Origin of the sequence: Microvirga sp. (genome assembly GCF_014699075.1) — a bacterium.
Taxonomy (GTDB): domain Bacteria; phylum Pseudomonadota; class Alphaproteobacteria; order Rhizobiales; family Beijerinckiaceae; genus Microvirga.
This window is the reverse complement of the sequence record NZ_JACXAB010000004.1, coordinates 286,788-341,490: the sequence shown is the minus strand read 5'-3', so window position 1 is coordinate 341,490 and position 54,703 is coordinate 286,788. Positions and strand designations below refer to the sequence as shown.

General features: G+C 62.7%; 59 protein-coding genes and 1 tRNA gene (2 of these 60 only partly in view). 23 read left to right on the top strand and 37 right to left on the bottom strand.

Going from position 1 to position 54,703, the window contains the following annotated elements; translation table 11 throughout:
• Window positions 1–258, bottom strand: partial view of a cold-shock protein gene (locus IC232_RS09190; RefSeq protein ID WP_190844619.1) — the start only. 363 nt of this gene lie to the left of the window's left edge; 258 of the gene's 621 nt are visible here — the first part of the coding sequence; it begins with the start codon at window positions 256–258; its stop codon lies beyond the left edge, outside the window.
• A gap of 127 nt (window positions 259–385) precedes the next feature.
• Complete coding sequence (locus IC232_RS09185; protein ID WP_246812110.1) at window positions 386–1,141, bottom strand: SIR2 family NAD-dependent protein deacylase; 756 nt, start codon at window positions 1,139–1,141, stop codon at window positions 386–388.
• Window positions 1,142–1,187: 46 nt separating this feature from the next.
• Here IC232_RS09185 and IC232_RS09180 point away from each other — a divergent pair, with 46 nt between their 5' ends.
• From IC232_RS09180 to IC232_RS09165, 4 genes are all read left to right on the top strand, one after another.
• Window positions 1,188–2,180 carry a heparan-alpha-glucosaminide N-acetyltransferase gene (locus IC232_RS09180; RefSeq protein WP_190844618.1) on the top strand — a complete coding sequence of 331 codons (993 nt, stop codon included), beginning with the start codon at window positions 1,188–1,190 and terminating at the stop codon, window positions 2,178–2,180.
• 152 nt (window positions 2,181–2,332) lie between these two features.
• The gene (locus tag IC232_RS09175) at window positions 2,333–2,608 is read left to right on the top strand and encodes a hypothetical protein (protein WP_190844617.1); all 276 of its coding nucleotides are present in this window, start codon (window positions 2,333–2,335) and stop codon (window positions 2,606–2,608) included.
• A gap of 92 nt (window positions 2,609–2,700) precedes the next feature.
• Window positions 2,701–3,327 carry a 2-dehydro-3-deoxy-6-phosphogalactonate aldolase gene (locus IC232_RS09170; RefSeq protein ID WP_190844616.1) on the top strand — a complete coding sequence of 209 codons (627 nt, stop codon included), beginning with the start codon at window positions 2,701–2,703 and terminating at the stop codon, window positions 3,325–3,327.
• A gap of 95 nt (window positions 3,328–3,422) precedes the next feature.
• Entirely contained in the window at window positions 3,423–3,680 is a 258-nt protein-coding gene (locus tag IC232_RS09165) for a hypothetical protein (protein ID WP_190844615.1), read from the top strand.
• A gap of 54 nt (window positions 3,681–3,734) precedes the next feature.
• Here IC232_RS09165 and IC232_RS09160 read toward each other — a convergent pair whose 3' ends face one another.
• A complete protein-coding gene (locus tag IC232_RS09160) occupies window positions 3,735–3,959 on the bottom strand; it encodes a DUF6894 family protein (protein WP_190844614.1) in 225 nt (74 codons plus the stop codon).
• 193 nt (window positions 3,960–4,152) lie between these two features.
• Between IC232_RS09160 and IC232_RS09155 the strand changes: the two genes are divergently transcribed.
• The gene (locus IC232_RS09155) at window positions 4,153–4,455 is read left to right on the top strand and encodes a hypothetical protein (RefSeq protein WP_190844613.1); all 303 of its coding nucleotides are present in this window, start codon (window positions 4,153–4,155) and stop codon (window positions 4,453–4,455) included.
• A 29-nt stretch (window positions 4,456–4,484) separates the two neighbouring features.
• On the opposite strand, the gene IC232_RS09150 is transcribed toward IC232_RS09155, so the two are convergent.
• Genes IC232_RS09150 through IC232_RS09135 form a run of 4 tightly spaced genes read right to left on the bottom strand, consistent with a single transcriptional unit; the run spans window position 4,485 to window position 7,106 of the window.
• On the bottom strand, window positions 4,485–5,072 hold the full coding sequence (locus tag IC232_RS09150; RefSeq protein WP_190844612.1) for an NTP transferase domain-containing protein: 588 nt from the start codon (window positions 5,070–5,072) through the stop codon (window positions 4,485–4,487).
• On the bottom strand, window positions 5,069–6,088 hold the full coding sequence (locus tag IC232_RS09145) for a molybdopterin-binding protein (RefSeq protein WP_190844611.1): 1,020 nt from the start codon (window positions 6,086–6,088) through the stop codon (window positions 5,069–5,071). The genes IC232_RS09150 and IC232_RS09145 overlap by 4 nt, the downstream gene beginning before the upstream one ends.
• Window positions 6,085–6,777, bottom strand: coding sequence for an XdhC family protein (locus tag IC232_RS09140; RefSeq protein ID WP_190844610.1), 693 nt, complete (start codon window positions 6,775–6,777; stop codon window positions 6,085–6,087). Before IC232_RS09140 ends, IC232_RS09145 begins: the two co-directional genes overlap by 4 nt.
• A 5-nt stretch (window positions 6,778–6,782) precedes the next feature.
• Window positions 6,783–7,106 (bottom strand): XdhC family protein, encoded by a 324-nt coding sequence (locus tag IC232_RS09135; protein WP_190844609.1) that lies wholly within the window; start codon window positions 7,104–7,106, stop codon window positions 6,783–6,785.
• A 164-nt stretch (window positions 7,107–7,270) separates the two neighbouring features.
• On the opposite strand from IC232_RS09135, the gene IC232_RS09130 reads away from it, so the two are divergent.
• From IC232_RS09130 to IC232_RS09100, 7 genes are all read left to right on the top strand, one after another.
• Window positions 7,271–7,714: an iron-sulfur cluster assembly scaffold protein gene (locus IC232_RS09130; protein WP_190844608.1), complete on the top strand. Its 444-nt coding sequence runs from the start codon at window positions 7,271–7,273 to the stop codon at window positions 7,712–7,714.
• 102 nt (window positions 7,715–7,816) lie between these two features.
• Window positions 7,817–8,278 (top strand): SRPBCC family protein, encoded by a 462-nt coding sequence (locus IC232_RS09125; RefSeq protein WP_190844607.1) that lies wholly within the window; start codon window positions 7,817–7,819, stop codon window positions 8,276–8,278.
• 176 nt (window positions 8,279–8,454) lie between these two features.
• Complete coding sequence (locus tag IC232_RS09120) at window positions 8,455–8,949, top strand: (2Fe-2S)-binding protein (RefSeq protein ID WP_190844606.1); 495 nt, start codon at window positions 8,455–8,457, stop codon at window positions 8,947–8,949.
• Between the two features lie 142 nt (window positions 8,950–9,091).
• On the top strand, window positions 9,092–11,455 hold the full coding sequence (locus IC232_RS09115; RefSeq protein ID WP_190844605.1) for a xanthine dehydrogenase family protein molybdopterin-binding subunit: 2,364 nt from the start codon (window positions 9,092–9,094) through the stop codon (window positions 11,453–11,455).
• A 12-nt stretch (window positions 11,456–11,467) separates the two neighbouring features.
• Window positions 11,468–12,274: an FAD binding domain-containing protein gene (locus IC232_RS09110; RefSeq protein WP_190844604.1), complete on the top strand. Its 807-nt coding sequence runs from the start codon at window positions 11,468–11,470 to the stop codon at window positions 12,272–12,274.
• Window positions 12,275–12,351: 77 nt separating this feature from the next.
• Entirely contained in the window at window positions 12,352–13,266 is a 915-nt protein-coding gene (locus IC232_RS09105; protein WP_190844603.1) for an AAA family ATPase, read from the top strand.
• The gene (locus tag IC232_RS09100) at window positions 13,263–14,483 is read left to right on the top strand and encodes a vWA domain-containing protein (protein WP_190844602.1); all 1,221 of its coding nucleotides are present in this window, start codon (window positions 13,263–13,265) and stop codon (window positions 14,481–14,483) included. The genes IC232_RS09105 and IC232_RS09100 overlap by 4 nt, the downstream gene beginning before the upstream one ends.
• A 129-nt stretch (window positions 14,484–14,612) precedes the next feature.
• Here the strand turns inward: IC232_RS09100 and IC232_RS09095 are convergent.
• The 7 genes from IC232_RS09095 to IC232_RS09065 all read right to left on the bottom strand — a co-directional run bounded on the left by IC232_RS09095 (window position 14,613) and on the right by IC232_RS09065 (window position 21,410).
• Window positions 14,613–14,687: transfer RNA gene (locus IC232_RS09095), tRNA-Glu, on the bottom strand.
• A 78-nt stretch (window positions 14,688–14,765) separates the two neighbouring features.
• Window positions 14,766–16,577: a single-stranded-DNA-specific exonuclease RecJ gene (gene recJ, locus IC232_RS09090; RefSeq protein ID WP_190844601.1), complete on the bottom strand. Its 1,812-nt coding sequence runs from the start codon at window positions 16,575–16,577 to the stop codon at window positions 14,766–14,768.
• 80 nt (window positions 16,578–16,657) lie between these two features.
• Window positions 16,658–17,101 (bottom strand): GNAT family N-acetyltransferase, encoded by a 444-nt coding sequence (locus tag IC232_RS09085; RefSeq protein WP_190844600.1) that lies wholly within the window; start codon window positions 17,099–17,101, stop codon window positions 16,658–16,660.
• Window positions 17,102–17,238: 137 nt separating this feature from the next.
• Window positions 17,239–18,237, bottom strand: a complete 999-nt coding sequence (gene glpX / locus IC232_RS09080; RefSeq protein ID WP_190844599.1) for a class II fructose-bisphosphatase — start codon at window positions 18,235–18,237, stop codon at window positions 17,239–17,241.
• A gap of 56 nt (window positions 18,238–18,293) precedes the next feature.
• Window positions 18,294–19,616: a homoserine dehydrogenase gene (locus IC232_RS09075; protein WP_190844598.1), complete on the bottom strand. Its 1,323-nt coding sequence runs from the start codon at window positions 19,614–19,616 to the stop codon at window positions 18,294–18,296.
• Between the two features lie 111 nt (window positions 19,617–19,727).
• The gene (locus IC232_RS09070; RefSeq protein ID WP_190844597.1) at window positions 19,728–20,948 is read right to left on the bottom strand and encodes an LL-diaminopimelate aminotransferase; all 1,221 of its coding nucleotides are present in this window, start codon (window positions 20,946–20,948) and stop codon (window positions 19,728–19,730) included.
• A 42-nt stretch (window positions 20,949–20,990) separates the two neighbouring features.
• Window positions 20,991–21,410 (bottom strand): hypothetical protein, encoded by a 420-nt coding sequence (locus IC232_RS09065; protein ID WP_190844596.1) that lies wholly within the window; start codon window positions 21,408–21,410, stop codon window positions 20,991–20,993.
• Window positions 21,411–21,522: 112 nt separating this feature from the next.
• Here IC232_RS09065 and IC232_RS09060 point away from each other — a divergent pair, with 112 nt between their 5' ends.
• Window positions 21,523–23,328 (top strand): PHA/PHB synthase family protein, encoded by a 1,806-nt coding sequence (locus IC232_RS09060; protein WP_190844595.1) that lies wholly within the window; start codon window positions 21,523–21,525, stop codon window positions 23,326–23,328.
• A 76-nt stretch (window positions 23,329–23,404) separates the two neighbouring features.
• Here IC232_RS09060 and IC232_RS09055 read toward each other — a convergent pair whose 3' ends face one another.
• Window positions 23,405–24,691 carry an OmpP1/FadL family transporter gene (locus IC232_RS09055; RefSeq protein ID WP_190844594.1) on the bottom strand — a complete coding sequence of 429 codons (1,287 nt, stop codon included), beginning with the start codon at window positions 24,689–24,691 and terminating at the stop codon, window positions 23,405–23,407.
• Between the two features lie 382 nt (window positions 24,692–25,073).
• Between IC232_RS09055 and IC232_RS09050 the strand changes: the two genes are divergently transcribed.
• Window positions 25,074–25,958, top strand: coding sequence for a fumarylacetoacetate hydrolase family protein (locus IC232_RS09050; RefSeq protein ID WP_190844593.1), 885 nt, complete (start codon window positions 25,074–25,076; stop codon window positions 25,956–25,958).
• Window positions 25,959–26,087: 129 nt separating this feature from the next.
• Here IC232_RS09050 and argC read toward each other — a convergent pair whose 3' ends face one another.
• The 3 genes from argC to rplM form a co-directional block, all read right to left on the bottom strand.
• The gene (gene argC / locus IC232_RS09045; protein ID WP_190844592.1) at window positions 26,088–27,056 is read right to left on the bottom strand and encodes an N-acetyl-gamma-glutamyl-phosphate reductase; all 969 of its coding nucleotides are present in this window, start codon (window positions 27,054–27,056) and stop codon (window positions 26,088–26,090) included.
• Between the two features lie 293 nt (window positions 27,057–27,349).
• The gene (rpsI, locus tag IC232_RS09040; RefSeq protein ID WP_190844591.1) at window positions 27,350–27,826 is read right to left on the bottom strand and encodes a 30S ribosomal protein S9; all 477 of its coding nucleotides are present in this window, start codon (window positions 27,824–27,826) and stop codon (window positions 27,350–27,352) included.
• Window positions 27,827–27,828: 2 nt separating this feature from the next.
• The gene (gene rplM / locus IC232_RS09035; protein ID WP_190844590.1) at window positions 27,829–28,293 is read right to left on the bottom strand and encodes a 50S ribosomal protein L13; all 465 of its coding nucleotides are present in this window, start codon (window positions 28,291–28,293) and stop codon (window positions 27,829–27,831) included.
• Window positions 28,294–28,588: 295 nt separating this feature from the next.
• On the opposite strand from rplM, the gene IC232_RS09030 reads away from it, so the two are divergent.
• Window positions 28,589–29,215, top strand: coding sequence for a glutathione S-transferase family protein (locus IC232_RS09030; protein WP_190844589.1), 627 nt, complete (start codon window positions 28,589–28,591; stop codon window positions 29,213–29,215).
• Window positions 29,216–29,230: 15 nt separating this feature from the next.
• On the opposite strand, the gene IC232_RS09025 is transcribed toward IC232_RS09030, so the two are convergent.
• Window positions 29,231–29,668 (bottom strand): PaaI family thioesterase, encoded by a 438-nt coding sequence (locus IC232_RS09025; protein WP_190844588.1) that lies wholly within the window; start codon window positions 29,666–29,668, stop codon window positions 29,231–29,233.
• 51 nt (window positions 29,669–29,719) lie between these two features.
• Between IC232_RS09025 and IC232_RS09020 the strand changes: the two genes are divergently transcribed.
• Both IC232_RS09020 and IC232_RS09015 read left to right on the top strand, forming a co-directional pair.
• Window positions 29,720–30,244, top strand: a complete 525-nt coding sequence (locus IC232_RS09020) for a CoA-binding protein (protein ID WP_246812109.1) — start codon at window positions 29,720–29,722, stop codon at window positions 30,242–30,244.
• Between the two features lie 95 nt (window positions 30,245–30,339).
• Window positions 30,340–31,623 (top strand): O-acetylhomoserine aminocarboxypropyltransferase, encoded by a 1,284-nt coding sequence (locus IC232_RS09015; protein WP_190844586.1) that lies wholly within the window; start codon window positions 30,340–30,342, stop codon window positions 31,621–31,623.
• A gap of 76 nt (window positions 31,624–31,699) precedes the next feature.
• Here the strand turns inward: IC232_RS09015 and IC232_RS09010 are convergent, their stop codons facing one another.
• Entirely contained in the window at window positions 31,700–32,374 is a 675-nt protein-coding gene (locus IC232_RS09010; RefSeq protein WP_190844585.1) for a ParA family protein, read from the bottom strand.
• 400 nt (window positions 32,375–32,774) lie between these two features.
• Between IC232_RS09010 and IC232_RS09005 the strand changes: the two genes are divergently transcribed.
• On the top strand, window positions 32,775–33,182 hold the full coding sequence (locus IC232_RS09005) for a DUF1236 domain-containing protein (RefSeq protein WP_190844584.1): 408 nt from the start codon (window positions 32,775–32,777) through the stop codon (window positions 33,180–33,182).
• Between the two features lie 47 nt (window positions 33,183–33,229).
• Here the strand turns inward: IC232_RS09005 and IC232_RS09000 are convergent, their stop codons facing one another.
• A complete protein-coding gene (locus IC232_RS09000; RefSeq protein WP_190844583.1) occupies window positions 33,230–34,297 on the bottom strand; it encodes a COX15/CtaA family protein in 1,068 nt (355 codons plus the stop codon).
• 131 nt (window positions 34,298–34,428) lie between these two features.
• Between IC232_RS09000 and IC232_RS08995 the strand changes: the two genes are divergently transcribed.
• Window positions 34,429–34,638, top strand: coding sequence for a DUF2842 domain-containing protein (locus tag IC232_RS08995; RefSeq protein ID WP_190844582.1), 210 nt, complete (start codon window positions 34,429–34,431; stop codon window positions 34,636–34,638).
• Between the two features lie 3 nt (window positions 34,639–34,641).
• Here IC232_RS08995 and IC232_RS08990 read toward each other — a convergent pair whose 3' ends face one another.
• The 5 genes from IC232_RS08990 to IC232_RS08970 form a co-directional block, all read right to left on the bottom strand.
• Window positions 34,642–34,836 (bottom strand): hypothetical protein, encoded by a 195-nt coding sequence (locus tag IC232_RS08990; protein WP_190844581.1) that lies wholly within the window; start codon window positions 34,834–34,836, stop codon window positions 34,642–34,644.
• A 104-nt stretch (window positions 34,837–34,940) separates the two neighbouring features.
• Window positions 34,941–35,306, bottom strand: coding sequence for a hypothetical protein (locus IC232_RS08985; protein WP_190844580.1), 366 nt, complete (start codon window positions 35,304–35,306; stop codon window positions 34,941–34,943).
• A 163-nt stretch (window positions 35,307–35,469) separates the two neighbouring features.
• A complete protein-coding gene (locus IC232_RS08980) occupies window positions 35,470–36,513 on the bottom strand; it encodes a response regulator (RefSeq protein WP_190844579.1) in 1,044 nt (347 codons plus the stop codon).
• A gap of 12 nt (window positions 36,514–36,525) precedes the next feature.
• Window positions 36,526–38,670 (bottom strand): sensor histidine kinase, encoded by a 2,145-nt coding sequence (locus IC232_RS08975; RefSeq protein ID WP_190844578.1) that lies wholly within the window; start codon window positions 38,668–38,670, stop codon window positions 36,526–36,528.
• A 2-nt stretch (window positions 38,671–38,672) separates the two neighbouring features.
• Complete coding sequence (locus tag IC232_RS08970; protein WP_190844577.1) at window positions 38,673–39,179, bottom strand: hypothetical protein; 507 nt, start codon at window positions 39,177–39,179, stop codon at window positions 38,673–38,675.
• A gap of 379 nt (window positions 39,180–39,558) precedes the next feature.
• Between IC232_RS08970 and IC232_RS08965 the strand changes: the two genes are divergently transcribed.
• Both IC232_RS08965 and IC232_RS08960 read left to right on the top strand, forming a co-directional pair.
• Window positions 39,559–39,966, top strand: coding sequence for a BA14K family protein (locus IC232_RS08965; protein WP_190844576.1), 408 nt, complete (start codon window positions 39,559–39,561; stop codon window positions 39,964–39,966).
• A gap of 180 nt (window positions 39,967–40,146) precedes the next feature.
• Window positions 40,147–40,422, top strand: a complete 276-nt coding sequence (locus tag IC232_RS08960) for a hypothetical protein (RefSeq protein WP_190844575.1) — start codon at window positions 40,147–40,149, stop codon at window positions 40,420–40,422.
• Between the two features lie 25 nt (window positions 40,423–40,447).
• On the opposite strand, the gene IC232_RS08955 is transcribed toward IC232_RS08960, so the two are convergent.
• Both IC232_RS08955 and IC232_RS08950 read right to left on the bottom strand, forming a co-directional pair.
• A complete protein-coding gene (locus IC232_RS08955; protein ID WP_190844574.1) occupies window positions 40,448–41,434 on the bottom strand; it encodes a L,D-transpeptidase in 987 nt (328 codons plus the stop codon).
• A gap of 63 nt (window positions 41,435–41,497) precedes the next feature.
• A complete protein-coding gene (locus tag IC232_RS08950) occupies window positions 41,498–42,238 on the bottom strand; it encodes an extensin family protein (protein WP_246812108.1) in 741 nt (246 codons plus the stop codon).
• Window positions 42,239–42,370: 132 nt separating this feature from the next.
• Between IC232_RS08950 and IC232_RS08945 the strand changes: the two genes are divergently transcribed.
• Together IC232_RS08945 and IC232_RS08940 are read left to right on the top strand one after the other, a co-directional pair.
• The gene (locus IC232_RS08945; RefSeq protein WP_190844573.1) at window positions 42,371–42,898 is read left to right on the top strand and encodes a hypothetical protein; all 528 of its coding nucleotides are present in this window, start codon (window positions 42,371–42,373) and stop codon (window positions 42,896–42,898) included.
• A gap of 179 nt (window positions 42,899–43,077) precedes the next feature.
• Window positions 43,078–45,354: a CDC48 family AAA ATPase gene (locus IC232_RS08940; protein ID WP_190844572.1), complete on the top strand. Its 2,277-nt coding sequence runs from the start codon at window positions 43,078–43,080 to the stop codon at window positions 45,352–45,354.
• 68 nt (window positions 45,355–45,422) lie between these two features.
• Here IC232_RS08940 and IC232_RS08935 read toward each other — a convergent pair whose 3' ends face one another.
• From IC232_RS08935 to argE, 9 genes are all read right to left on the bottom strand, one after another.
• Entirely contained in the window at window positions 45,423–45,860 is a 438-nt protein-coding gene (locus tag IC232_RS08935; protein ID WP_190844571.1) for a hypothetical protein, read from the bottom strand.
• Between the two features lie 288 nt (window positions 45,861–46,148).
• Window positions 46,149–47,030 carry a DMT family transporter gene (locus IC232_RS08930; RefSeq protein WP_190844570.1) on the bottom strand — a complete coding sequence of 294 codons (882 nt, stop codon included), beginning with the start codon at window positions 47,028–47,030 and terminating at the stop codon, window positions 46,149–46,151.
• On the bottom strand, window positions 47,027–47,962 hold the full coding sequence (locus IC232_RS08925) for a bifunctional helix-turn-helix transcriptional regulator/GNAT family N-acetyltransferase (protein WP_190844569.1): 936 nt from the start codon (window positions 47,960–47,962) through the stop codon (window positions 47,027–47,029). The genes IC232_RS08930 and IC232_RS08925 overlap by 4 nt, the downstream gene beginning before the upstream one ends.
• 71 nt (window positions 47,963–48,033) lie before the next feature.
• The gene (locus tag IC232_RS08920; RefSeq protein ID WP_190844568.1) at window positions 48,034–49,038 is read right to left on the bottom strand and encodes an ABC transporter ATP-binding protein; all 1,005 of its coding nucleotides are present in this window, start codon (window positions 49,036–49,038) and stop codon (window positions 48,034–48,036) included.
• Window positions 49,035–50,027 carry an ABC transporter ATP-binding protein gene (locus tag IC232_RS08915; RefSeq protein WP_190844567.1) on the bottom strand — a complete coding sequence of 331 codons (993 nt, stop codon included), beginning with the start codon at window positions 50,025–50,027 and terminating at the stop codon, window positions 49,035–49,037. Before IC232_RS08915 ends, IC232_RS08920 begins: the two co-directional genes overlap by 4 nt.
• A 14-nt stretch (window positions 50,028–50,041) precedes the next feature.
• Window positions 50,042–50,998, bottom strand: a complete 957-nt coding sequence (locus IC232_RS08910) for an ABC transporter permease (protein ID WP_190844566.1) — start codon at window positions 50,996–50,998, stop codon at window positions 50,042–50,044.
• 10 nt (window positions 50,999–51,008) lie between these two features.
• The gene (locus IC232_RS08905) at window positions 51,009–51,989 is read right to left on the bottom strand and encodes an ABC transporter permease (RefSeq protein ID WP_190844565.1); all 981 of its coding nucleotides are present in this window, start codon (window positions 51,987–51,989) and stop codon (window positions 51,009–51,011) included.
• A 104-nt stretch (window positions 51,990–52,093) separates the two neighbouring features.
• Complete coding sequence (locus IC232_RS08900) at window positions 52,094–53,692, bottom strand: ABC transporter substrate-binding protein (protein ID WP_190844564.1); 1,599 nt, start codon at window positions 53,690–53,692, stop codon at window positions 52,094–52,096.
• A 152-nt stretch (window positions 53,693–53,844) separates the two neighbouring features.
• Window positions 53,845–54,703 carry the 3' portion of an acetylornithine deacetylase gene (gene argE, locus IC232_RS08895; RefSeq protein ID WP_190844563.1) on the bottom strand. 296 nt of this gene lie beyond the right edge of the window, so 859 of the gene's 1,155 nt are visible here — the last part of the coding sequence; its start codon lies beyond the right edge, outside the window — the gene reads right to left on this strand; its stop codon occupies window positions 53,845–53,847.

The window sequence follows — 54,703 nt, the reverse complement described above, 5'->3', positions numbered from 1 at the left end:
CCTGGCTCCTTCATTGGCGGCCTGGTAGCCATCGCGGCGCAGGCAGGTCACATGAAGCAGAACATCCGGCATGCCGTTATCGGGAATGATGAAGCCGAAACCCTTGGCCACATCGAACCACTTGATACGGCCGCTGACCTGAACGAGGTCGAGAGCGCCCTCCTCCGAGCCCGGCTGAGAAACCTCGCGGCGCCCATGGTCTAAGGAAGGATTCTCCTCTCGGAGACTGAAAGAATTGGAGCCGTAATCGCCAGTCATGAAATAACCCAAACTCGAATCATGAACCCGATTCTTAAAAAGAGGATAACATCGTCCTGAATCAGGGGAAGCCAGAAAGACGCCTCAACGGCCGATGAAATTTTCGGCACGCTGCATGTTCTTGAAGTTACGCGATAAATTCTGAGAAGACTTCGCCGATTTCCGCATGGATCACCAGATCGGCGGCCTGATCGAGGGGTGTCGGCTCCCGATTGAGGATAACAAGGCGCGCGCCGTTCTCCTTTGCGAAGGCCGGAAATGCAGCCGCGGGAAAGACCACCAGCGATGAGCCGGCCACCAGGAAGAGGTCGCAAGCCGCCGTGAGCGTCTGCGCCCGCCGCATGGGTTCCTCCGGCATGGCCTGCCCGAACGAGATAGTCGCCGATTTGAGAATGCCTCCGCAGACCATGCATTCCGGCGGATCGCTGTTCCGCTCGAAATGATAGCGGACATAGGCGAGTTCATGGCGGCCGCCGCAGGACAGGCACTTGGCGTAGGTGCCGTTGCCATGCAGCTCGATGACCTGATCCTCCCTCAAGCCAGACTCCTGATGGAACCCGTCGATGTTCTGGGTGATGACCGCAGGCATACGCCCGGAGGCGACCAGCGACGCAAATCCGATATGACCGGCGCTCGGGCGTGCCCCGCTATAAAGGTCATCCATGGTGAACTTGCGCCGCCATGCCACCCGACGGGCCTCCGGATCCTGAAGAAAGAGCTCGAACGAAATCGGCTTGTTGCGCATCCAGGGACTGCCCGGTGACCGGAAGTCCGGAATGCCGCTCTCGGTCGAGATCCCAGCCCCCGTGAAGCCTGCCACGATCCGTGCACCTTGAATCATGTCCCGCAATGTGGCGATAGAAGACTTAAGGCTTTCGGTCATGTCTGCTCATATAAGACCGGACGACCAGGAAGGAACGCCCCTGCCCATGAGACACTCGGATGTGAAGGCCGGTTCTTTCCCGCCTCAAGCGATTGCGGGTCAACGGTGGGACGCCGTCGACGTTGCCCGTGGCCTCGCGATTCTGGCGATGATCGTCTATCACTTCAGCTGGGACCTGAGCTTCCTGCAGCTTATCGAGACCAACATCTTGCAGGTTCCGGCCTGGCGCTGGTTCGCGCGCGGCATTGCGGGCTCCTTTCTGCTGCTCTCGGGACTTGGCCTCGTCCTCGCTCACGCAAAGGGCGTCAACGGTCTCGCTTTTCTGAAACGTCTCACGAAGGTGGGTGGTGCTGCGCTCGCAGTGACGGTGGCCACGTACTTTGCTTTTCCGGACAGCTATATCTTCTTCGGCATCCTTCACTGCATCGCGGTCTCGGGCGTGCTGGCCCTGCCATTCCTGAGGCTGCACCCTGCCATAACACTTGCCGCCGCGGCCCTGTGCCTCGTGGCGCCGTATCTTCTCACGAGCCCCGCCCTCGACGCCGCATGGTTCGACTGGCTCGGCCTCGGATCGACCGATCCGGTCACCAACGATTACGTGCCGATCTTTCCGTGGTTCGGCTTCGTGCTGACCGGAGTGGCTGCCGGCCGGCTCATGCTGTCACGGCAGGCGGTCATGACCCTGGCCAGCTGGCGTTCCAGGAGCCGGCTCTCGAAACTTCTGATCTGGGCGGGGCGCAAAAGCCTGCCGATCTACCTGACCCACCAGATCATCCTGCTGACCGCACTCTATGGCGTGCTGCAGCTCATCGGCCCCAATCGTATGGCCGAGGCACAGCCCTTCATGGTCCAGTGCGAGGCCAGCTGCCTGCAGAATGCACAGCCCCAGACGTGCCGGGCTCTCTGCTCCTGCACCGTTGAAACACTCCGCCAGAGCGACCTCTGGCAGAAGGTGCTCAACGACACAACGACGGCCGAGGACCAGACGCGGATTTCACGCGCCGCGCAGCAATGCCTGCGCCAGAGCCCACCCTCGTAGGACGCCTCCCGTATGGCGGCTCTCGCTGATTGATTGAGCTGTAGAGAGGATCTTAGACTTTCGTTGCAAGCTTGAGCTTGTCATGGAATTTTGAAACAGGATAAAGTATCTATCGTTTTATTCCCTTACGTTAGCTACCCAGGACCACTCCAGTGACCTTTCCATTGAAGGCAGATGTCGCCCAGCATGTCATCGCGCTCTGCCAATCGCTCGACGGGAATAAGACGACCTCTATCGCCATAGATGTCTCGCTGACGCGCACACTCGCCTTCGACTCCCTTAAGCTCATGCAGTTCTTCGCAGGGGTCGAGCAAATCTATCCCGGCATCGCCCTTGAAGACTGGTTTATCGAGCACAGCACCGATGGGCGGGACACGCTTGGCAGCGCAGTCGCCTACATGACGAGATTTCTCGCGCCAAGCCCCTGAAAGGTTGAAACCGGGCCTGCATCGGTCCAACTAGTAGCAGCCGGCGGGCAGCCGGTGTCCTATAACCCGCCCGCATCTACCGGAGGCGAATTGTGCTGCGCGATTACCTGGCTGAGCTCCCGCTCATTGCGATCCTCCGGGGCCTGAAACCCGAAAACGCCGAGGCCGTCGGTCACGCTCTGGTTGAGGCAGGTTTTCGCATCATCGAAGTTCCGCTCAATTCTCCGGAGCCATTTCGCAGCATCGAGATCCTCGCCAAGACCATGCCACGCAACGTCCTCGTCGGCGCCGGCACGGTCCTCGACCCTGAGCAGGTGAACGGGATCCGCGACGTGGGTGGCCGGCTGATCGTCATGCCTCATGCGGATCTCGACGTCATCAGGCGGGCCAAGGAGCAGGATCTTATCTGCACCCCCGGCGTGGCAACACCCACCGAGGCTTTCGCGGCGCTCAAGGCCGGAGCCGACGCCATCAAGATCTTTCCCGCAGAGGCCATCCCGCCGGCTGTCGTGAAAGCCTGGCGGGCTGTACTGCCGAAGGACGCCCTCGTTGTGCCGGTCGGCGGCATCAAGCCGGACAACATGAGGCCCTATGTGGACGCCGGAGCCAACGGGTTCGGGCTCGGCTCGGCTCTCTTCACACCGGCCATGTCAGTCGAGGAAATCCGCCGGAATGCTCGCGATTTCGCAACTGCCTGGCGGGGTCTCAACGTCGCTTGACCTTTTAGAGACCGTCAGTCCGAAACATCGTGGCAGGAACCCCTGAGGGCGTAAGCCGTTCTCAGGAAGAGATGCCCCTTTGTTGGAGTTTGACGATGAAAAAGACGGCTTTGATCTTCGCAGCTTCGCTTCTGACCACCGCTGCATTCGCTCAGGACACGACCACGACCATCAAGAAGGAAGAGGGCCTCCTGGGCAGCAAGACGACCATTGAGCGCTCCTCGGAGCCGAGCACGACGTCTTCCACGTCGGTGACGACCTCCACGACCGGCAGCGTCGGCTGCACCTCCGAGACCAAGCAGAAGACCGACGAGTTCGGCGATACGACGACCAAGAAGAAGGTCGAGTGCTAAACCGCTCTCGCGCTCTTTCCAGCCGGGCCCGGCCAGTCGCGCCGGGCCTTTTGCTTATCGGCGCCGCCCACCGCGAAAGAACGGAACGGTCAGGAGGCGCCTCCCCGTCTCGTCGGTGATCTCAAGCTCGATATTGCCGGCATCGGCCAGCTCGTCGCGAAGCTCTTCGACAGTCGCCAGAGCTTCAGCCTTGGCCGCGTCGAGATCGGGCAGCTCGACGCCCTCCTCATCCTCATCGAGGTCGTATCCGTCCCGGATGTTGAAGAAATAGCGGGGCATGGTTCCAGCTTCATTCTGATGTGTGGCGGGAGAAACGCCTTTGTCGACGCCAGGTTCAACCGGGCGCCTTACGTCTCCTATACACATTCCTATCTCGCACAACAGCTGGGATCCGAACCGTGGAGCTTTTTTCCAGATAGCGCGTTTATCCGCACGCCAAGGGCAGTGCGGGTCAACCGTATAGGCAGATACCATGGTCCGTTCTTCCCTTGCCCCGCTCGCGGCGTTGGCCGCTCTGACGGCGATCGCCGCATCTCCAGCCAGTGCTCAATCGGCCTGCGGTCCCCGCGAACAGCTCGTCAAGCTGCTGGCCAGTCAATACAAGGAAGATCCCGTGGGCATGGGCCTGTCCCAGCCCGGACAGATTCTAGAGGTTTTCGCTTCCTCGAACGGCTCCTGGACGATGATCATGACTATGCCGGACGGGAAAGCCTGCATGATCGCTGCCGGGGACAATTGGGAGATGGTGACCAAGGTCAAAGGCAATCCGGTCTGACGGATGTGCCATCCGCTTGGCCTGACCCTCTAAAGCCGGAGCTTGCCGAATTCTTCTTTGGTGTCGATGTCTTGGACAACGGCTCTGTCCGATGTCGGCCATTCCACAACGTCCGACCTTCCGCGAAGGATGGGGCCTGCGCCGACGTCGCCGGAAAGGCTTTCGATTGCAGCCTGAAGAGCACGCGAGATCACGACGGGATTGCCGCGCCGGCCATCCAGCGTCGGCACCAGGGCAACCGGCTCTCTTCTCTCATGCCAGCCGGCCACGAGAGCGTCGATGAGGTCGGTGGTCACGAGCGGCATGTCTCCCAGGAGGACAAGAGCGGCTCGCGCCTCCGGCGGCAATGCAGCGAATCCGGCCTTCAGCGACGTCGACAGGCCATCCGCGAACAAAGGATTGTGAACGACCCTAACCGCGAGCCCCTGCAGCTCTGCCCGAACGGCGTCGGCGCGATGACCCGTCACCACGATGACAGGGCTGGCGGTGGAATCGACGGCAGCCTCCGCCGCATGACGCACCAGCGCCTTGCCGCCAACTTGAGCCAGCAGCTTCGGCTCCGCGCCGAACCGGGTGCCGCGCCCGGCCGCAAGGAGAATGGCCGCCACATCGCTCATTCCTCACCCTCGCTCTCGCCACCCTGGCGGGGCTGCGGCCGGGAGACGATCTCCATGAGAAGCCCCCCGACCCCGAGCGACATGATGTCGGCCCGGGTCACGGGCACGTTCGCCAGAAGGCGGTGCAGGATCCAGTCGAATCCGTTCTCCTTTGGCGATCGGGCGCAACCAGGGGCGCCGATGACGGGTTTGCCGGCGATGGAGCCCACAAGAAGCAGGTTTCCCGGATCGACCGGCATGCCGAAATGCTCCACCCGCCCGCCAGCCATCTCGATGGCCGAGGGAATGACGTCTCGCCTGTCGGCGATGGCCGAGGCCCCGAAGATGACGATGAGGTCCGTGTCGGCGCTCGCCTGGAGAGCCAGTTCCTCTGCCAGGGTAGAGGCTTCATGGGGCACACGGCGATCCTGCACGATCCGCGCCTGGGCCGGGTCCAGCCGTCTGGCGAGCACGGCAAGGGTTTTGTCGATTACGCTGGGCTTGAGACCTGGAAGTACAGTGGAGATGACGCCAACCGAGCGGCGGGTGTAGGGAGCAACCCGCAGGGCACCCTCGCCGAGCCTGTCGATCCCCTTCTGCAGCAGTCCCGCCGGGATGGCGTAAGGAATGATCTTGACGGTGCCAACCATCTCGCCTGCGACGACAGGCTTGTAGGCCGGCAGGGTGGCAGCCGTCATGGCCTCATTGACGGCGTTGAGGCCATGGATCGCATCCACATCAATGAGGAGAACGCCCGCAGTTTCGGCGTGGAGATTGGAGCGTCCGGTAAAAGGCTCTTCGACAGCCACGTTATTGCCCGCAAGGGCGTGAGCCAACTGGAGGGCTGCCTCGTCTTCGGCAATATCGCCAGGTTCGAACCGGGCTGCGATGAGGGTCTCGACACCGGCTTGCTTCAAGTGCATTGCGACTTCCGCCGTGACGAGGGTTCCCTTCTTCACCACTACGTCGCCTGCCCGGACGCTGTGGGCCGCCAGAGCCCCGATTGCTTCGTCGATTGGAACCTGCCCGAACTTCACGCTAGGCGCCTCCGCCCCTTGCGCAAGCTGGCGACGATCTCGGCCAGGATCGAGACTGCTATTTCCGCAGGCGAGACGGCCCCGATATCGAGGCCGATGGGCGCATGAATTCGAGAGAGATCCGCTTGTGCAAATCCGGCCTCGGTCAGGCGCTGAACCCGACGTTCATGGGTTTTGCGCGAGCCGAGCGCACCGATGTAGAAGCACTCCGATCGCAGGGCGGCGGTGAGAGCAGGATCGTCGATCTTCGGATCGTGGGTGAGCGCCACGATGGCTGTATAAGGGTCGATGCCGATCTCCGGCAAAACCGTATCGGGCCATTCTGCCAGCACCGGCACATCGGGGAAGCGCTCGGGTGTCGCGAATGCCGTGCGCGGATCGATAATGGTCACATCGAGGTCGAGACCCTTGGCCATCGGCGCCAGCGCCTGGCTGATGTGAACGGCCCCGATGACCACTAACCTGACCGGCGGCGCCTGCACGGTGAGAAAGAACTGGCGGCCCTCCCACTCGACAAGTCCGCTCTTGCCTCGCCGCAAAGCATCCAGCAGTTCCTCGGCCAGCAGGTCTCCGTCGACCTCGGCCTCGCGAACAAGACGCTGCTCACCCGATTCAACGTCCGTTACGAGAATGGCTGCGCGCCGGGCGGCCCTCTCTGCATTCAAATCGGACAGAAGGCTCAGGCGCATGCCGGCTAATCCACCCGCTCGACATAGACCCTGATGCGCCCGCCGCAGGAGAGCCCGACCTGCCAGGCGGTTTCGTCGGCCACGCCGAACTCGATCATGCGCGGCTTTCCGTCAGTGATCACGTCCAGTGCCTCCGTGATCACCGCGCCTTCGACGCATCCGCCGGATACGGAGCCGAGGAAGTTCGTGTCCTGGTCGATCACCAGATGGCTCCCCACGGGTCGGGGCGCCGACCCCCAGGTCTCGACCACCGTCGCAATGGCGACGCCCCTGCCCTCGCGCCTCCAGGATTCTGCCGTCTTCAGGATATCCGTGTCGGTCGAAAGCATGAAATTTCCCGGCAAAGGAGAAGTTCGCCGATCGATACTGCCACCACCAGCCCTCGAACGGCAACAGGCATGGGACCGGTTACATGCCGTGGCATTGACAGGCACGGCGTTGCGGCGTCTGATTCCTCCGGGACAAGCACCTCGTCGGATGGATCGCCCGCAGGATGCTGAACGATATCTATAGCCGCCGCATCCTGGAGCTTGCGGCCGACATTCCGCTTCAGGGAACAATGCCGGACGCGCATGCGAGCGCGAAGGCTCATTCGAAACTATGCGGGTCGACGGTCACGGTTCATCTGAAACTCGACGGCGATGTGGTCAGCGCCTTCGCCCATGACGTGAAGGCCTGTGCCCTGGGTCAAGCCTCCTCGTCTGTCATGGGACGGCATGTGGTCGGCTCGACCGCCGACGAGCTTCGGGCGCTCCGCGAGATCATGAATCGCATGCTGAAGGCTGGCGGCAATCCGCCCTCCGGCAAGTGGGCCGACTTGGCGTTCCTGGAGCCGGCCCGAGACCTGAAAGCCCGGCACGCCTCTATTCTCCTCACCTTCGACGCTGTCGTCGATGCGCTTGCCCGAGCTCAGGCTGTCACATCCTCGGATAATTGAGCACTGCGAGTCAGCGTGCATTGCAGCAATGCTTGGCAGGTGACGCGCCGCCTGATTTGCCCTTACTCTGCTGTCGGGCTGTTGACAGGAGGAGAACGCAGCATGGCAATGACGATGCAGGGCGAGGTGGCACTTCCGGCCGACCGGGCGACGGTGTGGGCGGCTCTCAACAATCCGGAAGTCCTGAAGGCAGCGATTCCTGGATGCCAGGAACTGGAGAAGGTCAGTGACACCGAGTTTCAGGCGGTTGCAAAGGTATCCGTCGGACCGGTGAAGGCAACCTTCAAGGGTGGGGTGAACCTCACCGATCTTGATCCGCCCAACGGCTACACCATCAGCGGCGAGGGACAGGGCGGCGTTGCCGGCTGGGCCAAGGGCGGAGCGAAGGTTCGGCTCGAAGACATGGAGGGCGGCACCAGGCTGATCTATGATGTCGAGGCCAATATAGGCGGCAAGATCGCCCAGCTCGGCGGGCGCCTCATCAACGGCGTCGCCAAGAAATATGCCGACGAGTTCTTCGCGAACTTCGCCAAGATCCTCTCGCCTGCCGAAACCGCCGCCTGACCGGATTTTCAGTCACCGACCTTTGAACCATTCCAATGCTTGACCGCTCCACCGGGGCGGGCCACACTCGGCTTCGATGGATCGCATTCGTGCGGTCGTCCAACAACAATACCTGCCGGTGTCTGAGACCACCTGAAGGTTGGCCTGACTTCCGGCGTTTGAGGAGGAAGCCACGCATGACAACCGTCTCCCTGACGGTGAACGGTCAATCCGTCACCGCAGACGTCGATCCCCGCACTCTGCTCGTCCACTTCCTGCGCGACAACTTGAGACTTACCGGAACCCATGTGGGCTGCGACACCAGCCAGTGCGGCGCCTGCGTCGTTCATCTGAACGGACAGGCTGTGAAGTCCTGCACCACCCTGGCCGTTCAGGCCAATGCGAGCGTAGTCACCACCATCGAAGGCATCTCCCAAGGTGGCGAGCTGCACCCGATGCAGGCGGCTTTCCGTGAGCATCACGGCCTTCAATGCGGGTACTGCACGCCGGGCATGATCATGTCCGCCATCGACATTGTGAACCGCAAGGGCAACGCCCTCGACGAGCAGACCATCCGGGCCGAGCTCGAAGGCAATCTGTGCCGCTGCACGGGCTATCACAACATCGTCAAGGCTGTTGCCGCCGGAGCCCAGGGCATGGCGCAAGCGCCACTGCAGCAGGCGGCGGAATAGGGCGAGACGCTCGACCACGGCACGGCCCGAACAGGCACAAGCTGCAGGCGAGCATCGAAGCAGGCAACATTAACTTCAAAGCCTTCTTCGCGATGTCCGCTTCGCTTCCCGGTGAGGGCGAACGAAGACCAGGGAGGATTTCATGACCGCAACAGGGATCGGCGCACCCGTCCGCCGGAAAGAGGATCAGCGTTTCGTCACCGGCCAGGGACGCTACGTGGACGACTTCAACAGACCTGGCCAAGCCCACGCCTATTTCCTCCGCTCGCCTCACGCTCACGCAGCGATCCGTTCCATCGATACGGGACTGGCCATGATCATGCCGGGCGTGATCGCGGTCTTCACAGGCGACGACCTCGCAGCCGACAAGATCGGCGGCCTCATCTGCGGCTGGATGATCCATTCCAAGGATGGTTCTCCTATGAAGGCCGGCCCGCACCCAGCGTTGGCCCAGGGCAAGGTGCGCTACGTGGGCGACCACGTGGCGGTGGTGATCGCCGAGACGCTTGCCCAGGCGAAGGATGCGGCGGAAGCCATCGTGGTCGATTACGATGTTCTCCCGGCCGTGGTCGACACGGCTCAGGCGACAAAGGCACAGGTCCAAGTGCACGACGTCTCGCCCGACAACACGGTGTTCAACTGGCACCTCGGCAACAAGGACGAGACGGAGGCAGCCTTCGCACGGGCCAAGCACGTCACCAAGATCGATCTCGTCAACAACCGTCTGGTGCCGAACCCCATCGAGCCCCGCGCGGCCGTTGGCGAATACGACTTCGGAACCGACAACTACACCCTCTACACCACGAGCCAGAACCCGCACGTGGCCCGGCTCGTCCTTTCGGCCTTCATCGGCGTGGCGCCTGAGCACAAGCTGCGCGTCATTGCGCCGGATGTGGGCGGAGGATTCGGATCCAAGATCTTCATCTATGCGGAGGAGACGGTCTGCGTCTGGGCGGCGAAGAAGGTCAAGCGCCCGGTGAAGTGGACTTCGGATCGCTCGGAAGCCTTCCTGTCCGACGCCCATGGCCGCGACCACGTCACCCATGCTGAGATGGCCACCGACGAGACCGGTAAGATCATTGCCCTCAGGGTTCACACCACGGCTAATCTCGGCGCCTATCTCTCCACCTTCTCCTCGTCCGTGCCGACCTATCTGTACGCCCCGCTCCTGTCGGGCCAGTACGACATCCCGGCGATCTACTGCGAGGTCGATGGGGTCTACACGAACACCGCACCGGTCGACGCCTATCGCGGAGCGGGGCGGCCCGAGGCTACCTTCGTGGTCGAGCGTCTCGTGGAGAAGACGGCGCGGGAACTGGGCCAGAACCCGGCTGAGTTCCGCCGCAAGAACTACATCACGCAATTCCCGCATGTGACCCCGGTCATCATGACCTATGACACGGGCGACTATGCCGCCTCCCTCGACAAGGCGCTGGAGATTGCCGACTACAAGAACTTCGATAGCCGCAAGCAGGAAAGCGCCCGCCGCGGCAAGCTGCGGGGCATCGGCTTCTCGAGCTATATCGAGGCCTGCGGCATCGCTCCCTCGCAGGCGGTCGGCTCCCTCGGTGCGGGCGTCGGTCTTTGGGAATCGGCCGAAGTGCGCGTCAACCCGACCGGCTCCGTCGAGGTGCTGACCGGCTCGCACAGCCACGGCCAGGGTCACGAGACCACCTTCGCCCAACTCGTGTCGGACCGGCTCGGCATCTCCATAGATCAGGTCAGCATCGTCCACGGCGACACCGACAAGGTGCAGTTCGGCATGGGCACGTATGGCTCGCGCTCCGGCGCGGTGGGCATGTCGGCCATCGCCAAGGCGATCGACAAGGTAATCGCCAAGGGCAAGAAGGTGGCGGCCCACGTGCTCGAAGCGTCCGAGGGCGACATCGAGTTCAAGGACGGCCAGTTCGGCGTCGCCGGCACTGACCGTTCCATGGCCTTCGGCGAGATCGCCCTCCAGGCCTATATCGCCCACAAGTTCTCCGGCCAGGATCTGGAGCCCGGCCTGAAGGAGGGAGCGTTCTACGATCCCACCAACTTCACCTTCCCGGCCGGCGTGCACATCTGCGAAGTGGAGATCGACCCCGATACCGGCGTAACCAAGATCGAGCGCTGGACGGCAGTGGACGATTTCGGGGTGATCATCAACCCGATGATCGTCGAAGGCCAGGTCCATGGCGGCATCGCGCAGGGTGTCGGCCAGGCGCTCCTTGAGGGTGCCTTCTATGACGAAAGTGGCCAGCTCATCACGGCGAGCTTCAACGATTACTGTATGCCGCGCGCCATCGACCTGCCGTCCTTCCAGGTCGGCATGACGGTAACCCCCTGCCCTTCGAACCCGCTCGGAATCAAGGGCTGCGGCGAGGCGGGAGCCATCGCGGCTCCGCCGGCGGTCATCAACGCCATCACCGATGCGCTGGGACACGAGGACATCGCCATGCCGGCGACACCTCAGGCAGTGTGGCGGGCGGCTCAAAAAGCACGCATGCCCATGGCGGCGGAATAAGGGAGGACGGGAATGTACGCTTTCGAATATCACCGCCCCACGAGCGTCAAGGAGGCTGCCGGCCTCGCCGGCACAGCCGAGGACATCAAGTTCCTCGCCGGCGGGCACACGCTGCTTCCGACCATGAAGCTGCGGCTCGCGGGCCCGGCCAACCTGATCGATCTCAGCCAGATCGCGGAGCTTCGCGGCATCGAGCGATCAGGCGACACGATCACCATCGGGGCCATGATGAAACATGCGGAGGTCGCGAACTCGGCCGAGTTGAAGGAGGCGATCCCGGCTTTGGCCGAGATGGCCGAGCTCATCGGGGATCCGCATGTGCGCAATCGCGGCACCATCGGCGGTTCCATCGCCAACAATGACCCGTCGGCGGATTATCCGGCCGCGTGTCTTGCGCTCAACGTGACGATCATCACCAACCAGCGCAAGATCGCCGCGGACGACTTCTTCCAGGGCATCTTCACCACGGCTCTGGAGGAAGGCGAGATCATCACGCAGGTGTCGTTCAAGGCCCCATCGCAGGCCGCCTACGTCAAGTTCCGCAACCCGGCCTCGCGCTATGCCCTTGTCGGCGTGTTCGTAGCCAAGCATGCGGACGGTGTCCGCGTTGCTGTGACGGGGGCCGGCTCGAACGGCGTGTTCCGAGCCGCCGATATGGAACAGGCACTGAATGGGAACTTCGCGGCTGAAGCCCTCAACGGCGTCACCGTTGCGGAGAGCGAGATGAACAGCGACATGCATGCCGATGCCGCCTATCGTGCTCATCTCGTCGGCGTCATGGCACGGCGCGCCGTGCAGGCCGCCACCTCGCGGGGCTGAACGGCCACACCTGAACGATGTTGACCTGATGCCCGGGCTGAGCTCGGGCATCTTGCCCTCAGGGAGAAGCACAGCCCTTGGCCGACCAACCCGGTTCCATCGATAGCACTTTGGCTCTTCTTGAGAGCGCCGGCTATGTGGCTGACCGTTCGCTCGCCACAGTGCTCTTTCTCGCGCTGAAACTTGGACGTCCGCTCTTCCTGGAAGGGGAAGCTGGCGTTGGAAAGACCGAGATCGCGAAGGTGCTATCATCGGCACTCGGGCGACGACTCATCCGGCTGCAATGCTATGAGGGCCTCGACGTCGCCTCGGCGGTTTATGAATGGAACTACGCCGGGCAGATGATGGCCATCCGGCTGGCCGAGGTCGGCGGACCGGTGGATCGCGACACGTTGGAGAGCGACCTGTTCTCGGAACGATACTTGGTGAGGCGCCCGCTCCTGCAGGCGTTGGAGCCCGACACCTCTGGCGCGCCGGTACTCCTCATCGACGAACTCGACCGCACGGACGAGGCCTTTGAGGCCTTTCTTCTGGAGGTGCTGTCCGACTTCCAGGTCACGATCCCGGAACTCGGCACGGTCAAGGCGGAGCACCCGCCCATCGTCATCATCACGTCCAACCGCACCCGCGAGATCCACGACGCGCTCAAGCGCCGCTGCCTCTATCACTGGGTCGATTATCCGGATGCCGAGCGGGAGCTCGCGATCCTCTCAAGCCGTGTTCCGCAGGCCGCCAAGCGCCTGTCGCAGGAGATCGTCGCCTTCGTCCAGGCGATCCGGAAGGAAGATCTGTTCAAGGCACCGGGCGTGGCCGAAACCCTCGATTGGGCCTCGGCTCTCGTGGAGCTCGATGCGGTGGCGCTCGACCCGGCTCTGGTCTCGGACACGCTGGGCGTTCTGCTGAAGTACCAGGACGACATGCAGAAGATGCAGGGCAGCCGCGCGAAAGACATGCTCGATCAGGTTCAGAGCGTGCTGAGGGCGCACGCGTGACGAAGAAGACCGCCGACCAGGGTGAGGGTCGTCTTGCGGACAACATAGCGTATTTCGCCCGTGCCCTGCGCGCCGCAGGTCTGCCGGTCGGGCCTGGAGCGGTTCTGGATGCCATCGCGGCAGTCGAGGCGGCGCGGATCGGCATGCGCGAAGACTTCTACTGGACGCTCCATGCCGTCTTCGTGAAGCGGCACGAGCACAGCATTCTGTTCGATCAGGCTTTCCGAATCTTTTGGCGGCGGCGCGCGCTCATCGAGAAGCTCATTGCACAAATGTCACCCATCGCTCCTGGGGGCGCCAAGGAGGAGAAGAAGCCCCAGGCCGGCGCCCTGCGCGTGGCTGAGGCCTTGACTACACCACGGCAGGAGAAGCCGGAGCCGGTTGAGAAGACCGAGTTCTTCGCACGCCTCACCGTGTCCGACCGCGAGGTTCTGAAGGCGAAGGATTTCGCCCAGATGTCGGCGGCCGAGATCACTGTCACCAAGCGCTTGATCGCCGAGATGTCCCTGCCGGATGACGAAGTGACCACGCGCCGCTTCCTGTCGGATCCACGCGGCCGCCGGATCGATCCGCGAAAGACATTCCGGCGCTCCCTGCGCGGCGGCGGGGCTGCCATTGATCTGGCCTACCGCTCTCCTGCGGTCCGCCATGCGCCGGTGGTGGCGCTCATGGACATCTCAGGCTCCATGGCGGAGTACTCGCGGCTCTTCCTGCATTTCCTGCATGCCATCGCGGAGAAGAGGCGAAAGGTTCACTCCTTCGTCTTCGCCACGCGCCTGACCAACATCAGCCGTGAGCTGACGAGCCGCGACCCGGACGAGGCGCTCGCCCGCGCGTCGAAGCGCGTGCAGGATTGGGAGGGCGGAACCCGGATCGCCCATGCGCTCCACGACTTCAATCGCCATTGGTCACGTCGTGTGCTCGGCCAGGGCGCGATTGTGCTGCTGTTCACGGACGGGCTTGAGCGGGAGGTGACCAGGGAACTGACCTTCGAGATGGACCGGCTCAAGCGCTCGTGTCGCCGCCTGATCTGGCTGAACCCGCTCCTGCGCTTCGACGCGTTCGAGGCCCGTGCGACCGGCATCCGGGCGATGCTGCCCCATGTGGACGAGTTCCGCCCGATTCACTCTCTCGCATCGATGCAGGAGCTGTGCCGTGCTTTGTCTGGCGAGCCGACCGAGCGAAGCAATCCGCGCCAGTGGCTGCGGGCATCATGAGCCATGCGCAGCAAGCCTCGAACCTGCGACAGCAGAACCACCCTTCTGGGGGCTGCGCCTGATGACAATTCAGGCGCAAGAACGCCTTCAATTCATTTAGAACATTGATTTTTCGAGATGAAGATAGTGTGGCGCGCCCTAGGGGAGTCGAACCCCTCTCTCCAGCGTGAAAGGCTGGCGTCCTAACCGATAGACGAAGGGCGCGGGTCATTCGGGGTGATGCCGCCGAAGTGGGCGAACCTATAGATGGGTTCGTGATGCATCGCAAGCACCCGAATTCAATTATTCGGGCCGTGCGGCATCCGCGATGCGAAGCTCGGCTTTTTCCCCTCCGCCCCATCGGTCGATGGAGAGCGTGCCCGCCACATGAAGCGGGTTGCCGATGGCCTGTGACAGGACATTGCCCAGCGGCTGACCTGCGGCGCGGAAGGCGATTCCGCCGATGAAGCTGCCGTCGCCGCCGCGAAGCTTCACGCGCAGATGCCCGCCGCTGCCGACCTCGCGCGCCTCAATCACCCGATGCTGTGGGAAGACGAACATGGGCTCGGGCTGGCCTTGGCCGAACGGACCTGCCCTTTCGAGCGCCGTCACCACGGCAGGCTGGGCGCCACCGGCGGTCAGGGTCGCATCGACGGCGAAACTGTCCCGCAGCCGCATGGCGCTCACGGGTTCGGAGAGCCTCTCGGTGACGAAATCGAGGAAGCGCTGGAGGTCGATTGCCTGGATGGTCACGCCGGCCGCCATGGTGTGTCCGCCGCCCTTGATGGCAAGCCCGACATCCACGGCTGCCCGCACGGCGTAGCCCAGATCGACACCGGGGACGGAGCGGCCGGAGCCGGTCGCCGTCCCGTCCTGATTCAGGGTGAAGGCAAAGGCTGGGCGGCGGAATCGCTCCTTGGTGCGGGCGGAGATCAGACCGACGACGCCGGGATGCCACTCGGCAGAGGCGGTCACGAGAACCGGCAAGTCCGGCATGCGTTCCAGGGCCATCATGGCTTGAGCCTCAGCCTCGGCGACGGCCACCACCTCGATGGCCTGCCGGTCCCGGTTGAGCCGGTCCAACTCCGCAGCCAGCCTGCCGGCCTGGACCGGGTCTTCGGTCAGGAGGAGCCTTGAGCCCAAAGCGGCATCACCGATCCGCCCGCCGGCATTGATGCGTGGTCCGACAAGATAGCCGAGATGCCAGCTTTCCGGCGCTCCTGTGAGACCCGCCGTATCGAAAAGCGCCGCCAGGCCCACCCGGCGGCGGCTTCTCATGATAGCGAGTCCCTGGCGCACGAAGGCGCGGTTCAGGCCCAGCAGCGGCACCACGTCCGCCACCGTGGCGAGGGCCACGAGGTCGAGGCTGCCCATCAGGTCGGGCTCGGGGCGGCCATTGAAGAACCCACGCGAGCGCAGCGTGCGGTTGAGGGCGACGAGGGTGAGAAAGACTACGCCCGCGGCGCAGAGGTGGCCGAGGCCCGACAGGTCGTCCTGCCGGTTCGGGTTTACGATGGCGAGCGCCTCCGGCAACTGCTCGGGGGCCTGGTGGTGGTCGAGAACAAGCGGATCAAGGCTCAGTCGGCGGGCTTCGGCCAGGGGCTCGATGCTGGCCGTGCCGCAATCGACCGTCACTAGGATGTCGGCACCCTGCTCCTTCAAGGCCCGGATTGCGTCCACGTTCGGGCCATAGCCCTCCGTGATCCGGTCGGGAATGTGGATCGCGTATTCCACCCCGCAGGCGCGCAGATATTCGGCCAGCAGCGCTGCGCTGCAGGCGCCGTCGACGTCATAATCGCCGAAGATCGCCACCGTCTCATTGCGGGTCACTGCATCGGCGAGACGCGAGGCGGCCGCCTCCATGTCGGTGAGCTTGTGCGGGTCCGGCATGAGGTCCCGCAGGCGCGGATTGAGGAAACCGTCCGTATCATGAATGCCGACACCCCGGCCGGCGAGCACACGGGCGAGAACATCGGGCAGGCCATGGGTCTGGGCGATGGCAAGCGCAATCGTGCTCTGGGCGGCATCGCAGCGCTCGACCCAGGTGCGCCCGAGGGCGGAATTGGCGACGCCCAGGAAAGGTTTGGGCAGGTGAAGAGGAGATGATTCGGTCACGACGGGACTCTTACCCGCGAATTGTGGTCAAAGCACCTTCGCCACATCGTCACTCCCTGGGCGCTCGAACCGTGAAAGCGTCAGCCCAGCATGTGCCGATACTGAATGAAGCCGCTGCGGGAGGCGACCTTCTCGTAAAGCGCCTGGGCTGCCGTGTTGGACTCGTGTGTCAGCCAGTAGACGCGGCTTGCGCCATCTGTTTTCGCCTGCTCATAGACGGCCTCGATCAGGGCACGGCCGGCACCCTGCCCGCGGGCTTCTTCCGCCGTGAACAGATCCTGCAGATAACAGTAGTCGCCCGTCGTCCAGGTGGAGCGGTGATAGATGTAATGCACGATGCCGACGACCCTGCCGTCGCGTTCGGCCACAAGGCCATTCATGGGCTCAGCCGGATCGTTGAGCCGCCGCCACGTCTCCTCGGTCACCTCTGCGGCCAGAGAGGCGTTGTAGAAGGTCAGATAGCCCTGCCATAGGGGTTCCCAAGCGGCACGGTCGTCGGGACGGAAGGGGCGGATGTGAAGCATTTGGTTCTCCCGGCATATACCATCGTCATCCCCGGACTTGTTCCGGGGATTCACGTCTTAAGCGTCCTCAGAACGTGGATGGCCGGGACAAGCCCGGCCATGACGCAGTATGGATTGTGGTCTGTACCTGGAGCAACTCAATCCAGGTGGAACTTCGACAGCTCCCGGTGCTCGCCGTAGATGCGGCGGACGGTGCCGGTGGCGGAGCGGTAGACGACGGTTTCCGTGGTGATCACGTCCCTGCCGAAATGAACGCCCTTGATCAGCGCACCGTCGGTCACGCCTGTGGCGGCCACGATCACGTCGCCGCGGGCGAGGTCCGTCATGTCGTATTTCCGGTTCGGATCCGTCACGCCCATCTGCAGAGCGCGGGAGCGCTTCTCCTCGGTGTCGAGGATCAGCCGGGCCTGCATCTGCCCGCCGATGCAGCGGAGCGCCCCTGCCGCCAGCACGCCCTCGGGGGCGGCGCCGATGCCAAGATAGATGTCGATGCCAGTCTCTTCCGGTTTCGTGGTGAAGATCACGCCGGCCACGTCGCCGTCGGAGATCAACCGGATGCCGGCGCCCGTCTTGCGAATGGCCGCGATAAGGTCCGCGTGGCGCGGACGGTCGAGCACGAGGGCGGTGAGCTCGTTCACCTTCACGCCCTTCGCCCTGGCGAGGTTGTTCAGGTTCTCCTCGGGGCTGGCGTCGAGGTCGACGGTGCCGGTCGGGTAGCCGGTGCCGATGGCGATCTTGTGCATGTAGACGTCGGGAGCGGCCAGCAGGGTTCCGGCCTCCGCCATCGCCATGACGGCGATGGAGCCCGGCATATCCTTGGCGCAAAGCGTCGTGCCTTCGAGCGGGTCGACAGCGATGTCGACCTTCGGGCCCTGCTTGTTGCCGACGCGCTCGCCGATGAAGAGCATCGGGGCCTCGTCACGCTCGCCCTCGCCGATCACCACCGTGCCGTCGATGGGCAGCTTGTTCAGCTCACGGCGCATGGCATCCACGGCCGCCTGGTCGGCAGCCTTCTCGTTGCCGCGGCCGCGCAGCCTGGCGGACGCCACCGCCGCGCGCTCGGTCACGCGGACGAGTTCCAGGGTCAGAATGCGCTCGATGATTTGGCCCGGTTGGACGGTAATGCCTTGCGACATGGACGTGTCGTCTCCCTTATTGTGGTCGTGAGCGGGCCATAGGGCCCGGATTCCGGTTACTCGCGTTCGATGCGAATGACTTGGGGCGGCTCGGCAATAAGACCATCCCCCGTAATTTTTTGAAGGGCTGAGCGGATTGAAGCCTCGGTGGCCGCATAGGTGATGAGCACCAGTGGAACCGGGGCGCCGGAGCGCCCATGCGGATCCTTGTTCGCGGCGACTTCCGAGCGCTTCTGGAGAATGCTCTCTAGGGAGATGTCGGCTTCGGCCATCCGTGTTGCCACGCCGGCGGCGACGCCTGGGCGGTCATGGACGGTCAGGCGGATATAGTAGCCGCCCTCGTGGCGCTGCATGGGCGCCCGGGGCGCCTTTTCCAGCTGGTCGATGGGTGCGCCGAAGAGCGGCTGCACCTTGCCGGTTGCCACATCGGCAATGTCCGCCACGACGGCGGACGCGGTGGCATCACCCCCTGCCCCCGGTCCGATCAGGGTGAGCTCGCGAACCGCGTCGGCGTCGATGGTGACGGCGTTCGTCACGCCCATCACTTGGGCAATGGAGGACGTGCGGGGCACCATGGTCGGGTGGACGCGCTGTTCGATCCCGGTCTTCGTGCGCTCGGCAACCCCTAACAGCTTGATGCGGAAGCCCAGCTCCTTCGCCATGGCGAGGTCGAGCGGCGCAATGGAGGAGATGCCTTCCACATAGATCGCTTCCGCGTCGATCTGCGTGCCGAAGGCGAGGCTGGTGAGGATCGCGAGCTTGTGGGCCGTGTCGAAGCCCTCGACATCGAAGGTCGGATCGGCCTCCGCATAGCCGAGGCGCTGGGCGTCCTTCAGGCATTCCTGGAAGGTCAGACCCTCCAACTCCATCCGTGAGAGGATGTAGTTGCAGGTGCCGTTGAGGATGCCGTAGAGCCGCGAGATCCGGTTGGCCGGCATGGCCTCACGCAGAGTCTTGATGATCGGAATGCCACCGGCGACGGACGCCTCGAAGGCGAGCGACACGCCCTTCTCTTCCGCCAGCTTTGCAAGCTTGAGACCGTGCTTGGCGAGCAGAGCCTTGTTGGCCGTCACCACATGCTTGCTATGGGAAAGCGCCGTGCGCACCGTCTCCAGGGCCGCCCCGTCCGCGCCGCCGACGAGTTCGACGACACAATCCACGTCAGTTGCGCCGGCAAGATCCACCGGATTGTCGAACCACGTGAAGCGCGAGAGGTCGACGCCGCGGTCCTTGGACCTGTCACGGGCCGAAATGGCCACAACCTGAACGGGCTTTCCGCCGCGCTGGGCGATGGCCTCATTCTGGCGGTCGAGGATGCGAATGACCGATGCGCCGACGGTGCCGAGGCCGGCAATACCGACCCGAAGGGGACGTGTCACGAACAGCAGCTCCTTGAAAATCTTGGGCTGCTTTTACGACCGCCGGGGTTCCATGTCCATGCGGACCGGAACCCCGGTCACAGACGTCGGCATAGATTCCTGCCGGAAGGATCAGACCCGCCGGACCATCGGCACCACGTTGTGGAGGGTCTGGTCGGCGCTGTCGAAGAATTTGCGGATGTTGCGGGCGGCCTGGCGGATGCGCTGCTCGTTCTCCACGAGGGCGATGCGCACGTAATCGTCACCGTGCTCGCCGAAGCCGATTCCGGGCGCCACCGCCACATCGGCCTTCTCCACCAGGAGCTTGGAGAACTCCAGGCTGCCCAAGGAGCGGAATTTCTCCGGGATCTGCACCCAGGCGAACATGGACGCGGTGGGCACGGGCACGTCCCAGCCGGCCTTGGCGAAGGAATCGACCATCACGTCGCGGCGGCGCTTATAGGTGGCACGCATTTCGCGGATGCAGTCGTCCGGGCCGTTCAGCGCGGCGGTGGCCGCCACCTGTACCGGCGTGAAGGCGCCGTAATCGAGATAGGACTTCACCCGGGCGAGTGCCGCCAGGAGACGCTCGTTGCCCACCGCGAAGCCGATGCGCCAGCCGGCCATCGAGAAGGTCTTGGACATGGAGGTGAACTCCACGGCCACATCCATGGCGCCGGGCACCTGGAGAATCGAGGGCGGCGGGTTCGATTCGTCGAAGTAGACTTCCGAATAGGCGAGATCCGACAGCAGGATCAGCTCGTGCCTCTTCGCGAAGGCCACAAGGTCCCGGTAGAAATCCAGGGAGGCCACATAGGCGGTCGGGTTCGACGGATAGCAGACCACGAGCGCTACAGGCTTCGGGATCGAGTGCGCCACGGCCCGCTCGGCGGCGACGAAGAAGTCCGGGGTCGGCTCGGCTGGAACCGACCGGATGACGCCGCCCGCCATCAGGAAGCCGAAGGCGTGGATCGGATAGCTCGGATTCGGCACCAGAATCACGTCGCCCGGCTCCGTGATCGCCTGAGCCATGTTGGCGAAGCCCTCCTTGGAGCCGAGGGTCGCGACCACCTGGGTGTCCGGGTTGAGCTTCACGCCGAAACGGCGCTCGTAATAGCCGGCCTGGGCGCGGCGCAGGCCGCCGATACCCTTGGAGGCCGAATAGCGGTCGGTGCGGGGCTTGCCCACGGTCTCGACGAGCTTGTCGATCACATGCTGCGGTGCTTGGAGGTCCGGATTGCCCATGCCGAGATCTATAATGTCGGCCCCGTTGGCGCGGGCCGCGGCCTTGATCCGGTTGACCTGCTCGAAGACGTAAGGCGGAAGGCGCTTAATCCGGTAGAAATCAGACATGGTTCTCGTCTCCGAGCGGAATCACATCATTCCGTATAGGCACTAAGGCCTTCTGTTGGAATTCGCCTTCTGGCGCGTTTGCTGCGACGTGTTGGCAGAGGAGTTTGCAGGCAGCCTGACAGGCTCAGGCGGCGGCGTCTTGCCCAGTTCCGCCGCGGCAGCGCCCGCAGCCTCGTTCCGGTTGCGCAGAGCATCGAGCTCGGCTTCAGCTGCCTTGATCTCGGCCGCCGTGCGAGCCGGTGTCGGACGCTCCGGGACGGGTGTGCCGATCGGCATGTAGTCGAGATTAGCCGGCCTTGAGCGCGCCACGAAATCGGGCGTCGGCGCCAATTGAGGACCGGCTCCCAGCGAGGTAGCCACGTCCCGCACGGGATTGCTGTTGCAGCCGGCCACGCCAGAGGCTGCGAGCAGAACCAGTGCAAACGCTGGAGCGTGAGGGATCGAAAAGAGCTTCGTACGCATTTCTGATACCTAAGGATGGCAACATGACTCTGGCAAACCCAGCGTGTCGAACGCTAAGATGTCGGAAGTGCAGCCTGAGGGCAATGTTGCTGCGATAGAGGGAGATCGCCTTATGGACAAGCCATATGGTGAAGAGAAGACCCAAGGCCCCACTCCGGACTTCGAGGAACTCTCCCATAACGTCGCGCGGTTCATCGAGGGCGCCGGCAAGGCGGCCGCCGCCTACCTCAAGCCAGTCCAGGAAGGCAAAACCCTGTCGGAGCCGCCGGGCGACACGTCGGAGGCGATCAAATCCCTGACCCGGGTGGCCGAAGCGTGGATGACCGACCCGCATAGGAGCCTGGAGGCTCAGACCCGCCTCGGCACCCAGTTCATGAGCCTGTGGGCCTCAACTCTGAAGCGCGCCCAAGGCGAGCCAACGGAGCCGGTCGCCGAGCCCGAGCCCAAGGACAACCGCTTCAAGGATCCCGAATGGTCCGAAAATCCGATCTTCGACTTCCTGAAGCAGGCCTACCTAATCTCCTCCCGTTGGGCGGAGGAGCTCGTGGAGAATGCAGACGGCCTCGACGAGCGCACGCGCCACAAGGCGCAGTTCTACCTCAAGCAACTGTCCAGCGCGCTCTCTCCCTCCAATTTCCTGCTGACGAACCCTGAACTGATCCGCGAGACCATGCGCGAGAACGGCGCCAATCTGGTGCGCGGCATCACCATGCTGGCGGAGGACATCGAAGCAGGCCAAGGTGAGCTGAAGATCCGCCAGTCGGACCCGAGCAATTTCAGGATCGGGGCCAACATCGCCAACACCCCCGGCAAGGTGATCTTCCGCAACGAACTGATCGAGCTGATCCAGTACGCGCCGGCCACCGAGAAGGTGCTGAAGCGGCCCCTGCTGATCGTGCCGCCCTGGATCAACAAGTACTACATTCTCGATCTGAACCCGGAGAAGAGCTTCATCCGCTGGGCTGTGGCTCAGGGCCTGACCGTCTTCTGCATCTCGTGGGTGAACCCGGCCGAGCAGCATGCGGAAAAAGGCTTCGAGCATTACATGCGCGACGGCATCTTCGCGGCGCTGGAAGCGATCGAGCAGGCGACAGGCGAAAAGAAGGTGACGGCGATCGGCTACTGCGTCGGCGGCACGCTGCTCGCCACGACGCTGGCCTACATGGCCGCCAAGCGGGACAAGCGCATCGACAGCGCAACGCTCTTTACCGCCCAGGTGGACTTCACCCATGCGGGCGATCTGAAAGTGTTCGCCGGAGAGCAGGAGGTCCAGAGCCTTGAGGCCTCCATGAAGAAGCGCGGGTATCTCGAAGGCGCGCGCATGGCCAACGCTTTCAACATGCTGCGGCCGACCGATCTTATCTGGCCCTACGTGGTCAACGTCTACATGAAGGGCAAGGCGCCGCTCCCGTTCGACCTGCTCTACTGGAACGCTGACTCGACCCGGATGCCGGCAGCCAATCATGCCTTCTATCTGCGCAACTGCTACCTGGAGAACAAGCTTGCTAAAGGTGAGATGGAGCTTGCAGGGGTGAAGCTTGATCTGAAGAAGGTGAAGGTGCCGATCTTCAACCTCGCCACCAAGGAAGACCACATCGCCCCTGCCCGCTCGGTGTTCGTCGGTTCGAAGGCTTTCGGTGGACCGGTCGATTACGTGCTCGCCGGATCGGGGCACATTGCCGGCGTGGTCAATCCGCCCGGAAAGCCGAAGTACCAGTTCTGGACCGGCGGCCCGGTGGAGGGCGAGTTGGAGGACTGGATGAATCAGGCGGCCGAGACGCCCGGCTCCTGGTGGCCCTATTGGTTCGAATGGATCAAGGCTCAAGGCCCCAAGATGGTGCCGGCGCGTGAGCCCGGGGGCGGCAAGCTGGAGCCTCTGTGCGATGCGCCGGGGACCTACGTCCTGGCGAAGTCCTGAACTTCAGCTTTCTAGCGGCATCAAAAAGAAAGGCCGGCGGAACGCCGGCCTTTCTTCTGTCTGCGTGTTGCAGAACTCAGTACTTGCGGACGATCGGAGCAGCCGGGATGGCAACGGCCGGATTGTCCCAGCGATAGCGCAGACCGACCGACACGATGTCGACGCTTGCGTCCACATCGGCCACGAAGGGCAGCCCTTCGTAATCCTGGTGACCCGGAAGGATGCGGATATCCGTCTCCTTGGCGAAGATGTGCGTGTAGGCGACATCGAAGGTCAGCTTGTCGTTCCACTGGTAGCTGGCACCGACCGATGCCCAGATGCGGTCGTTGTCAGGCAGGCGGGTGGAGCGGATCTCCGTATCGATCGGCGACTCCTCGTAGGCCACACCGGCGCGAAGGGTCAGCTGGTTGTTCAGCTTGTAGTCGAAGCCGAGGGAGTAGAAGTAGCCGTCGTCATAGTTGAGCGGAAGGTCGGTGACGACCACGCCGCCCGGACCGGTGACGAGAGGCGTCTCGAGCACGCTCCAGTTCGTCCACTCGAAGCCGGCGTGCACGGTCAGGGCCGGCGTGATGGCCTGGGAGATGCCGATGGTGAGCTGATCCGGGGTCGTCAGATCGGAGCTGATCGGAATGCTGCCTGCCGGGGACGTGACCGTTCCCTCGAGCTCGTGATCGATCCGCGAGCGGTAACCGATGCCGATCGAGGTGCCTGCGAACGGCGTGAGGGTCACACCGGCCGTAAAGCCGAAGCCGACATCGTCACCGTCGAGGATGACGCTCGGAGCGCCCGGGGTGACGGCAGCGGCCCGCTTGAGGCGGATGTCGAAATACTGGAGGGACGGACCGGCCGCGACGGACAGCCAGTTGTTCACCTTGATGCCGAGGACCGGGTTGACGTTCAAGGAGAACACCTTGGACGAGCGCGAGTAGACCTGGCCGGCCCAGTTGTCCCGCGGATCGGTCACAAGCCCGTAGGGCGAAGTGGTGGACAAGCCGACCCAGAGCATGTCGTTGATCTGGTAGGAGTTGTAGCTCGCCGGAACGATGGCGTCCTGACCGATATCGCCGGAGCCGCCGAACGCGAAGGTCGGGACGGACGGAAGCGGGTTGATATCGACGCGCGGAACGATGAGGGACAGGCTCGCCTCGGTGTTCCAGCCCGGCATCATCGTGATGACGGCCGGGTTCCAGAACATGGACGAGAGATAGCCGGAGCCGGACGCTGCGCCAGCGAAGGAAAGGCCCTGAGCTGTAGCGCTCTGCTCGCGGATGCCGAAGGCACCGGCATGAGCGCCACCCTGAGCGGCGACGAGAGCTGCCAGCGAGACTGCAGCCAGCGACAAAGAACGAGAGAGACGACCCATGGAGTTTTCCTACCCATTTGCTTCTTGTGCGGGCGAATCCCGCCTTGAGCCCAATCTGCCAATGCTCAAATTTTGCCGCAATCTGTTTATGAAGTGAGGCGAGCCCGTTAATAAGTCATAAACTCCATGTATACTTGATAAAGAATACTGAGATTTACTTGTATTAATCTACAACAGTTGAAAGTATGGAACAATCGTTCACATCTAAACGAGTGTATTAGCCGCTAATCGACGGCTACTTTCTAACACCTGTGGGAATAAGGGAATCACGCACTTTGTATGGGCTCGTGGCAAAACAGCAACATATTTGCACTCAGAACATGCATTGTTGCGGAGCGCGTTCACGCCAATTATGCACATGCCGCAACGAGAGGAGTGTTCAATGAAGCTGGTGAGATTTGGGGAAGCGGGCCGGGAGAAGCCCGGATTGGTCGATGCCCAAGGGCAGGTTCGTGACTTGTCGGGCCTTGTTCCCGACATCACCGGAGGCACCTTGTCGACAGAGGCCTTGAACCGGATCCGTCAGGCAGACCTTTCCAGCCTTCCGGTCGCTCCCTCGGGCCAGCGCCTGGGCGCCTGCGTGGGGCAAGTGCGCAATTTCATCGCCATCGGGTTGAACTATGCTGACCATGCGGCTGAGACGGGCGCAGCCATTCCGGCAGAGCCCATCGTGTTCAACAAGGCGCCCTCCTGCATCGTCGGCCCCAATGACGACGTCATCATCCCTCGGGGATCGCAGAAGACCGACTGGGAGGTGGAGCTGGCCATCGTGATCGGCGAGCGGGCGTCCTATATCGGCGCCAACGAGGCGCTGGAGTTCGTTGCCGGCTACTGCGTCTGCAACGATGTCTCCGAGCGTGAATTCCAGATCGAGCGCGGCGGCACCTGGACCAAGGGCAAGGGCTGCCCGACCTTCGGTCCCCTCGGTCCCTGGCTCGTTACAAAGGACGAGATCCCCGACCCGCAGAACCTCTCCATGTGGCTCGACGTGAACGGCGAGCGCGTGCAGAACGGCTCGACCAAGACCATGATCTTCAACGTGGCGCAAATCGTGTCTTACGTCTCGCACTTCATGATCCTGGAGCCCGGCGACGTGATCACCACCGGCACCCCGCCCGGCGTGGGTATGGGGATGAAGCCGCAGCGCTTCTTGAAGGCCGGCGACGTGGTTTCGCTTGGGATCGAGGGGCTTGGCGAGCAGCGCCAGCGCGTCGTCGCATTCGAAGGGAATGCGGTGGACACCAGCAAGAGCTGGAAGGGGCACTAACGCTTCGAAACCTGCTTCACCGTCATGGCCGGGCTTGTCCCGGCCATCTCATTTTTATAAGCCTCATCGCCGCTTGGATCGAGATCACCGGCACAAGGCCAGTGATGACAATCGGAGCGGCACTGCTCTTCAAATCAGCCCCAGCATGAGCTGAATGTTCTGCACCGCCGCACCAGAGGCGCCCTTGCCGAGGTTGTCGAGGCGCGCGACCAGGAGCGCGTGGTTGTAGCTCTCGTGCTGGAAGACGAAGAGTTCCAGCCGGTCGGTGTCGTTCAGGGCCTCGGGCTCGAGGCGCTCGACTTTCTTGCCGTCCCGGATTGTCGGCACCACGCTGACAAGACCGCCGCCCTGATAGTGCTCCATGAGCGCAGCCTCGATATCGCCTGCCTTCGGCTTGCCCGGCAGCAGGTCGAGGTGGAGCGGCACGCTCACCAGCATGCCCTGGCGGAAATTACCGACGGAGGGGATGAAGATGGGCCGCCGGGTCAGGCCGGTGTACTTCTGCAGTTCGGGCACGTGCTTGTGCTCGAAGCCGAGGCCGTAGAGTTCGAAGGCCGGAGCCGTGCCGGCCCCGTAGGCTTCGATCATCGAGCGCCCGCCCCCGCTGTAGCCGCTCACCGCATTCACGCTGATCGGATAATCGGTCGGGACGAGGCCAGCATCCACCAGAGGCCGGATGAGCGCGATGGCGCCTGTGGGATAGCAGCCCGGATTGGCAACCCGGTCGGCATTGGCAACCGCTTTCCGCTGAGCGAAATCGAGCTCGGCAAAGCCGTACACCCAGCCGGGGCTCACCCGATGGGCCGTGCTGGCGTCGAGAATCCGAGGCTTCTGGCCGCTCAGGCCGTCCACGAGGCTCACGGTCTCCCGGGCTGCATCGTCGTGCAGGCACAGCACAACAAGATCGACCTCGGCCAGGATCTCACGCTTGGCCGCCGGATCCTTGCGCCGCTCGGGATCGATGCTGCGGATCTTGACGCCGGGCACGCTCTGGAGACGATCGCGGATCCCGAGGCCGGTGGTGCCCGCCTCCCCGTCGATGAAGACGGTCTTGGTCCGCTGGCTGAGTTCCGTTGAGCTTTGAGTCATGGTCGTCATGGTCGATCCGTTTTCACCTGTGGCCGCCCGTCCCTAGGCAAAGCCGTTAGTCCCGATATGGTTCTTGGAAAACAAAAAAGCCGCGCATCGGCGCGGCTTGCGGTCAGGCTCGGACAGCCATCATCGCACGCGCGCCGCGGCGGCGGTCATTCGGCGTCGGATGATGGAAAAGCTCTGGCTCATGAAAGCTGTATGAGGTTGAAGCCCTGTCCTGTCAACAAGCGCGGCCATATAGATAAGAAAAAAGGGCGGCCCGAGAGCCGCCCCTTCTGAAATGTCTGGCCGAAGGAGCCTTAGCGCTTCGAGAACTGGAAGCTGCGGCGGGCCTTCTTCTTGCCGTACTTCTTACGCTCGACGACGCGCGGATCGCGGGTCAGGAAGCCTTCCTTCTTGAGCGGGCCGCGAAGCTCCGGCTCATAGTAGGTCAGCGCCTTGGCGAGGCCGTGACGGACCGCGCCAGCCTGGCCGGAGAGACCGCCGCCGTCGACGTTGACGGTGATGTCGTACTGGCCTTCGCGCTGGGCGATCTGGAGCGGCTGAGCGAGGATCATGCGCAGCACGGGACGGGCGAAGTAAACTTCAGCCGTACGGCCGTTGATCACGATCTTGCCGGATCCGGGCTTGATCCACACGCGGGCAACCGCGTCCTTGCGCTTGCCGGTGGCATAGGCGCGGCCGAGCGAGTCGAGCTTCTGGACGTGCTTCGGAGCTTCCGGAGCAGCGGTCTCAGCATTTGTGCCGAGATCGGCGAGAGACTGGAGGGTCGCCATGATTATGCTCTCACGTTCTTGCTGTTGAGGGCGCCAACATCCAGCGTCTCCGGCTGCTGAGCCGTATGCGGATGCTCAGCGCCCTTGTAGACGCGCAGGTTGCCCATGATCTGACGGAAGAGCGGGCCGCGGGGGAGCATGCGCTCCACAGCCTTCTCGACCACGCGCTCAGGGAAGCGGCCGTCGAGAATGAACTTCGCGGTGCGCTCCTTGATGCCGCCCGGATAACCGGTGTGGTGGTAGTACACCTTCTGCTCGCGCTTGCGGCCGGTGAACACCACCTTGTCGGCGTTGATGACGATAACATTGTCGCCGCAGTCGACGTGGGGCGTATAGCTCGCCTTGTGCTTGCCACGCAGGCGCATGGCAACGACCGAAGCGAGACGGCCTACAACGAGGCCCTTCGCGTCGATCACAACCCACTTCTTTTCGACATCGGCGGGCTTCAGCGAAGTCGTAGTCTTCATTGCGCTGTATCCCGTTGGAGCCAAATGGCTCAGGTTCTGAAAACGACAAACCGCCGCGAGGTGCGGCGGCGAGTGAGGGCTGTTTAGTGTTTTCAGGCACGCAAGTCAACGGGAAACATGCACCGTCTGCTCATCAAAAAACTAATCAGAAACATATGCTTAGTTCCACATGGTATTAAAACACCACATATAAGGTATCATAACACCACACATCGGCGACCTTAATTTGGCGGAGGCTATGCTTGGCCTTAAGTCTGAGGCACAATCAGCTCATAGAAATAATAAGGGGCACTCCATGGCTGATGCACTGATCTTCTTCACCAATCCCATGTCGCGCGGCCGCATCGTGCGCTGGATGCTGGAGGAAACGGGCTGTGCCTATCGCACGGAGATTCTGGGCTTCGGGCCGGAAATGAAGGCCTCCGGCTACCGATCCATCAACCCAATGGGCAAGGTGCCGGCCATCCTGCACGAGGGAACTGTCGTCACCGAGGCGGCGGCGATCTGCGCCTATCTGGCCGATGCGTTCCCCAATGCCAAGCTGGCTCCGCCTCCGGGAGACCCCCGCCGGGGCACCTATTACCGCTGGATGTTCTTCGCCGCTGGTCCCGTAGAGGCCGCAGTGAGCAACAAGTCCATGGGCTTCGAGGTACCGGCCGACCGACAGGGCATGATCGGCTACGGCTGCATCGAGGATGTTCTGAACGCCTTGGAATACGCGGTGTCCCAATCCGAATACATTGCCGGGGATCAGTTCACCGCCGCCGATGTCTATGTCGGCTCGCAGATCGGCTGGGGCATGATGTTCGGAACAATCGAGAAGCGGCCCGCCTTCGAGGCTTATTGGAACCGGATCGGCAATCGCCCGGCCGCCCTCCGGGCTCGCGAGAAGGACGACGCGCTCCTGCCGCCGAAAGCTTGAGCAATCTTTTGAAGTTCAGCGGCGCTCCGGAATCGAATAGGTTCCGGTCGCATGGCAGACCACATCCGGGGTGCCCTCGGAATAGATCGACACCTCGCCCACCGCGAGCCGCTTGCCGAGCTTCAGCAGGCGACAATCGGCGATGAGGTCGCGCTGCTCGGGCTTCCTCAGGAAGTTGAAGTTCAGGCTCGTGGTGACGGCGAGCGCCACCGGGCCGATATGGGCCAGAATCGCAACGTAGAGGGCGAGATCGCCCAAGGCCATCATGGCCGGTCCCGAGATCGTCCCTCCGGGGCGGATATGGCGCTCGTGGTATGTCATCCGCATCCGGGCCGAGAGCGGCCCGACCCCGTCCACGAAATAGGTCTGCCCGCCCATGTGGATCTGCGGGAACTCCCGGTCGAGAAAGGCCGCGAGCTCGTCTCGGGTCATGATGGGATGGTGCGATGCCATAACTATGCGATGCTCATTGAACTGCCCTGCCCTATCCCATACGTTCCCTTCATGAATCACGACAATTATCCGAACGATTACATCCGCGGCATCCTCAACAGCGTGAAGACCATCGCGCTGGTCGGCGCCTCACAGAACCCGGCGCGCCCGAGCTGGATCGTCACCAAGTACCTGCTGGAGCGAGGCTACGACGTGATCCCGATCAATCCCGGGCTGGCCGGCAGCGAGCTTCTGGGCAAGATGGTCTACGCCTCCCTCAATGACGTGCCTGTCCCGATCGACATGGTCGAGGTGTTTCGCAACTCGGAGGCCGCCGGGCCCGTCACGGACGAGGTGCTGGCGCTCGATCCGTTGCCGAAGGTTCTCTGGATGCAGCTCTCCGTCCGCAACGACGAGGCTGCCGCCAAAGCCGAGGCGAAGGGCCTGCAGGTGGTCATGGACCGTTGTCCCAAGATCGAATTCGGCCGCCTCTCCGGCGAGATCTCCTGGCAGGGCGTGAACTCGCGGATGATCAGCGCGAAAAAGCCGGTTCTGTCGGGCAAAGGCTTCCAGAAACTCAGCCTCAATCGGCCGTAAGTCGTAGCGGCAGCTTTGCACCGACTGCCTTGACCCGAAGAACGTTTCGTTCTTTATAGAGAACAGAACGTCGTCCTTGAGAAGAGGCTGCTGCCATGTCCGACCGTCTGCCAGGTTTCAACACGCTTGCCATCCACGCCGGAGCAGCTCCCGATGCAGCCACCGGCGCACGGGCGACGCCGATCTACCAGACGACCTCATTCGTCTTCGACGACGTCGATCACGCTGCCTCGCTGTTCGGGCTCCAAGCCTTCGGCAACATCTATTCCCGCATCGGCAACCCCACCTGCGCGGTGCTCGAGGAGCGTGTTGCAGCGCTTGAAGGCGGCACAGCGGCCTTGGCGGTGGCGTCAGGCCATGCGGCCGAGTTCCTGACCTTCCATACCCTGCTTCAGCCCGGCGACGAGTTCATCGCAGCCAAGAAGCTCTATGGCGGCTCGATCAACCAGTTCAATCACGCCTACAAGAACTTCGGCTGGAACGTGGTCTGGGCCGATTCGGACGATCCGTCCTCCTTCGAGGCAGCCATCACCCCGAAGACCAAGGCCATCTTCGTGGAATCCATCGCGAATCCTGGCGGCGTGATCGTGGACCTGAAGGCCATTGCGGCCATCGCCAAGAAACACCGCATCCCGTTCATCGTCGACAACACGATGGCGTCCCCCTACCTGATCCGCCCGTTCGAGCACGGGGCGGACATCATCGTGCACTCGGCCACCAAGTTCCTCGGCGGCCACGGGAACTCCGTCGGTGGCGTTATCGTGGATGGCGGCTCGTTCAACTTCGCGGGCGACGACCGCTACCCGATGCTCTCCAAGCCTCGTCCGGAATATGCCGGGATGGTGTTGGGAGAAACCTTCGGGAATTTCGGCTTTGCCATCGCCTGCCGCGTGCTCGGCCTGCGCGACCTCGGTCCGGCGCTCTCGCCGTTCAACGCCTTCCTCATCCTGAATGGCATCGAGACCCTGCCCCTGCGCATGCAGCGCCATTCGGACAATGCTCTCGCCGTGGCGGAGCATCTGCAGGGCCACAGCAAGATCTCCTGGGTAAGCTATCCAGGCCTGCGTTCGGACCGCTACCACAACCTCGCCAAGGAATACTGCCCCAAGGGGGCCGGTGCGGTGTTCACCTTCGGGCTTAAGGGCGGCTACGAGGCCGGCGTGAAGCTTGTGTCGAACCTCAAGCTCTTCTCGCATCTGGCCAATATCGGCGACACCCGCTCCCTGGTGATCCACCCGGCCTCGACTACCCACCGCCAGCTCACGGACGAGCAGAAGACCCAGGCCGGTGCCGGCCCGGAGGTGGTGCGCCTGTCCATCGGCCTTGAGGATACGCAGGACCTGATCGACGACCTGAATCAGGCGCTGGATGCGGCATAAGCTGCGCTGGGATTAAGCAAGACAAACAAAAAGGGCGGCTCGTAGCCGCCCTTTTTCATGCCGTGAAGCTCGGGTGTTACGCGGCGCGGGATGAACCCGCCTTCTTGTAGGTGTTGTGGATGGCGTTCAGAGAACGCTCGAGCGCCGTCCAGAGGCGTCCGATTTCGTCCGCTCCCTGCGAGTTCGCATCGTATTCCCGGGCGCCCTCGCCTGTTGAAAGGGAGAGCGTCAGTTCAGGACGATGCGTGATCTGGCCAGCCCAGACGGGGACTTGCAGCGCGTTCAGGGCTCCACGTGCGTCAGCCACCACAGCCGCCTCGCTATCCCCGTGCTTGGCCGGCGCGGCGTTGATCACGGCCGCATAAGGCTTACGGTGCTCGCGGGCGATAGCCACCGTATCTTGCAGGGCCGCAATGTCGAACAGGCTCGCCCGGGACGGAATGATCACGAGGGTCGCCTGCTTGATTGCCTCGGCAACGATGGAAGACTTGTTTGGGGGCGTGTCGACGAGAACCCACTCATAGCCCTCGCGCTTGGCGTCCCGGATGGCATCAGCGATGTTGCGGACGTTGTGCTTGAGGCCAAGGTATTCCTGGTTCCGAATCTTGTGCCACAAGGACAAGGACCCCTGCGGATCGTTGTCGATCAGCAATGTACGGCGTGAAGGGTTGGCGATGTAACTCGCGAGATGAGCAGCGAGCGTGCTCTTACCCGAGCCGCCTTTTCGCGAAGCAAAGACCAGCACGTTCATGCCTGACTCCTTATCAGCCTGTTCCTGCAGCACTACGCTTGAGGGTTAAGGCTATCTTAATATTGTTCACCAGTAGCAGAGCAAGACCTGATTTCCTAATTCCGGCCCTGTTCCCACTGCGATTTTACAGTTTTCAGGTCAGAACCGCTCAGGGGCGGCATCTGAGCGGCTATTGAACTAAGCTTGGCGAAGCTGTGCAGTCCGAAAGGAAACATCAGGTCTGAAATCAATGTGCCTGCTGCGAAAACAGGGTCCCTGAGCTTTGAGCGGTCCTTGATACGGTCACGCAGGAAGGTTGTGGGAATTTTTCACATTTCGTGTTCGAACCTGCTTTCGAGACTCGGAACCACCCCTCTGCTTGGCCGTTAAGCTCCAGACTTCACTAATTAGGAGCTGACACATGTCTAAGAAAATTTTGTTTGCAGGCGCTGTTCTTGTGGCCCTTGCCCCGGTTGGCGCTTTTGCTCAGTCCGGCGGCGCTGCGGCCGGCGCAACCACCGGTGCCGTTGGCGGCGCCATCGTCGGCGGCCCGGTTGGCGCAGCCATCGGCGGCGTGACGGGTGCGATCGTGGGCGGTCTGGCCGAGCAGCAGCAGCCCCAGTTCCGCCAGTACGTGGTGACCCAGGGCGTTCCGTCCTACCGTTACCAGGAAGAGGTTCGCGTCGGTGCGACCCTGCCGTCCTCTGGCGTGCAGTACTATGAGGTTCCGCAGCAGTACGGCGTCACCAACTACCGCTACACGGTTGTGAACGACACCCCGGTTCTGGTCGAGCCCGGCACCCGCCGCATCGTCCAGATCATCCGCTAATCTCTGCAGCGGTTGAAGATCAGGGCGGCCGAAAGGCCGCCCTTTTTTCATGTCCGGGCGCTCACGCGGGCATGAACGACAGCCATGGCAAGAACAACCATGGCAAAAACCTGGTGAGCAAGACCGGCCCAGAGAGGTACCACGAGCAGCAGGGTCACGATCCCGAGCACCATCTGCGCCAGGGTCAGGCCAGCCATGGCCGTGGCCCGGCTGGCGGCCTTTGAGTTCGGTGCCGTCCGCCGCAGGGTCCAGGCATGCCACAGGGCAAAAGCCACGATGGCATAGGCAACCAAGCGGTGGTTGAACTGAACCAGCACGACATTGTCGACGAAGTTCTCAATCCATGGCGTGACCGAGAACAGGGCCGACGCTGGAGGTACGAAAGCGCCGTCCATCAAGGGCCAGGTGTTATAGGTCAAGCCAGCTTTCGAGCCGGCAACGAGGCCACCAAGCGCTATCTGGAACAGGATCAGTCCCATGAGGATGCGCGGCGCGTAGCCTGCCCGCACCTCCGGCGCAGCGGAGCGCTCCTTCAGGCCGGCCGCGACCCAGACGAGGCAGGCCAGGATGATGCTGGCGACCGTGAGGTGAAGGGCCAGCTTGATGGGCGCCACGGCCGTCATGCCGGGCTTAAGGCCCGAGGCCACCATGATCCAGCCGATGGCGCCTTGCAGCCCGCCCAGGGCCCCGATGCCCAGGAGGGTCAGGGCAAGCCTGCCTTTGATAAAACCCCTCGCCCAGAACCAGACCAGGGGCAGGAAGAACACGATGCCGAGGAGCCGGCCGAGCTGCCGATGCCCCCATTCCCAGCCATAGATGAACTTGAACTCGGACAGGGTCATGCCCTTGTTCACGAGCTCGTACTGCGAGATCAGCTTGTATTTCTCGAACTCGACCAGCCAGGCCTGTTCGGTGAGCGGCGGAATGGCGCCGGTGACCGGCCGCCATTCGGTGATCGAGAGACCTGAGCCGGTCAGGCGCGTGGCGCCGCCGACGGCGACCATCAGCACCACCAGGGCTGCAAGGGTGTAGATCCAGGCGCGGACTGCGGACAGGGAACGGGTTTGGGGCACGCGCGCCAGCGGCATGCCTTCGGTGGAGGCTGCGACAGCCATGCTCACTCTCATCATCGATTAGGGCTTGAACCCAGGATATGGACGTCACATAGAGGCTACGCCTCCCGGAGGCAATTCATGCCGGTGACGCACCGTCGGGATGAGATTTCACGAAGTTGAGGGTTTCGGGCATGGGTACGCGCGCACGCAAGCTGATCGGCACAGTGGTGATGCTGGCGTTCATCTTCTTCTACGCGCTCTTTGCCATGGCGGTCGCCGAAGGCCGGATCTCCGAGGCGCCGAAGCTCATCCAGACCGTGGCATACATCGTTCTCGGCCTGATCTGGATTGTCCCGCTCATGCCGCTCATTCGCTGGATGGCGAAGCCCGACAAGTCGTGAGGCTCAGGCCCCGCCAACTCCTTCGATAATCGTGCCGGAGCCGCCGCAGGTCTGGCACGCCGCTGCACCGATGCGGCCGCTGCCCTTGCATTCCGGGCACACATTCTCGCCGGTGCCGGGAGTGCCCGGTTTCGCCTGATCGCCGGGGTTCAGCTTCGTCCGATCGGAACCGGCCTGATCTTTCGGTGTGCTGGTCATGGCAAATCTCGCATGGTTCTCATGCGATCAACGCGGCAGCAAAACCCCGGTTCTCCACCGTTTCAAAGAAAAGGCCCGCTCGGAGGCGGGCCTGATCTGATGCTTTAATGGCAAACCCTGCGGCTGCGGTGCTCCCAGCCCCAGCCAGGAACCCACTCGCGATAGCGTTCGGTTGTGCACTGCTCCACATAGACCCGCTCGCGGACCGGACGCTCATAGTAAACCGGCTCCCGACGCTCCTCCACATAGACCGGCGGTGGCGGAGGCGCCGCGCGATAAACGACGGGCGGCTGAGGCTGAGCCACAGCGGCGCCAACGGCAGCACCTACGGCAAGACCGCCCAGCGCGCCGAGGGCCACAGCGGCACCAGGCGACAGGCGATCACGCGCTGCGGCCGGTTCGGCAACAGCCAGGCCGGAGACCAGCGCCAGAGCAGCGGCCGTGCCGGAAACAAGACGGAAGATCCTCATGATCAACACCCCGACAGAAGGGAGGCCCCATGTCTCCCTCTTCATGTCATGAGATATACTGTTCGAAACCTCTCTGAAAGCTGAACAGATTGTGGCAAAGCTTGGGTTTTGGCCGATCTTGCCGGAATGGTGAGCAACCTCTTAACGCGAGTTAAGCGACCGATCAGGCGGCCGCAGTCCGCAGCGGCACCGAGAGGAGCACGCGCACCAGATCCGCCTGCCGGTTGGTGTCCGTCTTGCGGAACAGGTTCTTGAGGTGGAACACGACGGTGGTCTGAGCCACCTCGAGTTCCTCTGCAATCTGGTCCAGGCGCTTGCCGTCGATCAGCATCAGCGCGACGCGCGTCTCGGATGGCGTCAGGTTGTACAGGCGGACGAGCGTGTCGCCGGAAACCTTGGCGCGCTGCTCCGTGTCGATGACGAGAAGCACCACAGCCTCGGGCCGCTCCTCGGGCGAGAAGCGCTGGCCTGGGATCAGCACGAGATAAGGCCGTCCGCCCGAGACGCGCGGGAAAGAGATGATTTCGTCAAGGGTTTCCTCCTCGAAGGCTTTCTCGATGGCTGAATAGAGCTTGCTGTTCTGCTTGGCCACGGAGCCTTTCAGGATGCCCTGCGATGCGCTCAAGCCATCGTCCTCGGCGAGAATGCGCTGCGCCTCCTTGTTCATCACCCGAACCTCGCCGGCCTCGTTGACGATCACGACGCCCACAAGGAAGCGGTCGAAAGCGAATGTGGCCTTGTAGAGAGCATCGACGGTGCGCCCCTGAGAGGCCTTGAGAATTTCCTGCCAGGATTCCTCAGCCCGATGAACGGCGCTCGACTGCACCCGAGCCACCTGATCGAGGCGGGCAGCGACCGTCGCGAGCAGGATCTCGTAGTCGATGGGCTTGACCAGGTAGTCGTCCGCTCCGGCCTGCTTTCCGGTCAGGACGTCGTTGCGCTCGGCGAGAGCCGTGAGGAAGATGAAGGGAACGTCCACCATGCTCCCCTGCTCGCGCAGGGCCTTGAGAACATCGTAGCCGCCAAGGCCCGGCATGGTGATGTCGCACAGGACCAGATCCGGACGATGCTTTTCGAGAAGCGCCAGCGCCTCGCTGCCGTTGGCTGCCTGCAGCACGCGATAATTGGCGGCTTCCAGTTCCTCGGCGATATCGCTCCGGAGATCGTTTTCGTCTTCAACGCAGAGAATTGTTTGTTGTTTTGTCATGATCGTGGTCACTCATGCAGCCTGCTGCGCTTGATCCGCATTGGCGATGGGTAGGTCGAAGGTGAACAGGGAGCCGGCCGCCTCGTAGCTCTCAACATGGATCTCGCCTCCATGGAGGTGCATGATCCGCTGGGCGAAGTTCAGGCCAATGCCGGTGCCGGCAATACCGGAGGCGGTGCTGGCGCGATAAAAGCGCTCAAAGATCTTCGGCAGTTCGCCTGCCGGAATTCCGATGCCCCAGTCGCGAACGGAACAATGGGCTCTGGAACCATCCATCCAGATCTTGATCTCGACGACAGGCGAGGCTCCGGAATACTTGATGGCGTTGGACAGAAGGTTCACCACAACCTGCTCGATCAGCATGCCGTCGCAATAAACGCGGACAGGCGCATCCGGCACGTCGAAACGAATATCGGCCTGATCGCTGACCTCCCGCTGCCGCTCGCAGATGTCCATGACCAGATCGACTAGGTTGTAGGATGCCGGATTCAGCTCGATCGTTCCGGCATCGAGCTTGGCGGCATTCAGAACGCTGTCCACTAGGCGCGTCAGCCTGGTTCCCGCATTGCGGATCTTCTGGACCCGGGTGACGAGTTCGTCCTGGGTCAGCGCCGCGCCGCGTCGCAGGATGCGCTGCGCGCTTGAGTCCAGGATGGCGAGCGGTGTCCGGAACTGGTGAGACACCATCGACACGAAGCTGCGATAGGCGTTCGTCGTCTCGCGCTCGCGCTCGAGCGCGGACTCAAGGGCCTTCGCAACCTGCTTGTAGCCGCTGATATCGGTCAGGCGGACGAAGATCGTGGCTCCATCGGCCTTCGTGAGGGAGAGCCGGTGCCAAGTGTCCTTCTTCACCAGGAGATCGAATTCGAGTTCCTCGAACGGTGCCTGGGCTTTCACGAGGCGCAGATCGGCTCCCTCGCACATGGCGAAGCACCGCAAGAACACGGGTAGGCTCATATCCTCGGCACACCACAGGGACACGGGAGCCGCCGCCCAGATCTGCTCGTTGGCGAAGAGCAGCTTGCCGGTCCAATCGAAGGCCGCAAAGCCTTCGGAGGCGGAGTTGATGGCTGCGATCAGGCGGCGCTCGGCCTGACGCAAGGCCGCGGTTCTTTGGAGAACCTTGATCTCGAGATCGAAGTTCTGCCGCTCAGCCTGCTTGCGCGCAAGCCACTGCTCGGTCACATCGCGGAGGAAGGCAATGCCCAGCTTCCGCTCAGCCATGAAGATGGGGAAGCTGTTGATTTCCAGGCAGCGCTCGTGACCTTCCGACGTCGCAGCCTCGTGCTCCAGGATCGAGCTGGCACCTTCGGTAGCCTGAGTCAGGGCAGCGACGATTTCGGGCTTGCTGAACAACCGGTCCAGATTCTCCATACGCTGGCCGATCGCCTGGTCCGGCTTGACATTCAGCAAGTCCTCCATGCCCGGATTCCACAGCAGGCACCGGAGCCGGCTGTCGAACATGATGATGCCCTGGTTGCTGATGTTGTTGATCACCAGGTCTGACAACTCCTGCTCCTGCTTGAGCAGCTGCTTGGCCTGGCTCGCCTCCTGGACGCCCTTGAAAAGGCGAATAAGAAGGAAGGCAGCGCTTAGAACAATGCCCATCAGGAAGGCAAAGCCTTCGAACATCACCTGCAGATAGCCGGATCGCTCCAAGGCAGTCTGATCGTGGCTTGACGTGACCATTCGATTGGCAGCGTCCCTCAGCCGGGATGCGAGCTGCTTCATCTGCTCGCGAAGCTTCACCGCAGCTTGGGCGTTGGTCCCATCCCGAAGCAGCGGCTCCGCCGTTGTGAGCTGGGTGTAGGCCTGCTTGATGTCTGGTGTAACGCCAACATCGTCCATCAGCTTGCCCTGGCGCCCTTCGAGCAAAACCGACAACCGGCTGATCAGGATGCTGCTTCGAAAGCCCGGCTGCTGCTCCGGCGTGTTGAAACCTTCGTTTGCAGCCGCACGGGTCAATGTCTCGGCAAAAACGGAAGCCTCGAATTGAGCCTGGGTGACAAACCAAAGCGTTGTGAAGGAGCCATCGTTCCGAAACTTGTGCTCCATCTCGAACAGGCGCGCGACGGTAAAGCCAAGGCACACGATCAGGCTTGCGGTTGCAAGAAGCGTGACCAATGCCGCCTTGTAGTTATGTAAGCTGAACCGCATGACTACTCGACATGAATCTTGTTGAGCTGCCAAACCCAACGGTAATCATATCTGGCGTCCTGAAGAACTTTGTGAGCATCCCTCGGATAAACGATCCATAACGGTCCCTTGTCGCGGATCGTCAGCATTCGGCCATCCACCTTCGTCGCGAGGATGGGCTCGAATTTAAGGTCCTCCACGGGAATGACCGCGGCATAGTCGTTTAGGGCCGATGCTCTCAAGCTCTTGCCCTGGAATCCAATCCTTTCCAGCAACGCGCGAAGGGGGACCCCCTCGAAAAACTGGGGCACCTCGGACACCTCAGATCGTGTAGCAAAAGATGCCTTGCCGAGCCCCTCCAGCGTTTCCAAGTCGAACAAGGCAACGCCGTTGCCGTTGGTCTGCTCGATCTTGCCGGACACGGTCAGCACGACGGGCCCCTTGGGCAACGGCAACGGCTCTGTCGCGGAAGACAGACCGCTCATGCCCATGGCTATTGCAAAAGATAGAAGCCCGATGAGTGGACGCATCAGTTCCCATTCAGCGACAGATTATAATATAACGGCCTCATCTTCTCCGATTTCGTCGAAAAAATCTAGAAGGATCAAGGAGAAAAGGCGCGGGGCGTGACTTTGATGAATACTACTCACTCGTTAATACATTTCGAGTGAATTTGTTAATATTCCAAAGTAAGCTTGCATATTCGAGTGCAACATTGACAATAATACTGAGGGTTTCACCAATCCTCCTTCAAAATTTGCATCCGTGAGAAGCAAAGCCAGGCAGGTTGAATTAAGCTGGCACCGGTAGTCCGCATATCCAGCTTTGCAAGCTTGGCCGCAGAAGTTATAATCAGGTCAAATCAATAGAGGATTGCTGTCGGCTGATCGAGCCCAACAGGAGATAACTATGCGTAAGTTCATGATGGCCCTGGTTGGCGTGGCCATGTTGGCCCCTGCCCTCCCGGCCAGTGCAAGCCCCGTTCAAGCCCGTCCCCTTCCCCAGGTCGAGCAAGCCTACCCGAACGAGAGCTATGCCCAGTATTATCGGCGCGGGTATCGCCCCTATTACCGTGACCGGTACTACTATCGCCGGGACAATGGCGCTGCCGTTGCGGCGGGTGTCGCTGGCCTTGCTGCCGGCGCCCTGATCGCCGGCGCGATCGCCAGCCAAGCTCAGCCTGCTGCTCCGCAGCCGCCCGGCATTGTCGATCCGCAGGTTGCAGCTTACTGCGCCCGCAAGTACCGGTCCTACGACCCTGCGAGCGGAACATTCCTCGCGTCTAACGGAATGCGGTACGTCTGCACTTATCCGTAATTCTCTGCTGGACATCTCTTCTCAAGCCCTGCGGCAGTCCTCTGCCGCAGGGTTTCTGCTTATGTAACACACCCCTGCCCTGGGCCTTTACCTCGCGGAGACACGCCTTAGAACAACACACGAGGCAGTAAGATCAGCAAGATGCCCAACAATGAAACGGGAAGGCTCAGGGACAACTCCATGGCTCAAGATTCTGATAACGGCGGAACCGTTATTCCTCCAACCGAGGCCGCCATCCTGACCTCCGGCAACATGACGGATCTTGAGCTGATCCTTCCGGATATGGGTGACAGCGACCTGCCGGAGATCGCCATCTTTCTCGTGGCCTGCGCGATGCGTTTTCACAGCGATCCCGACTTCGTCCAGGAACAGCTTGAGTGGCTGGTCCAGGCCCACGATTCCGAGGTGGATGAAGGCATGAAACCAGACCAGCTCAACTCCGCCAACGACGATTGATGTTCTTGCGCCTTCAGATGCCAGGTTAGTCTACGAACTCCACCGGGGTGCCCTTCTCGACCATCCCGGCCAGTTCCTGCACGTCCCAGTTCGTCAGCCGCACGCACCCTTGGGAGTAGGCCTTGCCGACCTTCTCAGGTTCGGGCGTGCCGTGGATGCCGAAGGACTCGACCGACAGATCGATCCAGGTGCTGCCGACAGGATTGTTGGGTCCCGGCTTGATCTCGAACTTCTCCTTCGCCTTCACGCCTTTGAAGGCATAATCCGGGTTGTAGGTGTAGTTCGGATTCTTTGCGACAGCCCGGACGGTATGGGAGCCGCTGGGCGCCGGCTTCTCCTCGCTGCCGATGGAAGCAGGATAAACCGCCATTACGGCACCGTCCTTGCCCAGGGCGCGCAAGACCTTCTCGCTTTTGACGATCTGGATTTTGGCCACCTTCTCCTTTTTCCCGGGATCGGCCTTCGCGTCCACACTGGCGACAACAACATTCGTGCCGGCCTTGTCGAAAGCCTTGTCGGGGTTCAAAGCCTTGAGCAGGTCGACATCCATGTGGAATTTCTCGGCCAGAAGCTCCGCTGGACTGGAATAGGCGAGCCGGTCCAGCTTCGCCTGATCTTCCAGTTTGTCCGGGATTTCGACGAAGGGGCCTTTCACGTCCTCGTCGGTGATCGTGTATTCGCTCAGCACCGGCTCAGCCGATGTTTCCGCGAGCTTTTTCCAGACTTCCTCGTCGAGCGCTCCGTCCGGTTTGAGTTCATGGGTCTTCTCAAAGATTTTGAGCGCGTTCTGAAGGTTCTCGCCGTTGTGCCCGTCGATGACGCCGGGCGAGAAGCGGGCCCGGTCGAGCAGGACCTGGGCCTTGATTAGAACCGGATCGATCTCCTTGCCCTTGCCGCTCTTGGCTCCCCACTCGGCGCCGTTCACCGCTTCCGGTTTGAGATCTTGAGGCGCGGCCAGTGCAGGACCAAGGAAGCACAGGACCCCAAAAGCAGCATAGGCTGTCGACTTCATGAGAGACTCCACAAGCAATGTCATGAACGACAAAGCCGGGGAACGCCTCCCTGTTCCCGCAATCTACTGGCAGATCCTGTAGTCCCCCTTGCGTTCGCGCAGGTCGAGGTGAAGGTGATCGCCGTGGGCCGCGTCCGAGCCCGGGCCGAGCACCGTGTTGAAGATGGGACAGGCGGCCTTCTGGATGGCAGACTGAAAAGTCGCTTCCGGCGAGCTCTCGGACTGCGCGGCAATCGACAGCGGCGGGCGCTTGGCGAACTCGAAGCCCATGACATCGACCCCGTTGCCGAGTGCATGCTCGCTGAGCTTGGCTCCGTTGCGCTGGTCACGGCATTGATAGGATGTTCCGATCAGAAGCTTCGTCGGCGCACTCTGGAACTGCCGCTCGGCCTCGGGAGCAACCACCTCGCTCATCCAGCGCGCAAGGCTCTCGGCCACTGGGCACGCCATGAGCGACGCCGGAGCAATCTCGATGCCATCGGGCAGGGATGACAGGAGGACGGGGTTCTCGACACTGCACCGTCCCTCCTGCACAGGAGGCCGCTTCTCGAACCGCAATCCCAGCTTGGTGAGCCTGTCGAGACAGGCGCTGTGGGCGTTGTCGTCGGACTCCGTCTTTTCGACAGGCGTATCGGCAGCAGGTGGGCTTTCGGATCGGGGTTCGGAAGCGGGCGTTTCCGGCCGGTCGGGGCGCGGCGGCGGCAGGGGCGCTGTTGGCGCCTGTGCCCAGGCAGCGGATGCCAGCATCAGCAGCAGAACCATGTTGCCGCTCACTCGCCCTGCCCTGCGGCTCCGAAGGTTCATCACAACTCCAATTTTTCGCCTGTCAGTTCTATAACCCTCATGCGCCGAGCTTAAGTTCCCGCTCAGCCTTCTGCGCGTCTTGTTCCGATGCCGGAACGCACCAAAATCCTGTGGAGGATTGGAGGGCCCAGCATGAGGGCATTCCCGGGAATGGATACCGGTTCGGACAGGAGCCTTGCGCTCGTCTCAATATCGACCCAGGAGCATGAGAGCTCCCGCACGAAGCGCGTCGAAGAACTCGAGGCGCGGATTGCCCGGTTGCAGACAGAGCTTCAGGAAGCCGAGACCGAACTTGAGCGCGAAAGGACACGCCTGCCCGCACCCGGCGATTTCGTCCGCTGTCCTCTGACGAACTTCTTCGGACGCGTGACGAAGATTACGCCTCGGCCTCATGGACGTCCCTGGATCGAGATCGTTCCTTATCTCGGGCCTGACCTGCCAGGTCATTCGACCATGGATCTCTTCGACAGTTGGGAACTGATCGACCCTCCCTCAAAGGAGGCAGCGGCGCAGGGCGAGGCTGAAAACTCCTTGAAGCTGCCGACCATTGCTCCCTTCATGCCAACGGGCAGGCCTGCGCGCGGCCATGAGCTTGGAGAGGACGACATCGAAGTGTCGCTTCAAAGGCTCTGGACACCGGTCAGGGGTGCCTCATCGTAGTTCTGAAGCCTGCCGATATACCTGCAACAATTCCACGCATGTTGCGTTTGCCCTCCGGTTTCGCCACCTGAGACGCCAGCGAAGCCCCCGCCGCATGGCACTCGGAAGACCTGATCTCCCGGCCTCTTCCCTGCACCTGCCATCGCATGAGCGACCACTTGGATGATGGGAAGACAGCGATGGCAGAGGATGGGCAGAATGTACGGCTCCAGGTCGCGAATGCCCGACCCGACGACTCTGGGCGAGGCATCGCCCGTATGAGCCGGCAGGCACTGGCCGAGATCGGGGTGCAGGAAGGCCAGGCCGTTGAGATCATCGGAAAGCGCCACACCACGGCCATCGCAGTCACGCCCTATGCCGAGGACGAAGGTCTCACCATCGTGCGCCTCGATGGCCTGCAGCGCGTGAATGCAGGTGTCGGCAGCGGCGACCATGTGGAGGTCAAACGAGCCGATGTCCGCCCCGCGACCCGCGTCGTGCTCGCACCGGCCCAAAAGGGGCTGCGGCTTCAGGGTTCCGGCGATGCGCTGAAACGCACGTTCTACCAGCGCCCGCTCACGGCCGGCGACGTGATCTCCACCTCCGTGTACTCGCAGCGTTCGACCGATCAGCGCCTGCCGGAGGAGTTGCGTGGCCTGCTCAACATCCCGGCCTACGGCCTTCAGGAGATCCGCCTCGTCGTTGTCACGACTCAGCCGCGTGGCATCGTGCACGTGACAGCGGAAACCGAGATCGAGCTGCGTCCGCAATTCGAGGAGCCGCGGGAGGCCCGCCGTGCCGATGTCACCTATGACGATATCGGCGGTCTCGGCAACACGGTGGATCAGCTCCGCGAGATGGTGGAACTGCCGCTTCGCCACCCCGAGCTGTTTCAGCGTCTCGGGATCGACCCGCCCAAGGGTGTGCTGCTCTACGGTCCGCCCGGCACCGGCAAAACCCGGTTGGCGCGGGCGGTAGCCAACGAGACGGAGGCGCAGTTCTACCACATTGCCGGCCCCGAAATCATGGGCCGTCACTATGGCGAGTCGGAGCAGCGGCTGCGTCAGGTGTTTCAGGAGGCGCAGCAGAATGCACCTGCGATCATCTTCATCGATGAGATCGACAGCATCGCGCCCAAGCGCGAGGAGGTGACCGGCGAGGTCGAGCGGCGCATCGTGGCGCAGCTTCTCACCCTCATGGACGGCCTGGAGCCGCGGCAGAACATCGTGGTGATCGGCGCCACCAACCGTCGCGAGGCCATCGACGAAGCGCTGCGCCGACCGGGCCGGTTCGATCGCGAGATCGTCATCGGCGTGCCGGACGAGCCGGGCCGCCGCGAGATCATGGGCATTCACACCCGCGGCATGCCCTTGGCCGAGGACGTGAACCTCGATGAGATCGCCCGCATCTCTTACGGTTTCGTCGGAGCCGATCTTGCGGCGCTCTCCCGCGAGGCCGCCATGGACTCGCTGCGGCGGATCCTGCCGGGCATCAGCCTGCGTGATGGCATCCCGTCGAACGTGCTGGAGAGCCTGCAGGTGAACCGGCAGGATTTCATGAATGCCATGAAGCGCGTCCAACCGTCCGCGCTCCGCGAAATCATGATCCAAGTGCCCAACGTCACCTGGGACGATATCGGCGGTGTCGAGGAGGCACGCACCCGCCTGCGCGAGGGCGTAGAGCTTCCTCTCAAGAGCCCCGAGTCCTTCCGCCGCCTCGGGATCCGGCCGGCCAAAGGATTCCTGCTCTTCGGCCCACCCGGAACCGGCAAGACGCTGCTGGCGAAAGCAGTTGCCCGGGAAGCCCAGGCCAATTTCATCGCGACGAAATCCTCCGACCTCCTGTCCAAGTGGTACGGTGAATCTGAGCAGCAGGTCTCCCGCCTCTTCGCCCGCGCCCGTCAGGTCGCCCCGACGGTGATCTTCATCGACGAAATCGACTCACTGGCTCCCATACGCGGCGGCGGCCTCGGCGAACCTGCCGTCACGGAGCGGGTGGTCAACACGATTCTGGCCGAAATGGATGGCCTTGAGGAGTTGCAGGGAGTCGTCGTGCTGGCGGCAACGAACCGCCCCACTCTCATCGACCCTGCCCTGCTGCGGCCGGGCCGCTTGGACGAGCTGGTCTATGTGTCGGTTCCCGATGCCAAAGGCCGGCGGCACATTCTCAACATCCACACCAAGGCGATGCCGCTGGGACCTGATGTCGATCTGGACAGCATCGCCGAACGAACGGACCGGTATACGGGGGCTGATCTTGAGGACCTGACGCGCAGAGCCGGCCTCATGGCCCTTCGTGAGTCACTGCAAGCCCAGCAAGTGACCATGGCTCATTTCGAGAGTTCGCTGCGCGAGACGCGCCCCTCCGTGACCCCAGAGATGGAGCGGGAATATGAGCAGCTGGTCGGCACCCTCAAGCAGACGGGGCCGCAGCGCCAGGCCATCGGCTTCCTGCCCTTGAGGCAGGCGGCCGAGTAGGCTGATCGCTTGAACAGAAAAAAGGGCGCGGACCCGCAGGTCCACGCCCTTCAATGGGGAGTTGGAGCTTACTGCGCGCAAGCCACCGGAATGCGAGTGTTGGACTGCCGATCAAGAACCGTGCGGCACGGCACGCCATTCACCGTCCGGATCTCATGCGGCGCCGCATAGGGGAACGGCGAAGCCGGGGTGCCGGATACGGGAGCGCCCATCATGGGGCCGACCGGAGCGGGAGCGATGCTGCCCGTTGCAACCACGTCAGTGTCCATGGCCATGGGAGCAGCCGAAACACCCGCCACAGGACCGGCGCAAGCGACCGGAATACGGGTCTTCGAGCTATAATCATAAACGGTACGGCACGGCACGCCGTTGATCCAACGGATCTCATGCGGAGCCGCATACGGGAACGGGGAATTCGGCGTTCCGGAAGCCGGCTGAGCAACGGCAGAGCCAATCCCGGAAAGGGCCATCAGGCCGGCGCCAGCAATGAGTGCGATCCTCTTCATAGAAGTCTCCTGTGCTTGGTTTAGGCATGGCTTCTCGCCATAAGAACACAGGCTTAACGCATGCGGGCCGAATGGTTTCCAAGCGTATTCTTGCCCCACGGAGTTGTGATTGTCGCAATATAAAAGCCCAAGCTTGGGTATTGTTAAGCCTGCGACCCTTACATTACCTTATAAACTACGCCTCCGGGCGTGCGAATTCGCACAGAAAACAAGAACAACGTTTGTGCTTGATGGACTAAATTGTTTCTAAGGTAAGCCAATCTTGAAAGTGTAAAGCTTTTTCTCGCGCTAACCCGCGCCGGCTCTAGTGGCAAGCCACAGCCCAGTGACGACACCTGCGAGCCCGAGAAAGACGCCAAGGGTAAACGACTCGCTGAGGAGGAGCGCACCGAGCAGGGATGCCGTGACAGGGCTTAGGGACAGGAAAACGGTCACGCGGGTCGGCGTCGTATGCTTGAGCGCCCAGAGCCACAGAACGTAGCCGATGCCGCTTGAGAGGCCGATCAGCAGAACAACAATCCAGCCGCGCTGACCGAGGTGCGTTCCTTGCGTGAAGAGCCCCTCCAGACCTGCCGGACCGGCCAGGAACACAACAGAGGCCAGCATCGCCACGGCCCCGATCGGCAGGGTGGGATAGCGTGAGAGGTAAGGGCGATACAGCACGGAACTCACGGCGCCGCAAAGCGCCGCGGCAAGCACGAGGAGCGCTCCGACAACATCGCTTGTGCCGTTTGTGGCAATCAGCCTCTCGCCCAAGGCTATCGCAACCCCGATAACGGTCAGGAGCACACCGGCGGTTTTGAGGCCTGTCAGACGCTCGCGCCCGAGATATGCCGCGATGACCATGGTCATCAAAGGAAAGGTGGAAAACAGGAGCGCTGCGCGCGTGGACGAGATGAACTGGAGGCCGAGATTCAGAAGAGCGATGAGAATGCCGAATTGAACAATTCCGAGCCCCATGACGGCGAGAAGGTCACGAGATGCGAACCGCACTCGCCCGCCTGCGATCACGAATGGCGCAAGGCACAGGACGGCGATGGCGTAGCGCAGGAAAGCCAGGGATGCCGGACCGATGTCATGAATGACGAAGCGGCTCGCCACCAGGGCCGCCCCAACCTGAACACCCGTTGCTGCGGCAGCCGCTAGGGCGAGTGTTTCATGCCGTCTCACAGGTCGAGATCCCAGGTCTGCCCGACGAGATCTTTGCCGAACGAATGATGCGCTTCTTCTTTCACCAGACGGAAGCCTGTCGCCTGATAGATTCCGCGAGCCGCCACGAGCACGTCGTTGGTCCAGAGGGTCAGCGTTCGATATCCCTTGGATCGGGCGAAGGCGATGCACTCGTCGACAAGCCGGCGTCCGAGGCCAAGCCCTCTTGCTGAGGGCTCCACATAGAGCAGCCGGAGTTTGGCGACCTCGTCCGAGTGACGCACCAGGAAAACGCTGCCGACGATCTCGCCGTCCCGCTCCGCAATCCAGCAGCGCTCCCGCTCCAGATCGAAGGCTCTGACGAACGAGGCGGCAATCTCCGCGACCAAAGCCTCGAAGGTCTCGTCCCACCCGTATTCCTGCGCATAGAGCAGCCCCTGCCGGTGGGCGATCCAGCCGACGTCGCCGACCCGGTGCGGCCGCAGGGTGTAGGGAACGTCCGGCACCGAGCCGCCGATGAGCCGCTCGACAACGCTCATGGCCTGGACCAGCCTCTCCTGCTCGGCGATTGAGAGCTTGGACAGCATAGCGCCGATCTGATCGGCGGACGCTTGGCTGAGAGGTTCGAAGGCCGAACGTCCGGCATCGGTGAGGGAGAGAAAAACCTGACGCCGGTCATCCTCCGACCGGGACTTCTGGAGCAAGTCGCGGCCTTTGAACTTCTTGAGGATGCGGCTGAGATAACCCGGATCGAGGCCCAGATCCTGACCCAGCGCCGCTGCGGTCAACGGTCCACGATGGGCAAGTTCGTAGAGGATGCGGACCTCGGTCAGAGAGTACTCGCTGTCGAGAAGCCCCTCGTTCAGAAGCCCGATATGACGCGTATAGAAACGGTTGAACCGTCGGACCTGCTCGACCCGACCATCCGCAGGCAGATTGGACAGTTGAGACATCGCCGCCTCCCCTGCCCATGACACTCGACCAGATAGTTGACGGAGTCAACTATCTGTCTGGCGCTGACAGCCTATGCGGCTGCATCGACAGTCAGACGCCCTTCATGAATGGCGTGGCAGGCGACACCCCCGAGGAGCGGCGGAATTTCAGCCCGGCAGCGTTCGTTGGCAAACGGGCAGCGCGCGTTGAAGGTGCAGCCGGAGGGCGGGCTGATCGGGTTGGGAATCTCGCCGCTCACCGGAATGCGCTGGCGCCCGGTCATGCCTACGTCCGGCACCGCATCGAGGAGCATCCGGGTATAGGGATGCTTCGGCTGCGCGAAGAGCTCGCGCCCGTTCGATATCTCGACGATGCGTCCCAGATACATCACGCCGATCCGGGTCGCCATGTGGCGCACCACGGCGAGGTTGTGGCTGATGAGCAGGTAGGTCAGGCCGAGGCGATCCTGCAGGTCGCGCATGAGGTTCAGGATCTGGGCCTGAACCGATACATCGAGCGCCGAGGTCGGCTCGTCGCAGACGATGAATTCTGCATTCGACGCAAGCGCACGGGCAATCGCAACGCGCTGGCGCTGTCCGCCGGAGAACTCGTGCGGGTACTTCTTGCCGTCCGCCGGGTGAAGCCCGACCAGCGTCAACAACTCGCCGACTCGATCCGTGATCTCCTTCTCCCGCTCGATCAACCGGAAGGCCCGGATGGGCTCGGCGACGATGCGGTCCACCTGCCAGCGCGGATTAAGGCTGGCATAGGGATCCTGGAAGATCATCTGAATGCGCCGGCGCAGGCGCTGGCGCTCGGCCAGAGCAGCCCTGCTCGACATGGAGACCCCGTCGATCACCACCTCGCCATTCGTCGGAGGCAGCAATCCCACCACCATGCGGGCCACCGTCGACTTGCCCGAGCCGGACTCGCCGACAAGCGCAAAGGTTTCGCCTTTGGCGATGGAGAACGAGACGCCGTCGACCGCTTTCAGAAATTGCTTCTCGCCGCCTTCCAGCACCCGGTTGAGCCAGGGCTTGGAGACGTCGAACTCACGGCGCAGGTCTTTGACTTCGACATAGGAACGTTCGGTCACGCGACGGCCTCCGACCGGACGGAAGATTGATCGTAGAGATGGCAGGCAACCCGGTGCTCGCTGTGCTGGATCGGCTCCGGCCGCTCGACCCGGCAGCGGTCAAACACATAGGGACAGCGCGGATTGAAGGGGCAGCCCGGCGGAATGGCCGACAGGCGCGGCATTGAGCCAGGGATCTGCACAAGGCGGTCCGTCTCGCTCTCCAGAGACGGGATCGCCCCCATGAGCCCCTTGGCATAGGGATGCAGCGGGTTCTGCACCACCTCCCGCACGGGACCGATCTCGGCGATGCGGCCCGCATACATCACGGCGACGCGGTCGGCGGTCTCGGCGATCACACCCATATCGTGCGTGACCAGCATGATGGCCGTGCCGTGCTCGCGCCCAAGACGCTTCAGCAGCGAGATGATCTGCGCCTGGACGGAAACGTCGAGGGCCGTTGTCGGCTCATCGGCGATGATGAGTTCCGGCTCCGCACAAAGCGCAAGCGCAATGACGACGCGCTGGCGCATGCCGCCGGAGAACTCGTGCGGATAGCTGTCGATCCGCCTCTCCGGCGCTGGGATGCCGACCTCCGCCAGGAGGTCGATGGCGCGCTTGCGCGCGCCGGAAGCGGAGAGGTTTGTGTGGGTGCGGATGGTCTCGACGAGCTGCTCGCTGACTCGGTAGAGCGGGTTGAGGCTCGTCAGCGGATCCTGGAAGATCATGCCGATGCGCTTGCCGCGCACCCGGCGCATCTCCTCGGGCGGCAGGTTGTCGATGCGCATGCCCGACAACAGGACCTCGCCGCCGGCGATGCGGCCCGGCGGATCGATGAGGCCGATGACGGCGGAGCCCGTCACCGATTTGCCGGCACCGGATTCACCGACGACGCCCAGCACCTCGCCCTTGCCAATGTCAAAGGAGATGCCGTCGATGGCCTTGAGGATGCCACGGCGCGTGACGAACTCGACGCGCAGGTCACGGACGGAGAGGACAGGTTGAGCCATGGATGTCGCCTCTCTCATCGCAGTTTCGGATTGAGCGCATCGCGCAGCCAATCGCCCAAGAGGTTGATGGCGAGCACCAGAACGGCCAGCGCAATGCCCGGGAAGGCCACGATCCACCACTCGCCGGAGAACAGATAGTTGTTGCCGATGCGGATGAGCGTGCCGAGCGACGGCATGGTCTCGGGCATGCCGGTGCCGAGGAACGACAGTGTCGCCTCGGTAATGACGGCAAGTGCCAGGTTGATGGTGGCGATCACCAGCACCGGACCAAGGACATTGGGCAGGACGTGCCGGAACATGATCACCGGAGTCGGCAGTCCGATGAGGCGCGCCGCAGCAATGTAGTCCTTGTTCTTCTCCACCATCACCGAGCCGCGGACGGTGCGGGCGTACTGCACCCAGAAGCTCAGACCGATGGAGAAGACCAGCACGGAGAGGGTCGTCATCTCATCGAGCTGCCCCCCGAGGACGGCTTTCACCACCCCGTCAACGAGGAGGGCGATGAGAATCGCCGGGAAGGTCAGCTGCACATCGGCGATGCGCATGATGATGGCATCCGTCGTGCCGCCCACATAGCCGGCGACCAGCCCAAGGGTGATCCCGAGCGTGGCCGAGAGCGCCACGCCAAGGATGCCGACTGTGAGCGAGATCCGGAGGCCGTAGAGGATGGCCGAGAAGATGTCCCGGCCCTGCTCGTCCGTACCCAGCACAAACGGCATCTGCCCTTCCGCATCCCAGATCGGCGGCAGCCGGCTGTTCATGAGCTCCAGCTGCGCGGGATCGAACGGATCCTGCGGCGACAGGACTCCTGCCAGGATGGCGGAAGCCATGAAGAGACCGGTCAGGACGGCGGCCACCATTGTGAGCTTGGAGCGCTTGAAGCTCGCCCAGACGTCGCTGTCGAAGAAGCGGCCGGCCCATGTGGTGGGCGGGGAATGCGGCGTGGGAGCCGCCTGGATTGCGTCTGCCATTCTTCCCTCCTCAGGCCGGCTGCCGGATGGACGTTCTCAGGCGGGGATCGACGATCGTGTAGAGGATGTCGACGGCGAGGTTGATCAGGACGAAGATGAGCGCCACCAGCATCAGGTAGGCTGCCATGATTGGAATATCGACGTTCTGCACCGCCTGCACGAACAGAAGACCCATCCCGGGCCACTGGAACACGGTCTCGGTGATGATTGCGAAGGCAATCACCGAGCCGAACTGCAGGCCCACGATGGTGATGACCGGAACCAGCGTGTTCTTGAGCGCATGTCCGAAATGAATGGCCCGGGTGGTGAGCCCCCTCGCCCGTGCGAACTTGATGTAGTCGGTGCGCAGCACCTCCAGCATCTCGGCCCGGACGATGCGCATGATCAGGGTCATCTGGAACAGGCCTAGCGTGATCGACGGCATGATCAGAGCCTTCAGGCCCGAGGTAGTGAGAAGCCCCGTCGACCACCACCCCAGGCGAACCGTGTCGCCGCGCCCGAAGGACGGCAGCCATCCAAGGATGACGGAAAACAGATAGATCAGCAGAATGCCGATCAAAAAAGTGGGCAGCGAGATGCCGATCAGCGAGATCGTCTGGAATACCTTGGCCAGGAAGCTGTCCCGTTTCAGGCCTGAATAGACCCCCATGAGCACGCCGAATCCGATCGCAAAGAGGGTTGCGCAGAAGGCCAGTTCCAGGGTGGCGGGCATGCGCTCGGCCAAGAGGTCCGAGACGGGCTGCCGGAACTGGTAGGACACGCCGAACTCGCCTTGAACGGCACGAGAAAGATAACGGGCGAACTGCACCGGAACCGGGTCATCGAGGCCGAGGGAGCGGCGGACCTGTTCCCGCTCCGCCGCGGGGGTGTCGAGGGAGACGATCTGGTTCACCGGATCGCCGGCGAAGCGGAACATCGCGAACGAAATGATGCCGACGGCCAGGAGAACGCCAATGGCCTGCAGGGCACGTCGGATGACAAAAGCAAACATGCACAATCTCTTGATCGCTGCGCCTCGGGCGAGCCTTTCGTCCGGGGCCTTCGAATGAATTGTCCCGGGCAGCGCGCTGCCCGGGACATGCGATCAGGCGCGGACTATTCCTTCTTCTGGGCCCAGTAGAGCAGCACCTGGTTGTCGGCGCGCTGGGTCAGCGTCACCTTGTTCGAGACGCCCCAGGCGAGGGCCTGCTGGTGCAGCGGGATGTAGGAGTAGTCTTCGGTCGAAATCTTGTACGCTTCCTTGATCATCTGGTCGCGCTTCTCCTTGTTGCTCTCGACCAAGATCTTGTCCGTCAGCTCGTCATGCTGCTTGTTGCAGTAGTTGCCGAGATTCGACTCGCCGCGCGAGGATTGCGCGTTGTCGCGGCAGCCCTGGATGTCGAACAGCACGTTGTGGCTGTCGAAGGTGCCCGGCGTCCAACCCAGCAGGTAGAAGGACGTGTTGTAGTTGCCGGACTTCAGCACCTTGGCGAAGTACTGCGCCTTGGGCTGGGCCATCAGGTTCACCTTGACGCCGGCGCGGGCCAGCATGCCGACGACGGCCTGGCAGATCGCCTCGTCGTTGACATAGCGGTCGTTCGGGCAGTCCATGCCGACCTCGAAGCCGTTCGGGTAGCCCGCATCGGCCAGGAGCTTCTTGGCAGCCTCGACGTCATATTTCGGGCGCTCGAAGTCCTTCGAGAGCGCGAAGATCTGAGGCGCGATCATGAGAGCCGAGGGCGTCGCCATGCCGCGCATGACGCGGGACTTGATGGTCTCGATGTCGATGGCCTTGTAGAAGGCCTCGCGCACGCGCTTGTCCTTGAAGGGGTTCTTTCCCTTCACGTTCGAGAACAGAAGCTCGTCGCGGGTCTGGTCGAAGCCCAGGAAGATGGTGCGCAGCTCGGGGCCTGCCTGCACCTTCGCGTTGGCGCTGCTATTGACGCGCTGGACGTCCTGCAGCGGAACCGGCTCGACCACGTCCACCTCGCCCGAGAGCAGCGCAGCCACGCGTGTGGCATCGGATGCGATCGGGGTGAAGACGATCTCGTCGAGGTTATGCTCGACCTTGCCCCACCATTCCTTGTGCGGCTTGAAGACGGTCTTCACGCCGGGCTGGTGGCTTTCGATCTTGAACGGGCCGGTGCCGTTGGCGTTCAGCGAGGCGTAGCTCGGCGTCGTCGCAGCAGCCGGGGTCGGCGCAACGCTGTTGTTCGCCTCCGACCACTCCTTGTCCATGATGTACCAGGTGTCCCACTGGGCATTCATGATCGGGTTGGGCGACTTCAGCTTCACGTCGACCGTGTGGTCGTCGACCTTCACCCATTCGGAGCCGCTCGGCACGCGGGTCTGGAAGTTCGAGCCCTGGGCGCGTACGCGGGTAGCCGAGAAGATCACGTCATCGGCGTTGAACGGATTGCCGTTGTGGAACTTCACGTTCTTGCGCAGGAACAGGCGCCAAGTCATGCCGTCTTCGCTGATCTCCCAGCGCTCGGCGAGGCCCGGGATGATGGACAGGTCCTTGTCGCGCTTGGTCAGGCCTTCATAGACATGTCCATGATGGGCGATCGTGGTGGTCTCGTTGAGGGTATAGGGATCGAGCGACTTCAGGTCGCCCTGGTTGGCATAGCGCAGGGTCACAGCCATGGCCGGCAGGGCAGCGCCGGTCATCAGCACGGCAACCGTGGCGGCAAGAAATTTCGTACGTTTGGTCATCGTGTCTCTTTCTCCTCTGGAAGCCCCGCGTCTGTGCGCGGTGTTCTTCTTGTCGGAAAGCCGGCCTTGGCCGCGTGCCTTCCGTCCGGGATGAAGTTAGGCAGGAAAGTGGCCGGCGGTCTAGCCCTGTCTTGGACCACCCTGCTTACCAATTAGGCACAGAGCTCCCCGATGATGCGCCGCAGCAAACGCTCGCCGGATTCCAGTTCGCTGATCTCGATATATTCATCAGGCTGATGAGCCTGGGCGATGTCGCCGGGGCCGCAGACCACCGTCGACCAGCCCGCCTGCTGGAAGATGCCGGCCTCAGTGCCGTAAGAGACGACGTGAGTGCCGTTGTCGCCTGTGAGCCTGCGCATGAGGCGCTCGGCCTCCCCGTCGGTCTCGGGCCTGAGCCCCGGCACCTCGGCGATCAGCTCGACGGCGATTCCGGTCTCCGGCCTTATCGCCTTCATCCGCGGCTCGACCACCTCCCGGATATACGCCTCGTAGCGATCCAGATAGCCGCGCGGGCTCTCCGTGGGGATCGCCCGGATGTCGCTGAAGAACCACGCGGAGGAGGACACCACGTTGGCGGCATTGCCGCCCGCCACCATGCCGCAATGCAGCGTGGTGTAGGGTGGCTCGAACGGATTGGCCGGATCGGCGCGGCGGCGGTTCTCCTCCATCACGTCCTCGTGCCAGGCAATGAGGCGGGCCGCGTTCATGACCGCGCTCACCCCCTGGTCGATCCGGCTGGAATGGACCGCGTAGCCGGTCACCTGCGTGCGCAGCTGCACGGAGGCCTTGTGACCCGTCACCACCGCATGGCGTGTCGGCTCACCTACGATCACGGCAGCAGGTTTCGGAAGCGATCGCGCCATGGCCTCCACCATGGAGGGCGCACCCCGGCAGGCGATCTCCTCGTCATAGGAGAGCGCAATATGAACCGGCCGCTTCAGGGGCATCTTCGCCATCTCGGGCACCAGCGCCAGCACGAGCGCGTCGAAGCCTTTCATGTCTGCCGAGCCG

What these genes read in the sequence shown, in the direction of transcription:
- IC232_RS09185 (WP_246812110.1), bottom strand. Translation starts at nt 1,141, where the DNA reads ATGACCGAAAGCCTTAAGTCTTCTATCGCCACATTGCGGGACATGATT.
- IC232_RS09180 (WP_190844618.1), top strand. Translation starts at nt 1,188, where the DNA reads ATGAGACACTCGGATGTGAAGGCCGGTTCTTTCCCGCCTCAAGCGATT.
- IC232_RS09165 (WP_190844615.1), top strand. Translation starts at nt 3,423, where the DNA reads ATGAAAAAGACGGCTTTGATCTTCGCAGCTTCGCTTCTGACCACCGCT.
- IC232_RS09160 (WP_190844614.1), bottom strand. Translation starts at nt 3,959, where the DNA reads ATGCCCCGCTATTTCTTCAACATCCGGGACGGATACGACCTCGATGAG.
- IC232_RS09155 (WP_190844613.1), top strand. Translation starts at nt 4,153, where the DNA reads ATGGTCCGTTCTTCCCTTGCCCCGCTCGCGGCGTTGGCCGCTCTGACG.
- IC232_RS09150 (WP_190844612.1), bottom strand. Translation starts at nt 5,072, where the DNA reads ATGAGCGATGTGGCGGCCATTCTCCTTGCGGCCGGGCGCGGCACCCGG.
- IC232_RS09140 (WP_190844610.1), bottom strand. Translation starts at nt 6,777, where the DNA reads ATGCGCCTGAGCCTTCTGTCCGATTTGAATGCAGAGAGGGCCGCCCGG.
- IC232_RS09135 (WP_190844609.1), bottom strand. Translation starts at nt 7,106, where the DNA reads ATGCTTTCGACCGACACGGATATCCTGAAGACGGCAGAATCCTGGAGG.
- IC232_RS09130 (WP_190844608.1), top strand. Translation starts at nt 7,271, where the DNA reads ATGCTGAACGATATCTATAGCCGCCGCATCCTGGAGCTTGCGGCCGAC.
- IC232_RS09125 (WP_190844607.1), top strand. Translation starts at nt 7,817, where the DNA reads ATGGCAATGACGATGCAGGGCGAGGTGGCACTTCCGGCCGACCGGGCG.
- IC232_RS09120 (WP_190844606.1), top strand. Translation starts at nt 8,455, where the DNA reads ATGACAACCGTCTCCCTGACGGTGAACGGTCAATCCGTCACCGCAGAC.
- IC232_RS09115 (WP_190844605.1), top strand. Translation starts at nt 9,092, where the DNA reads ATGACCGCAACAGGGATCGGCGCACCCGTCCGCCGGAAAGAGGATCAG.
- IC232_RS09110 (WP_190844604.1), top strand. Translation starts at nt 11,468, where the DNA reads ATGTACGCTTTCGAATATCACCGCCCCACGAGCGTCAAGGAGGCTGCC.
- IC232_RS09085 (WP_190844600.1), bottom strand. Translation starts at nt 17,101, where the DNA reads ATGCTTCACATCCGCCCCTTCCGTCCCGACGACCGTGCCGCTTGGGAA.
- glpX (WP_190844599.1), bottom strand. Translation starts at nt 18,237, where the DNA reads ATGTCGCAAGGCATTACCGTCCAACCGGGCCAAATCATCGAGCGCATT.
- IC232_RS09070 (WP_190844597.1), bottom strand. Translation starts at nt 20,948, where the DNA reads ATGTCTGATTTCTACCGGATTAAGCGCCTTCCGCCTTACGTCTTCGAG.
- IC232_RS09065 (WP_190844596.1), bottom strand. Translation starts at nt 21,410, where the DNA reads ATGCGTACGAAGCTCTTTTCGATCCCTCACGCTCCAGCGTTTGCACTG.
- IC232_RS09060 (WP_190844595.1), top strand. Translation starts at nt 21,523, where the DNA reads ATGGACAAGCCATATGGTGAAGAGAAGACCCAAGGCCCCACTCCGGAC.
- IC232_RS09055 (WP_190844594.1), bottom strand. Translation starts at nt 24,691, where the DNA reads ATGGGTCGTCTCTCTCGTTCTTTGTCGCTGGCTGCAGTCTCGCTGGCA.
- IC232_RS09050 (WP_190844593.1), top strand. Translation starts at nt 25,074, where the DNA reads ATGAAGCTGGTGAGATTTGGGGAAGCGGGCCGGGAGAAGCCCGGATTG.
- argC (WP_190844592.1), bottom strand. Translation starts at nt 27,056, where the DNA reads ATGACGACCATGACTCAAAGCTCAACGGAACTCAGCCAGCGGACCAAG.
- rpsI (WP_190844591.1), bottom strand. Translation starts at nt 27,826, where the DNA reads ATGGCGACCCTCCAGTCTCTCGCCGATCTCGGCACAAATGCTGAGACC.
- rplM (WP_190844590.1), bottom strand. Translation starts at nt 28,293, where the DNA reads ATGAAGACTACGACTTCGCTGAAGCCCGCCGATGTCGAAAAGAAGTGG.
- IC232_RS09030 (WP_190844589.1), top strand. Translation starts at nt 28,589, where the DNA reads ATGGCTGATGCACTGATCTTCTTCACCAATCCCATGTCGCGCGGCCGC.
- IC232_RS09025 (WP_190844588.1), bottom strand. Translation starts at nt 29,668, where the DNA reads ATGGCATCGCACCATCCCATCATGACCCGAGACGAGCTCGCGGCCTTT.
- IC232_RS09020 (WP_246812109.1), top strand. Translation starts at nt 29,720, where the DNA reads ATGAATCACGACAATTATCCGAACGATTACATCCGCGGCATCCTCAAC.
- IC232_RS09015 (WP_190844586.1), top strand. Translation starts at nt 30,340, where the DNA reads ATGTCCGACCGTCTGCCAGGTTTCAACACGCTTGCCATCCACGCCGGA.
- IC232_RS09010 (WP_190844585.1), bottom strand. Translation starts at nt 32,374, where the DNA reads ATGAACGTGCTGGTCTTTGCTTCGCGAAAAGGCGGCTCGGGTAAGAGC.
- IC232_RS09005 (WP_190844584.1), top strand. Translation starts at nt 32,775, where the DNA reads ATGTCTAAGAAAATTTTGTTTGCAGGCGCTGTTCTTGTGGCCCTTGCC.
- IC232_RS09000 (WP_190844583.1), bottom strand. Translation starts at nt 34,297, where the DNA reads ATGGCTGTCGCAGCCTCCACCGAAGGCATGCCGCTGGCGCGCGTGCCC.
- IC232_RS08995 (WP_190844582.1), top strand. Translation starts at nt 34,429, where the DNA reads ATGGGTACGCGCGCACGCAAGCTGATCGGCACAGTGGTGATGCTGGCG.
- IC232_RS08990 (WP_190844581.1), bottom strand. Translation starts at nt 34,836, where the DNA reads ATGACCAGCACACCGAAAGATCAGGCCGGTTCCGATCGGACGAAGCTG.
- IC232_RS08985 (WP_190844580.1), bottom strand. Translation starts at nt 35,306, where the DNA reads ATGAGGATCTTCCGTCTTGTTTCCGGCACGGCCGCTGCTCTGGCGCTG.
- IC232_RS08980 (WP_190844579.1), bottom strand. Translation starts at nt 36,513, where the DNA reads ATGACAAAACAACAAACAATTCTCTGCGTTGAAGACGAAAACGATCTC.
- IC232_RS08975 (WP_190844578.1), bottom strand. Translation starts at nt 38,670, where the DNA reads ATGCGGTTCAGCTTACATAACTACAAGGCGGCATTGGTCACGCTTCTT.
- IC232_RS08970 (WP_190844577.1), bottom strand. Translation starts at nt 39,179, where the DNA reads ATGCGTCCACTCATCGGGCTTCTATCTTTTGCAATAGCCATGGGCATG.
- IC232_RS08965 (WP_190844576.1), top strand. Translation starts at nt 39,559, where the DNA reads ATGCGTAAGTTCATGATGGCCCTGGTTGGCGTGGCCATGTTGGCCCCT.
- IC232_RS08960 (WP_190844575.1), top strand. Translation starts at nt 40,147, where the DNA reads ATGGCTCAAGATTCTGATAACGGCGGAACCGTTATTCCTCCAACCGAG.
- IC232_RS08955 (WP_190844574.1), bottom strand. Translation starts at nt 41,434, where the DNA reads ATGAAGTCGACAGCCTATGCTGCTTTTGGGGTCCTGTGCTTCCTTGGT.
- IC232_RS08950 (WP_246812108.1), bottom strand. Translation starts at nt 42,238, where the DNA reads ATGAACCTTCGGAGCCGCAGGGCAGGGCGAGTGAGCGGCAACATGGTT.
- IC232_RS08945 (WP_190844573.1), top strand. Translation starts at nt 42,371, where the DNA reads ATGAGGGCATTCCCGGGAATGGATACCGGTTCGGACAGGAGCCTTGCG.
- IC232_RS08940 (WP_190844572.1), top strand. Translation starts at nt 43,078, where the DNA reads ATGGCAGAGGATGGGCAGAATGTACGGCTCCAGGTCGCGAATGCCCGA.
- IC232_RS08935 (WP_190844571.1), bottom strand. Translation starts at nt 45,860, where the DNA reads ATGAAGAGGATCGCACTCATTGCTGGCGCCGGCCTGATGGCCCTTTCC.
- IC232_RS08925 (WP_190844569.1), bottom strand. Translation starts at nt 47,962, where the DNA reads ATGTCTCAACTGTCCAATCTGCCTGCGGATGGTCGGGTCGAGCAGGTC.
- IC232_RS08915 (WP_190844567.1), bottom strand. Translation starts at nt 50,027, where the DNA reads ATGGCTCAACCTGTCCTCTCCGTCCGTGACCTGCGCGTCGAGTTCGTC.
- IC232_RS08910 (WP_190844566.1), bottom strand. Translation starts at nt 50,998, where the DNA reads ATGGCAGACGCAATCCAGGCGGCTCCCACGCCGCATTCCCCGCCCACC.
- IC232_RS08905 (WP_190844565.1), bottom strand. Translation starts at nt 51,989, where the DNA reads ATGTTTGCTTTTGTCATCCGACGTGCCCTGCAGGCCATTGGCGTTCTC.
- IC232_RS08900 (WP_190844564.1), bottom strand. Translation starts at nt 53,692, where the DNA reads ATGACCAAACGTACGAAATTTCTTGCCGCCACGGTTGCCGTGCTGATG.